This window comes from Caldimonas mangrovi (genome assembly GCF_023721835.1).
GTDB lineage: Bacteria > Pseudomonadota > Gammaproteobacteria > Burkholderiales > Burkholderiaceae_C > Caldimonas > Caldimonas mangrovi.
Genome location: NZ_JAMKFE010000004.1, coordinates 332714 through 388090, shown reverse-complemented (window position 1 = coordinate 388090; position 55377 = coordinate 332714). Strand labels below are relative to the sequence as shown.

General features: G+C 67.3%; 53 protein-coding genes (2 of these 53 only partly in view). 25 read left to right on the top strand and 28 right to left on the bottom strand.

The annotated features are described in order from the left end of the window. A protein-coding gene (gene lhpI, locus M8A51_RS09315) for a bifunctional Delta(1)-pyrroline-2-carboxylate/Delta(1)-piperideine-2-carboxylate reductase (protein WP_251777933.1) crosses the window boundary here: on the top strand, positions 1-60 show its final stretch. Its footprint begins 858 nt before the window's first position; 60 of the gene's 918 nt are visible here — the last part of the coding sequence; its start codon lies off the left edge, out of view; its stop codon occupies positions 58-60. Between the two features lie 142 nt (positions 61-202). Further along, positions 203-664 (top strand): SH3 domain-containing protein, encoded by a 462-nt coding sequence (locus M8A51_RS09310; RefSeq protein ID WP_251777932.1) that lies wholly within the window; start codon positions 203-205, stop codon positions 662-664. Between the two features lie 163 nt (positions 665-827). On the opposite strand, the gene M8A51_RS09305 is transcribed toward M8A51_RS09310, so the two are convergent. Continuing rightward, the gene (locus tag M8A51_RS09305; protein WP_251777931.1) at positions 828-1268 is read right to left on the bottom strand and encodes a hypothetical protein; all 441 of its coding nucleotides are present in this window, start codon (positions 1266-1268) and stop codon (positions 828-830) included. Positions 1269-1645: 377 nt separating this feature from the next. On the opposite strand from M8A51_RS09305, the gene M8A51_RS09300 reads away from it, so the two are divergent. The 4 genes from M8A51_RS09300 to M8A51_RS09285 are packed head-to-tail and all read left to right on the top strand — an operon-like array spanning position 1646 to position 5509. Continuing rightward, positions 1646-2434, top strand: coding sequence for an alpha/beta fold hydrolase (locus M8A51_RS09300; RefSeq protein WP_251777930.1), 789 nt, complete (start codon positions 1646-1648; stop codon positions 2432-2434). An 11-nt stretch (positions 2435-2445) separates the two neighbouring features. Further along, positions 2446-3228 carry an endonuclease/exonuclease/phosphatase family protein gene (locus tag M8A51_RS09295; protein WP_251777929.1) on the top strand — a complete coding sequence of 261 codons (783 nt, stop codon included), beginning with the start codon at positions 2446-2448 and terminating at the stop codon, positions 3226-3228. Further along, the gene (gene clsB / locus M8A51_RS09290) at positions 3225-4493 is read left to right on the top strand and encodes a cardiolipin synthase ClsB (protein WP_251777928.1); all 1269 of its coding nucleotides are present in this window, start codon (positions 3225-3227) and stop codon (positions 4491-4493) included. The genes M8A51_RS09295 and clsB overlap by 4 nt, the downstream gene beginning before the upstream one ends. Further along, a complete protein-coding gene (locus M8A51_RS09285) occupies positions 4493-5509 on the top strand; it encodes a lysylphosphatidylglycerol synthase domain-containing protein (RefSeq protein ID WP_251777927.1) in 1017 nt (338 codons plus the stop codon). Before clsB ends, M8A51_RS09285 begins: the two co-directional genes overlap by 1 nt. 13 nt (positions 5510-5522) lie before the next feature. Here the strand turns inward: M8A51_RS09285 and M8A51_RS09280 are convergent, their stop codons facing one another. Then, positions 5523-5744, bottom strand: a complete 222-nt coding sequence (locus M8A51_RS09280) for a hypothetical protein (RefSeq protein ID WP_251777926.1) — start codon at positions 5742-5744, stop codon at positions 5523-5525. A gap of 120 nt (positions 5745-5864) precedes the next feature. Here M8A51_RS09280 and M8A51_RS09275 point away from each other — a divergent pair, with 120 nt between their 5' ends. The 4 genes from M8A51_RS09275 to M8A51_RS09260 all read left to right on the top strand — a co-directional run bounded on the left by M8A51_RS09275 (position 5865) and on the right by M8A51_RS09260 (position 9089). Then, complete coding sequence (locus M8A51_RS09275) at positions 5865-6569, top strand: extensin-like domain-containing protein (RefSeq protein ID WP_251777925.1); 705 nt, start codon at positions 5865-5867, stop codon at positions 6567-6569. 7 nt (positions 6570-6576) lie between these two features. Then, entirely contained in the window at positions 6577-7734 is a 1158-nt protein-coding gene (locus M8A51_RS09270; protein WP_251777924.1) for an extracellular catalytic domain type 2 short-chain-length polyhydroxyalkanoate depolymerase, read from the top strand. 84 nt (positions 7735-7818) lie between these two features. Further along, on the top strand, positions 7819-8742 hold the full coding sequence (locus tag M8A51_RS09265; RefSeq protein WP_251777923.1) for a LysR family transcriptional regulator: 924 nt from the start codon (positions 7819-7821) through the stop codon (positions 8740-8742). A gap of 110 nt (positions 8743-8852) precedes the next feature. Continuing rightward, entirely contained in the window at positions 8853-9089 is a 237-nt protein-coding gene (locus M8A51_RS09260; RefSeq protein ID WP_251777922.1) for a hypothetical protein, read from the top strand. Between the two features lie 39 nt (positions 9090-9128). On the opposite strand, the gene M8A51_RS09255 is transcribed toward M8A51_RS09260, so the two are convergent. The 5 genes from M8A51_RS09255 to M8A51_RS09235 all read right to left on the bottom strand — a co-directional run bounded on the left by M8A51_RS09255 (position 9129) and on the right by M8A51_RS09235 (position 12828). Then, the gene (locus M8A51_RS09255; protein WP_251777921.1) at positions 9129-9449 is read right to left on the bottom strand and encodes a hypothetical protein; all 321 of its coding nucleotides are present in this window, start codon (positions 9447-9449) and stop codon (positions 9129-9131) included. A 21-nt stretch (positions 9450-9470) separates the two neighbouring features. After that, positions 9471-9743, bottom strand: a complete 273-nt coding sequence (locus tag M8A51_RS09250) for a hypothetical protein (protein ID WP_251777920.1) — start codon at positions 9741-9743, stop codon at positions 9471-9473. 75 nt (positions 9744-9818) lie between these two features. After that, positions 9819-10490, bottom strand: a complete 672-nt coding sequence (locus tag M8A51_RS09245) for a DUF502 domain-containing protein (protein ID WP_251777919.1) — start codon at positions 10488-10490, stop codon at positions 9819-9821. A gap of 25 nt (positions 10491-10515) precedes the next feature. Further along, positions 10516-11472, bottom strand: a complete 957-nt coding sequence (locus M8A51_RS09240; RefSeq protein ID WP_251777918.1) for a hypothetical protein — start codon at positions 11470-11472, stop codon at positions 10516-10518. Between the two features lie 333 nt (positions 11473-11805). Then, positions 11806-12828 carry a DUF6708 domain-containing protein gene (locus tag M8A51_RS09235; RefSeq protein ID WP_251777917.1) on the bottom strand — a complete coding sequence of 341 codons (1023 nt, stop codon included), beginning with the start codon at positions 12826-12828 and terminating at the stop codon, positions 11806-11808. 239 nt (positions 12829-13067) lie between these two features. On the opposite strand from M8A51_RS09235, the gene M8A51_RS09230 reads away from it, so the two are divergent. Then, on the top strand, positions 13068-13277 hold the full coding sequence (locus M8A51_RS09230; protein ID WP_251777916.1) for a hypothetical protein: 210 nt from the start codon (positions 13068-13070) through the stop codon (positions 13275-13277). 4 nt (positions 13278-13281) lie between these two features. Here M8A51_RS09230 and M8A51_RS09225 read toward each other — a convergent pair whose 3' ends face one another. The 11 genes from M8A51_RS09225 to M8A51_RS09175 all read right to left on the bottom strand — a co-directional run bounded on the left by M8A51_RS09225 (position 13282) and on the right by M8A51_RS09175 (position 31178). Next, positions 13282-14346 carry a DUF6708 domain-containing protein gene (locus M8A51_RS09225; protein ID WP_251777915.1) on the bottom strand — a complete coding sequence of 355 codons (1065 nt, stop codon included), beginning with the start codon at positions 14344-14346 and terminating at the stop codon, positions 13282-13284. Positions 14347-14366: 20 nt separating this feature from the next. Further along, positions 14367-17654 carry a T6SS effector BTH_I2691 family protein gene (locus M8A51_RS09220; protein WP_280926051.1) on the bottom strand — a complete coding sequence of 1096 codons (3288 nt, stop codon included), beginning with the start codon at positions 17652-17654 and terminating at the stop codon, positions 14367-14369. Between the two features lie 56 nt (positions 17655-17710). Next, positions 17711-18652 carry a hypothetical protein gene (locus tag M8A51_RS09215; RefSeq protein WP_251777913.1) on the bottom strand — a complete coding sequence of 314 codons (942 nt, stop codon included), beginning with the start codon at positions 18650-18652 and terminating at the stop codon, positions 17711-17713. Positions 18653-18661: 9 nt separating this feature from the next. Beyond that, positions 18662-21493, bottom strand: a complete 2832-nt coding sequence (locus M8A51_RS09210) for a type VI secretion system Vgr family protein (protein ID WP_251777912.1) — start codon at positions 21491-21493, stop codon at positions 18662-18664. 214 nt (positions 21494-21707) lie between these two features. Next, positions 21708-25628 (bottom strand): PAS domain S-box protein, encoded by a 3921-nt coding sequence (locus M8A51_RS09205; protein ID WP_251777911.1) that lies wholly within the window; start codon positions 25626-25628, stop codon positions 21708-21710. Positions 25629-25903: 275 nt separating this feature from the next. Next, positions 25904-26155 (bottom strand): hypothetical protein, encoded by a 252-nt coding sequence (locus M8A51_RS09200; protein ID WP_251777910.1) that lies wholly within the window; start codon positions 26153-26155, stop codon positions 25904-25906. A 49-nt stretch (positions 26156-26204) separates the two neighbouring features. Further along, on the bottom strand, positions 26205-27131 hold the full coding sequence (locus tag M8A51_RS09195) for a Kiwa anti-phage protein KwaB-like domain-containing protein (protein ID WP_251777909.1): 927 nt from the start codon (positions 27129-27131) through the stop codon (positions 26205-26207). Continuing rightward, positions 27128-27676, bottom strand: coding sequence for a hypothetical protein (locus tag M8A51_RS09190; protein WP_251777908.1), 549 nt, complete (start codon positions 27674-27676; stop codon positions 27128-27130). Before M8A51_RS09190 ends, M8A51_RS09195 begins: the two co-directional genes overlap by 4 nt. After that, a complete protein-coding gene (locus M8A51_RS09185) occupies positions 27673-29598 on the bottom strand; it encodes a DNA/RNA non-specific endonuclease (RefSeq protein WP_251777907.1) in 1926 nt (641 codons plus the stop codon). Before M8A51_RS09185 ends, M8A51_RS09190 begins: the two co-directional genes overlap by 4 nt. A gap of 99 nt (positions 29599-29697) precedes the next feature. Then, entirely contained in the window at positions 29698-30042 is a 345-nt protein-coding gene (locus M8A51_RS09180; protein WP_251777906.1) for an antibiotic biosynthesis monooxygenase family protein, read from the bottom strand. After that, complete coding sequence (locus tag M8A51_RS09175; RefSeq protein WP_251777905.1) at positions 30039-31178, bottom strand: cytochrome P450; 1140 nt, start codon at positions 31176-31178, stop codon at positions 30039-30041. Before M8A51_RS09175 ends, M8A51_RS09180 begins: the two co-directional genes overlap by 4 nt. Before the next feature lie 71 nt (positions 31179-31249). Here M8A51_RS09175 and M8A51_RS09170 point away from each other — a divergent pair, with 71 nt between their 5' ends. Then, positions 31250-31930 (top strand): ArsR/SmtB family transcription factor, encoded by a 681-nt coding sequence (locus M8A51_RS09170; RefSeq protein ID WP_251777904.1) that lies wholly within the window; start codon positions 31250-31252, stop codon positions 31928-31930. Here the strand turns inward: M8A51_RS09170 and M8A51_RS09165 are convergent. Then, positions 31923-32834 (bottom strand): LysR family transcriptional regulator, encoded by a 912-nt coding sequence (locus M8A51_RS09165; protein ID WP_251777903.1) that lies wholly within the window; start codon positions 32832-32834, stop codon positions 31923-31925. The two genes, M8A51_RS09170 and M8A51_RS09165, sit on opposite strands and share 8 nt — an antisense overlap. Positions 32835-32943: 109 nt before the next feature. On the opposite strand from M8A51_RS09165, the gene M8A51_RS09160 reads away from it, so the two are divergent. Both M8A51_RS09160 and M8A51_RS09155 read left to right on the top strand, forming a co-directional pair. Next, positions 32944-33543: an FMN-dependent NADH-azoreductase gene (locus M8A51_RS09160; RefSeq protein ID WP_251777902.1), complete on the top strand. Its 600-nt coding sequence runs from the start codon at positions 32944-32946 to the stop codon at positions 33541-33543. Between the two features lie 28 nt (positions 33544-33571). Beyond that, the gene (locus M8A51_RS09155; RefSeq protein WP_251777901.1) at positions 33572-34441 is read left to right on the top strand and encodes a pirin family protein; all 870 of its coding nucleotides are present in this window, start codon (positions 33572-33574) and stop codon (positions 34439-34441) included. Positions 34442-34459: 18 nt separating this feature from the next. Here M8A51_RS09155 and hpaR read toward each other — a convergent pair whose 3' ends face one another. Both hpaR and wrbA read right to left on the bottom strand, forming a co-directional pair. Then, positions 34460-34948, bottom strand: a complete 489-nt coding sequence (hpaR, locus tag M8A51_RS09150) for a homoprotocatechuate degradation operon regulator HpaR (RefSeq protein ID WP_251777900.1) — start codon at positions 34946-34948, stop codon at positions 34460-34462. An 83-nt stretch (positions 34949-35031) separates the two neighbouring features. Beyond that, positions 35032-35652 (bottom strand): NAD(P)H:quinone oxidoreductase, encoded by a 621-nt coding sequence (wrbA, locus tag M8A51_RS09145; protein WP_251777899.1) that lies wholly within the window; start codon positions 35650-35652, stop codon positions 35032-35034. A gap of 130 nt (positions 35653-35782) precedes the next feature. On the opposite strand from wrbA, the gene M8A51_RS09140 reads away from it, so the two are divergent. Then, positions 35783-36499: an alpha/beta hydrolase gene (locus M8A51_RS09140; RefSeq protein WP_251777898.1), complete on the top strand. Its 717-nt coding sequence runs from the start codon at positions 35783-35785 to the stop codon at positions 36497-36499. Between the two features lie 127 nt (positions 36500-36626). Further along, a complete protein-coding gene (locus M8A51_RS09135) occupies positions 36627-37025 on the top strand; it encodes a hypothetical protein (protein WP_251777897.1) in 399 nt (132 codons plus the stop codon). Positions 37026-37054: 29 nt separating this feature from the next. Here the strand turns inward: M8A51_RS09135 and M8A51_RS09130 are convergent, their stop codons facing one another. Beyond that, positions 37055-39088: an NADPH-dependent 2,4-dienoyl-CoA reductase gene (locus M8A51_RS09130; RefSeq protein WP_251777896.1), complete on the bottom strand. Its 2034-nt coding sequence runs from the start codon at positions 39086-39088 to the stop codon at positions 37055-37057. A 414-nt stretch (positions 39089-39502) separates the two neighbouring features. Here M8A51_RS09130 and M8A51_RS09125 point away from each other — a divergent pair, with 414 nt between their 5' ends. Beyond that, positions 39503-39919 carry a CopD family protein gene (locus tag M8A51_RS09125; protein WP_251777895.1) on the top strand — a complete coding sequence of 139 codons (417 nt, stop codon included), beginning with the start codon at positions 39503-39505 and terminating at the stop codon, positions 39917-39919. Between the two features lie 41 nt (positions 39920-39960). On the opposite strand, the gene M8A51_RS09120 is transcribed toward M8A51_RS09125, so the two are convergent. After that, the gene (locus tag M8A51_RS09120) at positions 39961-40473 is read right to left on the bottom strand and encodes a DUF2231 domain-containing protein (RefSeq protein WP_368408533.1); all 513 of its coding nucleotides are present in this window, start codon (positions 40471-40473) and stop codon (positions 39961-39963) included. On the opposite strand from M8A51_RS09120, the gene coxB reads away from it, so the two are divergent. The 4 genes from coxB to M8A51_RS09100 are packed head-to-tail and all read left to right on the top strand — an operon-like array spanning position 40363 to position 44802. Then, positions 40363-41109, top strand: coding sequence for a cytochrome c oxidase subunit II (gene coxB, locus M8A51_RS09115; protein WP_368408532.1), 747 nt, complete (start codon positions 40363-40365; stop codon positions 41107-41109). The genes M8A51_RS09120 and coxB overlap by 111 nt on opposite strands. After that, entirely contained in the window at positions 41106-43637 is a 2532-nt protein-coding gene (ctaD, locus tag M8A51_RS09110; protein ID WP_251777892.1) for a cytochrome c oxidase subunit I, read from the top strand. The genes coxB and ctaD overlap by 4 nt, the downstream gene beginning before the upstream one ends. Further along, positions 43634-43987, top strand: a complete 354-nt coding sequence (locus M8A51_RS09105; RefSeq protein ID WP_251777891.1) for a hypothetical protein — start codon at positions 43634-43636, stop codon at positions 43985-43987. Before ctaD ends, M8A51_RS09105 begins: the two co-directional genes overlap by 4 nt. Then, positions 43978-44802, top strand: a complete 825-nt coding sequence (locus M8A51_RS09100; protein ID WP_251777890.1) for a cytochrome c oxidase assembly protein — start codon at positions 43978-43980, stop codon at positions 44800-44802. The genes M8A51_RS09105 and M8A51_RS09100 overlap by 10 nt, the downstream gene beginning before the upstream one ends. On the opposite strand, the gene M8A51_RS09095 is transcribed toward M8A51_RS09100, so the two are convergent. After that, complete coding sequence (locus tag M8A51_RS09095) at positions 44783-45268, bottom strand: hypothetical protein (protein WP_251777889.1); 486 nt, start codon at positions 45266-45268, stop codon at positions 44783-44785. The genes M8A51_RS09100 and M8A51_RS09095 overlap by 20 nt on opposite strands. A 229-nt stretch (positions 45269-45497) precedes the next feature. Continuing rightward, positions 45498-46526, bottom strand: a complete 1029-nt coding sequence (gene gntR / locus M8A51_RS09090) for an HTH-type transcriptional regulator GntR (RefSeq protein ID WP_251777888.1) — start codon at positions 46524-46526, stop codon at positions 45498-45500. Positions 46527-46691: 165 nt separating this feature from the next. Here gntR and M8A51_RS09085 point away from each other — a divergent pair, with 165 nt between their 5' ends. Genes M8A51_RS09085 through M8A51_RS09070 form a run of 4 tightly spaced genes read left to right on the top strand, consistent with a single transcriptional unit; the run spans position 46692 to position 50082 of the window. Further along, positions 46692-47243: a gluconokinase gene (locus M8A51_RS09085; protein ID WP_251777887.1), complete on the top strand. Its 552-nt coding sequence runs from the start codon at positions 46692-46694 to the stop codon at positions 47241-47243. Further along, positions 47240-47746, top strand: a complete 507-nt coding sequence (locus tag M8A51_RS09080) for a TRAP transporter small permease (protein ID WP_251777886.1) — start codon at positions 47240-47242, stop codon at positions 47744-47746. The genes M8A51_RS09085 and M8A51_RS09080 overlap by 4 nt, the downstream gene beginning before the upstream one ends. A 4-nt stretch (positions 47747-47750) precedes the next feature. Further along, positions 47751-49031 carry a TRAP transporter large permease gene (locus tag M8A51_RS09075; RefSeq protein ID WP_251777885.1) on the top strand — a complete coding sequence of 427 codons (1281 nt, stop codon included), beginning with the start codon at positions 47751-47753 and terminating at the stop codon, positions 49029-49031. Between the two features lie 37 nt (positions 49032-49068). Continuing rightward, on the top strand, positions 49069-50082 hold the full coding sequence (locus M8A51_RS09070) for a TRAP transporter substrate-binding protein (RefSeq protein ID WP_251777884.1): 1014 nt from the start codon (positions 49069-49071) through the stop codon (positions 50080-50082). Positions 50083-50142: 60 nt separating this feature from the next. Here M8A51_RS09070 and M8A51_RS09065 read toward each other — a convergent pair whose 3' ends face one another. The 3 genes from M8A51_RS09065 to M8A51_RS09055 all read right to left on the bottom strand — a co-directional run. Beyond that, positions 50143-52365, bottom strand: a complete 2223-nt coding sequence (locus M8A51_RS09065) for a molybdopterin-dependent oxidoreductase (protein ID WP_251777883.1) — start codon at positions 52363-52365, stop codon at positions 50143-50145. Between the two features lie 481 nt (positions 52366-52846). Continuing rightward, positions 52847-54472, bottom strand: coding sequence for an alpha-amylase family protein (locus tag M8A51_RS09060; RefSeq protein WP_251777882.1), 1626 nt, complete (start codon positions 54470-54472; stop codon positions 52847-52849). A gap of 4 nt (positions 54473-54476) precedes the next feature. Further along, positions 54477-55377 carry the 3' portion of an alpha-amylase family glycosyl hydrolase gene (locus tag M8A51_RS09055; RefSeq protein WP_251777881.1) on the bottom strand. Its footprint extends 656 nt past the window's final position, so 901 of the gene's 1557 nt are visible here — the last part of the coding sequence; its start codon lies beyond the right edge, outside the window; it ends in the stop codon at positions 54477-54479.

The following is a 55377-nucleotide window of genomic DNA, read 5'->3' as shown; positions in this document are numbered from 1 at the left end:
GGCACCGCTGTCGAGGACCTCGCGGCGGCGCAACTGGTGGTCTGCCCCCGGAGGCGGTGAACGACCTCGCGCGCACGCACCCGCCACGCATTGGCTTGCGGGCCATCCCCGGTGGACGGTCGCCGTGGTGACCCGGACAATACGGCCTTCATGCCGCTTGCCGGCTCATTTTTTTCCACCACGCTCGACGAAAGGATCACCAATGCCTCAAGCACGACGAATGTGCGGCCGCCTGCTCTCTCTCACGCTCCTGTTCTCGGCCCTGCTCATTCCCGTCGTCGAAGCCAGGCAGATGGTCAGCGTCGCACGCAACGAGATCAACATGCGCACCGGGGCCGGCACGCAGCACGAGCCGCTGTGGCTGCTCAGCCGGGGCTATCCGCTGCAGGTGGTCGCGCAGCGAGGCAAGTGGGTCAAGGTGCGCGATTTCGAGAAAGACGAGGGCTGGGTCTACCGGCCGCTGACATCGAAGCGTCCGCACCACGTCGTCAAGGCGAGCATCGCCAACGTGCGCAGCGGCCCCAGCACCAAAACGCGCGTCGTCGGCAAGCTGCGGTACGGCGAGGTGGTCCGCACGCTCGAGAAGCGCGAAGGCTGGGTCAAGGTGAGCCACCAGAGCGGCGTCAAGGGATGGATCGCCCGGCGCCTGCTCTGGGGCTGGTGATCGACTGCCGCCAAAGCGGCCGGCTTTCCACCGTTCGAACCCTCGCACGTGCTGTCGGTGAGCGCACGCGCGCCGCGTTGAGATCACGGGGCCGGACCAGCGGCGGCGGGCACTTCAACCGCGCCGAAGGAGGCCGTTCCAGGCGGCCCCCCTGCCACACGCGCTACTGCTGCGGGCTCGTGGTGGTGCCGCCTTGGTCCTGCTGGCGACGGCGCTCCTCTTCGGTCATCGGCGTGCCGGTGGTGCCGGTCGATCCCGGAACACCGGTTCCAGTGGCGCTGGTACTGCCGGTCGCGTCCGTGGATGGCGTGGTGCCCGCCGATCCCATTGCGCCCGCTGTCCCTGCATTGCCGGTCGCGGCGCCGGCATCGGCCGGTGCGGTCGTTCCGCCTGCGGTCGTGCCGGCATCGCCCATGCCGGCCGCCCCGGTGCCGCCCGCCGTTCCGGCTGCGGCGCCCGGCGTGGTGCCCGTTGCGGGGGCCGTCGGATCGGCCTGAACCACCGGCTCGGGGGCCGTTTCCTCGCGGCGGTCGCAGCCTGCCAGCACGAAGACGGCGGCAGCAGACAAGCTGGTCAGCGCAAGGGTTCGCTGCAGTGCGTTCATGTAGTGTGCTCCTGAATAGGTGTGCGGATCGAGGGGCATGCCGCCCCGGGGAAGGCGCGACTGCACGGCGCGCTCCCGGTTGCCTGCACACGGCATGCCCACGCCGTTCGCCCGTTGCGGCCGCCTGCCGGGCCGCCAACACGTAAAAACTCGCCTCGACCGGCCAGCTTTGCCGCCCACACCACCGCAAGACCACGTGTCGGACGGCGCCGACGCGCGCGTCAGCGTCCCGGGAATCGCTTCTTCGGACCGGCGTCCCTAGCATCCGTTCATATCGAAAGCATCTTCGACACGGGAGCGGCCCGCCAGCGGGTACCCGTCTTGCAAGGCCGAAGTGGCTCTTGCTGCGTCTGTCCACGATTCCAAGAAAGGCGTTCATGACGACCGGTGCCCTCGCCCACTCTCCGCCGTTCGCGCTGCTGGCGCTGGAACCCGTGCGCGCCGCGCTCGAATTCGCCGCGAGCCGGTTGGCATCGCATGACCACCTGCCACCCGGCGACGGGCATCCGGTCGTGATTTTCCCCGGCCTGGCGGCCGACAGGATGGCCGTCGGCCCGCTGCGCGGCTTTTGCGAACGGCTGGGCTACGCGGCCTCCGACTGGGGCCGCGGCGTCAATACCGGCCCGAAAGGCGACCTGGAAGCCTGGATAGACGAGCTGTGCGCCGACGTGCTGGCCCACCAGCGCGAGCACGGCCGGCGCGTCAGCCTGGTGGGCTGGAGCCTCGGCGGCATCTATGCACGCGAAGTCGCCAAGAAAGTGCCGCAGGCGGTGCGCCAGGTGGTGACGCTCGGCGCGCCGTTCGGCGGCACTGGCGAGAACACCAATGTCGGCTGGCTCTACCGTCTGCTGTCTGGTCAGGAGCCGGTGGTCGACGAGGTCTTGCGCATGCGTCTGTGCACGCCACCCGACGTGCCCACCACCGCGATCTACAGCCGCACCGACGGCGTCGTCGCATGGCAGTGCTGCGTCGAACGCGACGCGCCACAGGTGGAAAGCATCGAGGTCAACGAGGCAAGCCATGTGGGCCTGGTGTGGAATACCCGGGTCTGGACCATCCTCGCGGACCGGCTCGGCCAGCCCGAAGGGGCCTGGCGACCGTACGGGCAGAAGCCAGCCGGCGACACGCCGGCGGGGCTCGAGCTGTCCGTCGGCGACAGCAACTGAAGGGGCGCGCCGTGAGACATGCCGCTGCCGGAGCGAGTGCACAGCCCCTGTCCGTGCGGGTGTTGACGGTCAACACGCACAAGGGCTTCACGCCGCTGAACCGTCGCTTCATCCTGCACGAGCTGCGCGAAGCCGTGCGCAGCGTCTCGGCCGACATTGTCTTCCTGCAAGAGGTGCTGGGCACCCATGCGCGCCACCCCGAGCGCTTCGCCAACTGGCCACAGGCGCCGCACTACGAGTTCCTGGCCGACTCCATGTGGAGCGACTTCGCCTATGGTCGCAACTCGGTCTACCCGCATGGGCACCACGGCAACGCGGTGCTGTCGAAGTTCCCCATTTCGCGCTATCAGAACCGCGATGTCTCGATCGAGCGCAGCAAGGAAAAACGCGGCTTGCTGCATTGCGTGCTGACAGTGCCTCGCACGCGCACCGAGGTGCACGTGGTGTGCGTCCACCTGGGCCTGCGCGAGTCGCACCGGCGGCGCCAGCTGCAGCTGCTGTGCGAGCTGGTCGACATCGAGGTGCCGCGCGAGGCGCCGCTGGTGATCGCCGGTGACTTCAACGATTGGCGCCTGCGCGCGCACGAGGTGTTGCAAGGCTGCGGCGGGTTGCGGGAGGTCTACGTCGCCGCGCACGGCCACGCGGCGCGCACGTTTCCGGCCCGCTGGCCCGTCCTGCGGCTGGACCGCATCTATGTGCGCAACGCTCGCGCGCACCGCCCTCTTGCCTTACCGCCGCGGCCTTGGTCGCACCTGTCGGACCACTCACCGCTGGCGGCGGAGATCACGGTATGAACCATGACGAAACCCACGGCTGGAAGTCCGGCCACCGCCTGCGCCTGCTGGAGAACGGCGAGGAGTTCTTTCCCCGCGTGTTCGAGGCGATCCGCGCGGCGCGACGCGAGGTGTTGCTGGAGACCTTCATCCTGTTCGACGACAAGGTCGGCCGTGAACTGCGCGAGACACTGATCGCCGCGGCCCAACGCGGCGTGCGGGTCTCGGTCACGGTGGACGGCTACGGCTCGCCGGACCTGGGCGACGACTTCGTCGGCGGCATGACAGCCGCGGGCGTGCGCTTCCTGGTGTTCGACCCCAAACCCCGGCTGTTGGGCATGCGCACCAACCTGTTTCGGCGCCTGCACCGCAAGCTGATCGTCGTCGACGAGCGCAGTGCCTTCGTCGGCGGCATCAACTTCTCGGTCGAGCACCTGTTCGAATTCGGCCCCGCCGCGAAGCAGGACTACGCGGTGGAACTCGAAGGCCCGGTGGTCCAGGACATCCACCGCTTCATGCTCGATTCGATGGGCCTCGCACCGCTGGCTCCGCGCCGGTTGCGCCTGGTGCGCAGCGCCGAAGGCAGCGACGAAGGCCTGGGGGGAGCCCAGGTGCGCTTCGTCACCCGCGACAACGACGAGCACCATACCGACATCGAGCAGCAATACCTCTTTGCGCTGCGCTCCGCCCGTCGCCAGGTGGTGATCGCCAACGCCTACTTCTTCCCCGGCTACCGGGTGCTGCGCGAGATCCGTCGCGCGGCCCGCCGCGGGGTAGACGTGCGGCTGGTGCTGCAAGGCGAGCCCGACATGGCGATCGCGCAAATGGCGGGCCGCGTGCTGTACGACTTTCTGCTGCGCGACGGCGTGCGGGTCTACGAATACTGCCGCCGGCCGTTGCACGCCAAGGTGGCGGTGGTGGACGACGAATGGGCCACGGTGGGCTCCAGCAACCTCGACCCCTTGAGCCTGTCGCTCAACCTCGAGGCCAACGTCGTCGTGCGCGACCCGTACTTCGCGCACCAGCTGCGCTGCAAGCTGGCCGAGCTGATCCACCAGCACTGCCGTGAAATGGGCCCCGAGCATCGGCCTCGGCCTCGCTGGTGGCAGCTGAGCTTCGGCACGTTGATCTTCCACGTGCTGCGGCGCTTCCCGGCCTGGGCCGGCTGGCTGCCGGCACACACGCCCAAGCTTTCAGCGGTGCCGCCGCCGGCCCAGGCCGCAGCCGAAACCGCGGACCAGCGCCCGAGCGAAACCCCGACCCTCACCGCGACCAAGGGCGCGTGATGAGCACGACGGCCCACAAGCGCCTGCATGCGGCCACCGACCGGGGCGGCGAAGAACGCGCGCGCGGCGGCGGGTGGTGGCGCAGCCACTGGCCGAAGATCAAGAAGCTGCTGACCTGGGTCTTTTTCGCGGCAGTGCTGACGCTGCTCGTCTCGCACGCGTGGCAAGTCGACTGGCAGGACGTGATGCAGGCGTTGCGCCGCTATCCGCTACAAACGCTGGCCCTGGCCGCCGGCCTCGGGGCCCTGAGCCACCTGCTCTACAGCTGCTTCGACCTGTTCGGCCGCCGCTATACCGGGCACGGCCTGCCGCGCACGCAGGTGATGACGGTTGGCTTCGTCAGCTATGTCGTCAACCTGAACCTGGGCGCGTTGGTCGGCGGCGTCGCCTTCCGCTACCGGCTCTATTCGCGCCTCGGCCTCGACAACGGCACCATCACGCGCGTGCTCGGCTTGAGCGTGCTGACGAACTGGCTCGGCTACCTGGCGCTGGCGGGCGTGGTGTTCAGTTCACGCGCGATCGAAGTGCCGGCGCAATGGAAGATAGGCACCGGCGGGTTGCAGGCCCTGGGGCTCGTGCTGGTCGCAGTGGTCATCGCCTACCTCGGCGCGTGCGCCTACTCGAAACGGCGCAGCTTCAGCATCCGGGGGCACGAGCTCGAGCTGCCGCCTTGGCGCATGGCGCTGGTGCAGGTCGCGCTGTCATGCACGAACTGGCTGGTGATTGCCGGTGTCGTGTATGTCTTGCTGCAACAGAAGGTCGACTATCCGGTCGTCGTTGCCGTGCTGATGGTCAGTGCAGTGGCCGGCGTGCTGACGCACATCCCGGCTGGCCTGGGGGTGCTGGAGGCGGTGTTCGTCACACTGCTCGGTGGTCAGGTGCCGCAGGGACAGCTGCTCGCCGCACTGCTGGCCTATCGCGCCGTGTACTACCTGGCGCCGCTGAGCGTGGCCGGGTTGCTGTACCTGAGCCTGGAGGCAAAGGCGAAGAGCGGTGGCTCGCGCCGGCCTTCCTAGCGCCGGCAGGCGGTCATTGTTTGGTGGCCGAGAACGGCGCCACGACCCCCGCGCTTTCTGCCAGCTCGGACAGCATGGCGCGCGCCACCGGGCTGAGCGACTCGTTGTGGGAAGCGGCCTCCAAGGCCGAGGCGAAGGTCGCGTAATTGCATTTGGTGGCGGCTGCCAGCGCGAGCAGCGACTGGCGCCAGACTTGCTGGAGGATGTCCAGGGTTTCGGTCTGAGTCGGGTTCATCGGCGTCCTGCGAGGTGAGTGTGATGGAGATTCTGCCGAGGCAAGACCGCCCCGGCCGCCGTTCACACGTTGGCATGGGGTTTCAGCATACGGCGTACCCAGCGCGCCGTGAATGACCAGATGTTGCGAAAACGGCTGCTACCCCTGCTGTTTCTGACAGTGCTGGCGGTCTCGGGCTGGGCGCTGTACTCGGGCCGGCTCGAGGTGCCCGAGCGCTGGAACCCGTGGGCGCCCCTGCGCATTGAAGCGGCGCCGACCCTGGTGACGCGTATCAAGCTCGCCCGGTTGTCTCGCGACGCGCCGCAGTGTCGCGCCGTGCTCGCGACCGCCCGGCTGCTGTACGCGCCGCTGACGGACCGCGACACCGGCCCGGGCTGCGGTTTCGTGAACGCGGTGCGCGTTTCGCGGACCACCGCGCAAGTGGGGCAGGCGTTCGCCTTGAGCTGCCATGCCGCGGTCTCGCTGGCGATGTGGGAGCACCACGTGATGCAACCGGCCGCGCGGCGCCGTTTCGGCGAAGCCGTCGCGCGCATCGAGCACTATGGCAGCTACGCGTGCCGGAACGTCGGCAGCCGCGAAGGGGCGCGCCGCAGCCGGCACGCGACGGCTGACGCGCTGGACATTGCCGGTTTTGTTCTCGACGACGGCCGCCGCATCAGCGTGCTACGGCACTGGCCTCGCGACAACACGGAAGAAGCCGCTTTCCTGCGCGACGTGCACCGCGGCGCCTGCCGGTTCTTCGACGGCGTGCTGGGGCCGGAATACAACGCCGCCCACCGAGATCACCTGCACTTCGACCGCGGCCGCTTCAGGATTTGCCGTTGAGCGCCTCATGCAGCGACTTGCCACCCTCCTTCTGGTGTGCTGCGGCCTTGCCGCCCGGGCTGAGCCGCTGCCTGCGCTGCACATCGAGCGCGACAGCATCACCGTGTCCGGGCTCTCGTCGGGCGGCTACATGGCAGTGCAGCTGCAGGTGGCCTACTCGGCCACCTTCCGTGGCGTCGGCGCGATCGCCGCCGGGCCCTACCACTGCGCCGAAGGCTCGGCGCTGCATGCCAACGCTCGCTGCCTCGGGCGCGAAGACGCGGCCATCCCGGTCGATCGGCTCGTCGCGACGACGCGGCTGTGGGCGGCACAATCGCTGATCGACCCGTTGCAGCATCTGCGCGGGACGCGGGCGTATCTTTTTTCCGGCCGCAACGACAGCGTCGTGCGCCCGCGAGCCGTGCACGCTCTGCGGCACTACCTCGCCGCCTTCATTCCCGCCGACCAGCTGCGACACAGAGACGACGTGCCGGCCGAGCACGGCATGGTCACCGACGACCACGGCCAGCCCTGCGAGCGCAAGGGCACGCCTTACATCAACGACTGCGATTTCGACCTGGCCGGCGAGTTGCTGGCGCACCTGTACGGCCGGCTGCAGCCGCGCAACGACGGGCCGCTGCACGGGCGCCTCGTCGAATTCGATCAGCGCGAGTTCGGGCCCGGCCGCGGCATGGCCCGGCGCGGCTGGCTTTTCCTGCCGCAAGCCTGCGCGCGGCACGGCCCGCCTTGCCGCCTGCACGTGGTGCTGCACGGCTGCGGCCAGAACGCCCAGCGGCTCGGCGACCGCTACGTGCGCCACACCGGCTACAACCGCTGGGCCGACACCAACCGCCTGGTCGTGCTCTACCCGCAGACCAGCGTGACCGCACCGCACGCCTGCTGGGACTGGTGGGGCTATACCGGCAGCGACTATGCGCAGCGCAGCGGTGGGCAGATGGGTGCAGTGAAGGCGATGGTCGAGCGACTGGCGGCGGGGTCGACCCGCTGCGTGCGAGCGACCAACCTGGCCCACCTGCTGGCCGGCCGCGCGCGGGCCGGCTGGACCGGCGCCTATGCCCGCGGCTCACGGCAGCCCCTCGGCGGGCTCCTGGTGCGCAGCGGCCTGCGCGAAGTGTCGCCCGGGCACCAGGAACAATGCCCCCACGAGTTATTGAGCCGGCGCTAAAGAGTCCTTAAAGAGACCTTCCCACAATCGCTCCCAACGGCCAAGGTGGCATCACATCCGCCGCGGTGGACAAAGGAGTAGGGAATGGACCGACTGCACTCGATGCGTGTGTTTGCGAAAGTGATCGACGAGGGTGGCTTTGCCGCCGCGGCGCGGGCGATGGATGTCTCGGCAGCGGCCGTGACGCGACTCGTGGCCGACCTGGAAAGCCACCTCGAGGTGCGCCTGATCCACCGCTCGACACGCCGCCTGTCGCTCACGCCGACCGGCCAGGGCTACCTGGAGCGCGTGCGTTCCATCCTGAAACAGCTCGACGAAGCCGAGGCCCAGGTGGATGCCACCGTGCGCGCGCCGCAAGGCGTCGTGAAGGTCTCGGTGCCTGCCGCCGCGGTGGCACGACTGCTCGGTTCGAGGCTGCCGGCCTTGCAGCAGCAACATCGTGGGCTGGACCTCAGCCTCAAGGTGGCCGATTCACCGGCCGATGCCGACGGCGACATCGCCCTGCTGCTCGGCGGCAGCAACGCGCCGTCGACGCTCGACCCCGACACCGTCACACGCGCCGTGTTGCGCAGCCCTGGCGTGTTGTGCGCGTCGCCGCGCTATCTGGAACGTGCCGGCGTGCCGCAGCGCCCGGCCGACCTGCAGCGCCACGACTGCCTGCTCGCCCCGCTGGACGGCAGCGGCAGCACGACGCCGACCTGGCGCCTTGCCCCCCCGGAAGGCAGCAAGCCCGCTGCACCGCCGGCAGAGATCAAGACGAACTCGCCGCTGAGCGCGCAGCATCCCGACACGCTCTATGCCGCCGCACTCGGCGGGCTGGGCATCGTCGGGTTGCCGGCCCTGCTGGTCGAGGACGCGATCGCCGAAGGCCGGCTCGTGCCGGTGCTGCAGGCCTGGGCTGCCCCGGCCTTCACGCTCTATGCGGCGATGCCGTCGCGCAAGTTCGTGCCGGCACGCACCCGTGCGGTCATGGATTTTCTGGCGCATGGCTTGAAGACCGATGCGTAGGACGTTTCCTACGCGGCGATCGGACGGCCCACGATTCCCGGACACGTGTGCCGTCTCTACAGTCCCCACATCTACCCACATGGAAACGCTTTATCTTCCTGGGTCATGCAATGGACAGAACCAATAGCGGCAAATACCTTCTTCTCGTCGGCTCGCCCGACGCCCCGCGTGCCTTGCTCTTCGGCAACCGGCACGATTACCTGGCAGAACTCGACGACGACGAGTTCGTGATCGAGGACCTGATGAAAGCCGGCGCGCCCTGCCCGCCGCCGGAACCGTTGACGCGCCGCCTCGCGCGCGAGGTCGACCCCGCAATGGCACGCTGCTACCGACTTGCCGACTGGTGATGCGCCCCAGCACCGCGCGCCGCGGAAGCCGGCCAGGCGCTACTCGACGACGCTCGTGATCTGCCACTGCAGCGGCGTGCGCGGGCGGGCGTCGTCGCCCGCCTCGATCAGCACACCGGTGCCCCGGTCGCCCTTGCGCACCGAGTCCGGGTCCAGCCCCAACAGCCGCAACGCCGGCCCCATGTCGTTCGAGATCAGCAGCACCGTGTCGCGCCCGTCCACCGTGTACGGGCCGTCGTGCCAGCGCAGGCAGCGCCCCGGGTCGTCCGCGAGCCAGCGCTCGCCGCGCAACTCGAAACTGGCGCTGCGGCTTTCGTCGAACGAGAGGCTGCCCAGGACGATGCGTGAGTGCTTTTCCATCTTGCCGCTCGCTTTCTGCCGTCAGGGCCCGATCGACAACGACGGTGTCTCGTCGGGCGTCGGGTCCTGGCTGGCCGCGTGGTGCAGGTGCTGGGAGCCGCGTTGCGCGCGCCAGCGGTCGAACTCGCTGCAGAAACGCTGGTAGCGCTCTTCGCACCAGGCGCGGTAGTCGTCGTCCAGCTGGCGCGCGTGCTCTTCGCGCCACTGGCGGTAGTGCTCGTCGTTCGGATCGTGCGAGCCGTGCCGAGGGTCCATGAGGCCCGGCCGGTTCACGTGCGGGTGGGGGGGGTTCATCGCAGACAACCAGGACAAGGAATCAAACGTCCCTGGCGCAGCAACCGATGTACCTGCGTCGGCCCGGCCCCGTTTTCAGCTCAGGTCCGCGCGTGGCGCCGCCGCTTGCATGTATTGCGGCGACGTCACGCCCATCGACACGTAGATGCCGGTCAGCGCCTCGACCCCGATGCCCTCGGCCGGCGCCACCCACTCTGCCGGCACATACAACAGGCCCCCCCCAATGGGCACCGGTGCGGTCGGCACCAGGACCGCGTGATAACTGCGCCCGCCCACCAGCAACGGTTGCGGCGTCGACAACAGCGCCAGCACCGCCGCCCCGCCCGGCCCGCCGAAGTGGCACCACACCGGGCTCATCGACTTCAAGCCGTCTTCCTGGTCGCGCTTGGTCAGCAGGTCGACGAAGCGGCGCGTGAAGTCATACAGCGTGCGCACCACCGGGATGCGCAACAACACCGACTCCACCGCCCGCCGCAGCCCCTTCTGCAAACCCGACTCGACCAGCACCCCCAGCCCGAACACCGCGGCCATCACGACGGCCACCCCCAGCAGGTAGGCGATGACCTCGGAGCCGGTCACCCCCACCCCGATGGCGACCAGCAGCCCACCCAGCAAGCTTTGCGGCCCGATCCAGGCCAGCAGCAGCTGCACGATCCACAACAACACCGCCAGCGTGAGCGCCAACGGCAGCACGGCCACCAGGCCGGTGAGGAAAGTTCGCAGGAGTTTGCGCAGGCGGGTGTTCAAGGGGGCACTCCGTGGGGTGGGAGCGCTATTGTGGAGGTTCTGCCGGGGTACGCATGGACCGCATGCCGTCTGCATGGTGCGTTTTCAGCCACCCAACCAAACCCGGCATGCCACCCCGATACTCGGGAAAGGGTTTCGCCTCTCCGGAGAGTTCCATGAGTTTGGTGTCGCCGCGCCAGAACACGAGCCTCCTGCGCCATTGGCCTTCGATCTCTTCGACCACAAACTCCCACTCGCAATCGGCAAACGACAGGAGGGGACGCGCATGCCGGTCGAATAGCATGTCGCGCCCAACGAAGAAAAGCTTAGGCGCCAGAAGCGGGCTCAACGCGGCTTCAAGAGCCATCATCAGCACAAAGGCGGACAACCAGACACCGAACATCAATACCGGGACGAGGACCAGCGCTGCGGCCCTGCCTTCAGTGAGGCTGAGGCCCCAAGGCACAGAGAGGACACCTAGCCAAACGGGACACTGACGAAGCGCCAGTTCAACACGGGGATGCGACACCTCGGCCCAGAAAAAACGCGGCGAGCCGTCAGCGTTTAGCGCATCCGACGCCCTGAGATGAGCCTCTTGAATCGCGACATCAAAAGCCTTCGCTGAAGGCCCCTCCCCGGGCGCCAAATAAACAGCCCATGGGATTCGATCAAGAACATGCAGACGCCACCACCCCGCACCATCGTCATCGGCTCGCGCCTCCGTGAACAGGCACACGTGCGACCAAGGGACGAAGCCAAGCGTACGGGAACACAAGCCATTCTGGTCGACAGTCAGGTTTTCAGCTCGGCATGATTCGCCGCTCAACTTTTTGATTGCTGCGTTCAACGTCAAGAGTAGCGCAATGCAGGCGATGGCAGCACCGAAAACAGCGAGTGCCGACATCGTCCAGTACAGAAGAATCGGTGACACGACGGAACCCCGTTGGCTTGCCAGACCGAGAATGACGCTGCCAACAACGGTCGGCATCAGCAGAACCGTCAAGCAAGCAATCAGCCAAACACGCACTCGGCAATGGAATACGACGGAAAACTGCTGCGCGGACGACTCTTGTTGGAGCAGGCCCTGACCCCGAAGTGCTGTTATCTCTGCCATCGTCGCTAGGCAACAAGCACCGATTCGCCGCGGAGGGCGGTGGACGCTTGTGCGCCGTTGATCCGACGCCGATCGAAGCCAGGAAAATTCTTCATCGCAATGCGGGTGACCGCTTCCTGCCGTAGCACCCTACGGTTTAAATTGCAGGAGGTAGATAGACGCACCTGCCGTCGCCGCGAGGAGCGCCACAGTCAGGCGGCCGGCAATCCACCGGCGCCCGCGCTACTGTGCTTGGTGCAGCGCCTCCCCCACTCGCTCGTGCACCACCTGCGGCCAGACCGTCTTGCGCATGGTCAGATGACTGATCCAATTGCACACACCCCACAGCAGGTTCATCGGCAACGTGATCGGCAAACAGATCAAGGCCACGATCACGACAAAGCGGGAATCGCGCCGCCAATCCTTGAACCGAGGGCCGAACGGGCCTACCACGCCCAAGCTCTGCCACAGATTCTTGGGACGTGCGAACGCTTGCAGCGCTTCTCCCTGTGGCACCCCGGGCCCGCGCTCTTCCATGAAGCGCCGCAGGTGCTCCCACAACATCGGCACGCTGTTTTCGCCCAGCCCCATGCTATTGCCCACATTGATTTCTTCCAACAGCCGCCCGTGTTTTTCGCCGGGCTGCGGATCGTCGCGCGCCACGAGCACCAGGCGATGGATGCGCGAGACCGTCTGGCCCGACGTCACGAGTTCCACGCGGTGTTCCGCGGTGAGGCGGTCCCAATCGTATTCGGCCCCTTGCAACTGGATCGGTTTGAAGCGGTTCACGCCCCGGTCGGCCGAACCATCCAGTGGAGTGAACAGTTGGTACACCTTGCGGTGCTTGCGGTCGAAGATCGTGGGCTGCGACTCCGCCGCGAACATGTCCAGCTTCCAGGCGGTGACAAGCCATGGTCGAGCAAAGTACCAGAGAAACAGAAAGAGAAAACCATAGACGGCGACTGTGCCGATTCCGATGCCGAGCTCAATCTCCAAGGCGATTGTCGAGGGAAGGCGCGTTGCGATCCAGACCAATACTGAGGCAATACACACAAACACCATCAAGCCGGCGCCGCGCATCTGGGGCGAACCAGCGGCATCGTTCAATTGAATCGCATCCGGATATACCGCCCAGACAAGCCCAGATGCGCTGGGTGTATCACTCGCACGACGGTTCCGGCTAAAACGCGTCAACACCCCGTGCATCGCATCGCGGTGAGGCGTGGCGGGCTGGGTGTGGGCCGATAGCACCACTTCGGGTGCCACGTGCTCCCCATGCTTCAGCAGGGCCGGTTGCTGGCGCTGGTGCCGCCCCGACTTGTCAACGCCGCTCTCAGCCTGCATTGACCCTCACCCTCGCGTCATCCGCTCGGGCGTTCTCACGTGCTTGTTTCTCTTCGTCCGTCATCCCTGTTTCCAGCATTTCCTTGAAAGCTTTTTCTTCCTCTGTCCAACTCTTGCGCCAGAACTGGCAAGAAAGCAATCAGTCGCACACGAGTTCGCCAATGGAACACAACGGAAAACTGCCGTGCGGACGGCTCCATTTTGACGCATATCTTGAACCCGAAGTGCTGTTATCTCGGCCATCGTCGCTAGTCAACAAGCACCGATTCTTCGCGGAGGAGGCGAGACACTTGTACGCCGTCGATCCGGCGCCGATCAAAGCGGGCAAAATTCATGATCGCACCGCGGGTGACCGCTTCCTGCTCTATTAGAACCCTAGGGTTTGACCAGCAGGAGGTAGATCGACGCACCTGCCATCAGCGCGAGGAGAGCCACAGTTAGGCAGCCGGCAATCACGGATGAAAGCCGAGCCTTCACTTCAGGGCGGCCGCTTGCCCTTTGCTTTTCATCCCGAAGCTCCATCACGGTGATGCCGCGCGAAGCCGCGTCGGCGTCTTCTGGCCATCGAGCTTGAGGCGCGAGCTTCAAAGCGATGTAGTTGGTCATTCCCAGCGGCAGGAACAGGGGCACCAACGGCACCGTCACGATCACCAAAAACAGGCTGGCGAGCGCGACCGCGACACCTCGACCGAACATTTCTCGCCGGGCAGAGCGGCCCCATTCGTTGAGCATCATCCACGGCATGTATTCGAACAAACTGCGGATGTAGTGGACCGAGCCATCCTTCAGCGGCACCTCCGGCACCGCGCGCAAGCCTCCCGCCATGTATTTGCACAAATAGGTCCAAGCGTGGTCATACTCGACCGTGGTCATGCTTGGCCCCATCAAAAACTCTCTTTCCAGCACCCGATGGGTGCCGGGCTCACAGCGAGTCAGGAGCATCGAGTAGCGAACGGTATAGATTTTTCCATTGAACCCTGCCACGCGCATCACCTCGGCGCGCGTGTCGGCCCACTCCCAAACCTTGACGATGCTCCGCCATCGTGCAAAAGGATTCCACCGGGGAATATAGCAGTTGAAGTATATTTTCTGCTGCAACCTATTAAACCTTACTGGCACCTCGCGCGGGGAAAAAATATCCAGCTTGATAAAATAAAGGGCAACCGCCGCCCAAACGAACGAAAAAAGCAACGCAAAAACATTGAACACCCCGTCGCTCGGCTCCATACCAAGAATAAACCAGCAGCCAGCGACAGTTATCACCAACAAAAAAACGCCGAGCAGCAAAACCAGCCCTCGGACCGCCAACCGCTCTCTCCCGAAGTCCAAATAGACCTCGTTTGCATTGTTTATTTGCTCGTGTATATAAGCGCGGCTCTCATTGCAACCTTTGGCAGCGACGGGCAGATCGGAATGCCAGTGCGGGTGCTGAGGGGTCAACTCGCTTCCCTGCGCCACTTTCAGTCCGTCTCCAATTGTTTGACCTCAAGAAGTGCACTTTCGTCCGTTGCGTCCGGCCAGTATTTTAGTTGAAGTGCCACGCGCTTATAGTGCGCACCTGCCAGAAACTGCATTTTCATGACTCGCACGCCATGTTCTATCGAATCTTTAGAGGTACTTCTTTGCCATAGCAACGAGCCATCTAGCACCTTGGCCGGCAAATTTTCCGGAACGGGCGTGTTTATATTTTCACGATACAGCAGATAGCCATTATTATTCGAATCAATGGCGGTAACCAACAAACTGAGCGCACTGCCTTGCTTATCATACTGCGGCAGCATGATCTCCATATTTACAGTATCTTGCTTCTTTAAGAGTTCATTCCAATCATCATTGAAGCTGATTTCAGCCTTCAAACCAAGAACAAGACAATTCATTTCTGCAAGCTCAGTTGCGAACTCTCGACTGCTCCATTTCCCTTCCGTTCGCTGCCCTTTCCCCCAGAAACAGCGATCCAGCCAAATTTCCGCAGGGCTGTCGGTTGCGTGAGTCGCTGCAATAACAAGGCCGACTCCGACAACGGCCAAGAGTATCGCGATACCGAGTGGGCCGAGCAGTGACGCTGCGCCAATAGCAACGGCATAGCCTCCCATGATGGAAGCGCCCGCAAGTACTCCTGAGCCTACAAAGTAGAGACGCGCGGCGTCCCTATCCCCTTTAGCCGCGGCCTGCCGCATCGCATGAAACGCTTGCACCGAATCCACTGCAGTAGATACAGCAGCGAGCCCGCCACCTACCTTTATGAAAAGTTTCCCGACAGCTTCTTTCGCAAGCGCTTTGAAACCAGCGCCTACAATCTCTGCGGTCGCGGCGATGACACCCAGTCCGGCCGACGTCAGTGACATCAATGCTTCTGCCCGATCTTTGCCGAGCTTCTGCTGCACTTGGTTGTACGCGTCTTGATACGCCCACATCTGGAAGTAGAGCGATCCGGCGGCGAGCAGAAGATCCTTGCTGCCACCGAGTCGCACTGCTGAGCCCAGGAGTTTACGCGTCAGATTGTTGGCCTGCGCCGCGGTCAACTGCATGCCTTGCAGTGCTTTCTGCGCCGCAGCAGCTGCCTCGTTAGACAGGGTGATTCCTGCCACCCGCACCAACGATTGAGCCGCTCGGCCGCCGGCCATTGCCACATCGGCGCCCTTCAACACGCGGTTGATTTCGCCGCCGATGACACTGTTGAGGTGATTGAGGAGCGAGCGGCCAGCGTCTGCCACCCACAGCGTGACCTTGATCGCTAGGTCCCTGACGCGGGGATCGCTCAAGTTCAACATCCCGGCCAGAACTAGCGCTCGAACCTGTTTCCCGTCCGGAGTGACGGCAGATAATGGCTGCTGCGCCAATTTCTCCAAAGCCGCACGGCTCGCTTGCGCGGCGCTGACACCAGCCTCCCTCATCGCCCTCATGTATTCGCCAAGGGTCGTGTTGATCGTAATGAATACGCCCTGCACGTTTCGGTAGAGGTGCAACCCCGCCTGCTGCGCCCTCAACAATGTGGCGCTCCGAAGGCGGTCTAGCTCGTGCGCGAGTGCGGCGCCTGCAGCCTGCATCGCGGTCTGAATGTGCGCCAGCCCCGCCGTCAGAGCAGTGCTACTTGCAAGTGCCCTCACAGCCTTGGCAGCTTCGTCCGTACCCGATAGATCCTTGATCAACCCATACAACTTGTCTGCTCGAGCCGCGGACTCCACCTTCCCGCTCGTGACCTCGGTAGGGGACGGAAAGTCCTCTGGCACCTTGTCAGGCAAGAGTTCTTTGACGATGTCCTTACGTCCCCCAAAGTACGCACGATAGACCGGATTGGTGCTGTCCCATGGTTTCTCATGCACGAGCCATCGTTTCCACACTTCGTAGCTGTCGGCCTGCATCGGCCCACCACTGAGTGCAGCAGCGCCCATCTCGATGGCCCTGATCCAATCGTCAGCGGTCGCACTGAAGTCGTCGAACCAGCTTACCCATTCTGGGTCTCCCGCCCACTTGGCGTAATCTTCGTCGCAGTCCTTGAGGTTGCTTTGGAATAGTTCCGATGTCCGGGTGTGGTCCACCATGAACAAGTGGCGGCCTGTCTCGTCGTATCGGTTCTCCAAGCGTGCCCATCTATTCCCCGCCTCAAGACGAGCTGCCTCGCGCAATTTTGATGCGCCGGACGATTCCTCTTTGAGCAACTTCGCGATGTCGCCTTTTACTCCCTGCTCTCGTGCAACATCTAGCAGTGCAGATTGCTCGTAGATGGCCTTGAGGCCCATGATTGCTTGTGAGATCAGCACAGGCCGGGCCACATCCAGCTGACCAATGTATTCTTGGTGCCACTCCGCCAACAGATGCCGCGTGTGGTTGATCTCCTGCACGATCCCCACCGGGTCGTACAAGGCAAATGCTGCAACACGTTTGCTGCGACCCGGCCAATCCTCACGCGCGACCCAACGGTTCGCCAGTTCCTGCAGAGGCTCCAGTTGACTCGGACGACCATAAAATCCATGGACGCTCGGGAGTGAGCCGGAGATTTTGCTCGCTTCTTGATTCGGACCGCGTGACAGGTACCTTGTGTGCCAGCGTCGGCGCATTAGATCATCGGCATCGCGCGCATATTCCTCGACCATCTTGGACAGCGTGTCTGTATCAGCAAGATCGAGGCTGTGGGAGTAGTTGCCAGGTAAGGAAGTGAGCGCGGCACAATTGATCGCTTGCATGCGCTGCTCAGGGGCTGACTCACGCGCCCTTCTGACCTCGCGGCTCCATACGTTGTGGCTGAACGCGGCCCAGATGGTGCCTTGGGCATGTTCAGGCGGCACGGTTATGAAACCGGACGGCAGGTTGTGCGACTGCCGCTTGCAGACTACGCTCATTTCACGGTCTGTCTTTTGGTCAGGATTATCGGGATCCGCGAGCAAACGTAGCAAGCCGTCACTAGTAACCGCGTAGACCTGCCACTTCCCGGATTGCCCCAAATAGACATGCACAAAGCCAGCCCGCAACGTGCGCAAGGTGTAGTCGTGGCGCTTGAGTTCGTGCCTACGCAGCTTGTTGTCAGGGTCGAACTTGAACTTCAGACTGCGAAGCTCCGGACCATGCCGGTGCAGCATCGTGGGCACGACTGCATAGCGCAACAGCAAGATGGGAAGGCCCTCTCGTTGGCAGAATGAACATCTGCCATTGGAGCCCAGGGCGCAAATCTTCGCCTGCTGATTGTTCGCGCGTAGAGTTTGAGCGCTGTGTCTTCGGGCGGGTTGTTGGGGCTGTGTCAAGGTCGGCATGTCTGGGGCCGCATCTATAGGTGAAATGGCATGGGCTGGCGATGCAAGATGCGCAGTCACAAGGGCGCGCGCCGTTGCGCATGCTCAGCAATGCTCTCCAGCGAGTGATCCGGCAATGCCTCCATCGCATCGGACAAGCGACCTTCGCCACGGGCGGCGTGTTGAATCGCATCCATCGACGCAGGATGCGAGGACCATGCCGGGCCAACGGTGAAGTCATTGAGCACAAAGAGCACTACATCCTCGGTATGGCTGAGTCCCCACTCATGTGCTTGCCGGACCGCGTTGTCGATACTCAATTCAGGCTGCTTACGCGGTACCGCGTCCGAGTTAGCTAAAGCTTTGAGCGCAAAGCGCGCTTGGTGAATTCTCTCCATGGCCGCGAAATGCTCCCGACTCAGCCGCAGAGGTATCCACGGTGTTTCCGCGCGCGGAGCATCGATCACTTGCAACTGCCCAGCAATATCCGCATAAAGCCAATGGGTCGAAGAGCCCATCCAAGCCTTCAGAGAATCGGGTGCAAACCTTGCGACGACTAGCGCCGTTCGGTACGGCTCGAACAAGGGCATGTGACGCTGCTTGCCCATTCTGACGTCGAAGGTCACATTTACCGATGCCAGTCGCTTGCTCAACTGTTGTGGCTCTTCAGGGCTGACGATCCACGCTGCCACGTAAGCTCCGTTAAGGCTTTGACATCGCTGAAATGCGCACTCTAAGGTAAGGCTCACGAGTTCTTCGTCGACATAGCCGTGTTCGCCGGCGCGATAGAGCTGAACCAGTCTAGGACACAGTTCGGCTTCGTGGGCCAAGTCGGGCCGCCGAACTATCTCGATGGAGCGGGCAGCTTCCCGCTGAAGTAATCGGTCAAGATGAAGGGGATGATGGACCGCCACGGGGTGATTCAGGTCCAGCAAGACGTAGATGTGGCTGTCCGGCTCTACTTCGCGGTACTGGTAGAAGGCTGCGAACAGCGCCTCCTTCAAGGAGAAGTCCTGCATTCGCACCTTTCAACTCTGAGACCATTCACATTCCGCAAGAGCTCCGGGCTCAGGCAGATCGGCGCTGCTGTTTGCGCTCTTCGGCCCGGTCAGCTCCTTCATGCTCGCCTTGAACAACGCCGCCCCCGGCGTGGTCAGCGTGATGTTGCCGCCTTCGATCTTCAACGCCGAGCCACCGGCCGTCAGCAGCACGTGCTGGGGCGCGCCCATCTGGATGCTGTCGTGCGTGCTGCTCGCGTCGATGGCCTGGTCGGCGGTGAGCTTGAGCGACCCGTCTTGCGCCTGCACGGCCACGCTGCCGGTGCCTGCATGCAGCTTGATGCCGGTTTCCTGGTTGGGTTTGTTGGCGTTGGCGGCCTTGCCGTAGGTGAACCACACGATGCCCTGGGCGACCACCAGGCTGCGGTCGCGCTGCGCGTTGACGGTGAGGTCGTGGCCGGCGACGAGGCTCAAGGTCTTGCCTGCGTACCAGATGGCGTGAGCGGGCGTGAAGACCCCGATGCCGGCCGGTGCGCTGGCGACGATGTCGGGGCGACTCCAGGCCTTCACGGTGCCGGCGCCGCCGTCGATGGCGCGTTCGTCGCCGCTGCTGCCGGCGTGGCCGCGCTGGTCGGTGGCTTCCAGACTGGCTTTCAAGGCCTGCTGGGCCTGGGGCACCGGCAGCTCCTTCGGTGCCGGCTCGGCCTCGAGTTTGGCTTTGTGCTTGTGGGCGGTGTCGATCAGCGTGGTGGTCAGCTCGGCGGCCTGCTGCAGCTGTTGCTCGGCCTCTCGGCTGTCGAGCTGGTGGCTGCTGCCGGTGGAGCCGCCCGCGCGGGCATGGGCGCTGAGCAGCAGGCCGCTGCCGGCGCGGATGGCGCCCTGGGCCAGGGTGGTGAGTTCGGCACCGTGGCCGCGGTGGTGCAGGCGCTGGTTGTCCTGCTGGTGGATGGCGTGCCCGAGGTTGAGCTGGCTGTGCTGGGTGGTGGTGGCGAGCTGGATGCGGCCTTGCTGCGGGCTGTCGTCGAAGACGAGCTGGTTGTAGCCGCCGGCGCCGTGCGCGCTGGCGTGCAGCTCCTGGGTTTTGAAGCCGGCCATCACGGCAGCGTGCTGGTGGCCCTGGTGTTGGCCGGCGGCCCGGCTGCCGGGGAACCACGCGGGGGCGTTGCCGGTGGCGCCGGCGGCGCCGCCGGCGACCTGGTTGCCCTGGCTGTTGTCTTGCCCGATGCCGTTGTACAGGCTGCCCACGCACACCGGGCGGTCGATGTCGCCGTCGAGGAAGGCGATCAGCACTTCCTGGCCCACACGGGGCACGAAGTGGCTGCCCCAGTTGGCGCCGGCCACCGAGGTGGCCACGCGCACCCAGGTGCCGCTGGCGTCGCTGGCCGGGGCGTTGTCGCCCTGCGGGTGGGCCAGGCGGTGGCTGGCGTTGCCGCCGCGCTGCCAGTGGAACTGCACCTTGATGCGGTGGTCGCGGTCGGTGTGCACGGGTGCTTGCAGGCCGACGACAACGGCGGTCTGGGTGCCGCGCACGGTGGGCCGAGGGTGGCGCATGACGGCAGCGGGGCCCACCTCGCTCGCCAGGACGTTGTCGAGTGCCGGGGCGCGCACGGGCACGTCGGCTTGCACGGCGGTCAGTTGCACGTCGTACAGCGGCTCGTCGCTGTCATTGGCGGGCCCGGGGGCGTTGCCGTCGAAGTCGGTTCGACCGAACAGCGCAGCAATGTGGGCGCGGTGGTCGGCGCTGAGGTTGTTGCGGGCACGGTGGCGCAGCTTGAGCAGCACGAAGCGGTCTTGCTCGCGCCCGCTGTGATGGGGGTGGTCGAGCAGGGTGACGGTGGTGCCGGGGCTGAGGCTGCGCACGGTGCCGCTGCCGGTATAGAGCTGGGCGGCGGCGTCGAGGGCTTCCTGCTGGCAGCGTGCCAGGCGCTCGCCCTGGGCCGAGTCTTCGTAGGCATACACGCCGGGCACGTCGGTGCAGGTGGCGTCGGCAGGCAGTGTGCCGGGCAGCAAGCCCTGAGCGGTGGCCGGGCGCAGGCCGACGCTGCGGTAGTCCCAGCTGGCGACGGCGATGGCGGCCGTCTGCACGCTGCGGCGTGCGCTCCAGTGGCGCAGGCTGTCTTCCTTCAGCGTCGCGCCGGGCTGGGTGTAGCGCACGCGCGCCTGGGCGTTGGGGGTGAAGGCACCGTTGTGATCGGCAATGACGAGGGTGTGGCGGCCGAAGCTGTCGCTGCCGGCATCGCCTTCGTGCTCGAACCAGCAGAACAGGCCTTCTTCGCGCAGCAGCCGCTGCACGAAGGCGAGATCGCTTTCCTGATATTGGATGCACAGCGAGCGGCGTGGGTAGGCTGCCGGGTCAGCGAGGTCCCAGCGCCAGGCGGGGGCGAGCCGGCCTTGTGCCTGGTAGGCGGTGAACACGTGCTCGACGATCTCGATGACGCTGTGGTCCTGGAACACGCGGCTGTCGGTGCGCCAGCCGAGGAAGGCCAGCCAGGGGCGCACGGTCAGGCGGTAGCGCGCCAGGCCGCCGTCGGCGCCCAGCTGTGCGGCCTCGGTGACGTGGCCATGGAAGGGGCGCAGCTGGCTGCGGCTGGCCTGGGTCAGCAGTTCCAGCAGCACGGGCTGGCCGATGAGCTGCTTGAGTTCGATGTGGGCGTCGGCGCTCAGCGCGGTGAGCTGCAGCTGGAAGCCGCAGCCGTCGTCGCCCTCACCTCCCGTGGGGCTGATGGATTCGTCGATTTGGACGCGCTCGGCCAGCAGCACTTCGGGGCCCAGCGGCGTGCTCAGGCGCAGCAGCCGGTCGTGCTGGGTGTAGCCCGACAGCAGTGCCTGCACGGTGGAGGTGAGCGACAGACGGTCGTTCATCGGCCGGCCCTTGCGCCCCGGCAGGCAGATGACACGATGACCCGCGCCCGTGTCGAATGGGCGCTCGCGTGGAGCTGACGATGCACAGGAACTCCCCCTGAGGAATCTTCTTGGGTGGCCGCGCTTTTTTGAGTGCGCCTGACGTGCCGCGAAGTGTAGTCGTGGGTCCGGCCAAAACCGGCCCACGCTCCCCCATCTCAGGGGCCACAGTCTGCTACTGAATGTGTCTTTCTGAAGTCGAGGCCTCGGCGGCGGGCTCGTCGCCGACTTCGACGTCGAGCGGGTCTTCGTGCAGCAACCGCTCCAGCGCGGCCGGGTCGACCGGTTTGACGAGATGGTGGTCGAAGCCGGCCTCGCGCGAGCGGCGGCGGTCCTCTTCCTGGCCCCAGCCGGTCAAAGCCACCAGCAGCACGTGGCGGCCCCATGGCTCCTGACGCATCTGGCGCGCGGTGTCGTAGCCGTTGAGCCTCGGCATGCCGATGTCGAGCAGGATGACCTCGGGCCGGAAGCCGGCCGCGACGCTGAGCGCTTCGACACCGTCGTGTGCCGTGCGGGTTTCGTTGCCCAACATCTGCAGCATCATTGCAAGGCTGAGGGCCGCGTCCTTGTTGTCGTCGACCACCAGCACCCGCCGCCGGCCCGCCGTACCGGCCGGCCCGTGCCTGACCGGCGCCAAACCGGCCGACGGCAACGGAGCGAGCGGCAGGCGCACGGTGAATTCGCTGCCCAGTCCGGGCCCGGCGCTGTGCGCCTCGACACTGCCGCCGTGCATGTCGACCAGCCGCTTGACGAGCGCCAGCCCGATGCCCAGCCCCCCCTTGGCACGCTCGATCGAGCGGTCGCCCTGGCTGAACATCTCGAACAGCCGTGGCAACAGCGGCTCGGCAATGCCCATGCCGTCGTCGCGCACCGTCACCACGGCCTCGTTGTCGTCGCGTCGCACCTGCAGCGCGATGCGCCCCCCTGTCTCGGTGTACTTGGCGGCGTTGTTCAGCAGGTTGGAGACCACTTGTGCCAGCCGGGTCTGGTCGGCGTCGACGAACAGCGCCTGATCGGGCAGCACCACCTCGAGATGGTGGCCGGCCTCTTCGATGAGCGGGCGGCTGGTCTCCACGGCGTCGCGCAGTGCAGCCGCGAGTTCGACACGGGCCACGCGCAGCTTGATCTTGCCGCGGCTGATGCGGCTCACGTCGAGCAGGTCGTCGATCAGGCGCACCATCTGACGCAGCTGGCGCTCCATCACGCTGCGTGCACGCGCGGCGGCCTGGGCGTCGTCGCCGGCCAGGCGCATGATCTCCAGGCAGTTGCGCAGCGGCGCCAGCGGATTGCGCAGCTCGTGCGCCAGGGTGGCGAGAAACTCGTCCTTGCGCTGGTCGGCTTCCTGCAGCGCGGCGGCCTGGCGCTCCAGCATGGCCCGCGAACGCATGGCCTCGGTGACGTCGCGCATGATCTTCAGGAAACCGCGCTCCTCGCCCCCGGCCCTCAATGGCATCAGCAGCCCGCTGGCGTAGAAGCGGCTGCCGTCCCGGCGCACGTGCCAGCGTTCGTCCTCGGCCTGGCCTTCGCCGCGCGCCTTGTCGATTTCGCGCTCGAAGGCGCTGTCGGCCCGGTCTTCGGGCGTGTACAGGATGCCGGCATGCTGCCCGAGGATTTCGGCGTCCTCGTAGCCCAGCAGGTGGCGTCCGCCGGAGTTCCAGGCCGTCACGCGGCCTTCGGCGTCGAGCGTGAAGATGGCGTAGTCCTTCGCGCTCTCGACCATCAGGCGGAAGCGTTCCTCGCTTTGCCGCAGGGCCTCCAGTGCCTGGCGGCGGTCGTGGATGTCGCTGCAGGTGGCCATCCACTCGCGCACGTCGCCGGCGTGGTCGTGCACCGGCACGGCGCGGCCGTGCACGTAGCGGTGGGCCTCGCATGGCGCGTGCCACAGGCGTGCTTCCACCTCGTAGGGCTGACCGCTGGCGAGCGCCTGCTGCCACGCCTGTTGCACCCGCGAGCGGTCGTCCGGGTGGATCGCGTCGAGCCAGCCCCAGCCGCAGTGCGCCTCCCAGGGCTGGCCGGTGTAGGCCTGCCACGAGCTCTGCGGGGCGGCGAAGCTGCCGCCGGGGTCGGTGGTGTAGACGATGGCCGTGGTGGCCATCACGAGCGAGCGAAAGCGCTCGGCACTGCGGTGTTGCGCCGCTTCGGCCCGCTTGCGCTCGGTGATGTCGCGCCAGCAGTTGACGGCGCCGAGAATCGCGCCGCCGGCATCGCGGATCGGGGCGGCGTCGACCAGCACCGAGACGCGTGAGCCGTCGGCACGCTGGACCAGCAGTTCCTCGTTGTTGACGCGCTCGCCGTGGCGCGAGGCCCGGTACAGCGGCAGCTCTTCGGTGCTCAGCGGTCGCGAACCGTCGGGGGCGAGCACGACGTACTCGCCGTGCACCGAGCGCTCGCCTTCGGTGCCGGCCGGCACACCGATCAGCTCGCGCCCGAAACGGCTGTTGGCGAGCACCGGATAGTGGGGCGCGCCCCCTACCCAGACGATGCCTTCGGGCAGGTTGTCGAAGATGGTCTGCAGCAGGGCCTTGGCCTGCTCGGCTTCGCGGGCGCGGTGCTCGGCTTCGGCATGCGCCGCCTCGAGTGCGACTTCGGCGTGCCTGCGGTCGGAGATGTTGAGCATCACGCCCACCAGCCCGATCACCTGGCCCGACGCCTCGAGCTCGGGCGCATAAGCGCAGTGCATGTGCTGCACGCCCAGGGTTTCGTGCGGCAGCTCGATCTCGAACTCGACCGGCACGCCCGTCAGCACATGGTCGACGTGGCGCTGCAGGCTCGCATAGGCAGGCTCGCCCACCACCTCGCGGATGTGGCGTCCCACCACGTCCTTGGGGTGCAGGCCGAACCGCTGCGCGTAGGCGCGGTTGACGAACTTGTAGCGCCGCTGCAGGTCGCAGTGCGCGATCAGCACGGGCACGTGGTCGGCCACCAGCCGCAGTTGTTCACGCCCCTGCCAGACGGCCGCCTCGACCCACTTGCGCTGCGTCATGTCGACGAACACGCCGAGCGCCCCCCGGACTTCGCGATCGCGGTCGAACAGCGGCACGGCGTTGCCCATCACCCAGGCGCTCGGCCGGCCCGGCACGGCGATCTCCATCTCGTAGCCCAGCACCGGCACGCCCAGGCGGGCGGCCTGCTGCAACGGGAACTCGCGCAGGTCGACCGGCTCGCCGGCGCGGCGGAAGCGCCGCGCCAGCGGCTGCCCGTCGGTGCCGGCACCGGCGATGTTGGTGCCGCTCGCCACGCCCATCAGCTCGTCGGCGTAGCGGTTGCCGGTGATGCACTCGCCCGCCGGGTCGTGGGCCAGCCAGATCGCCACCGGGGCGGCATCGAACAGCACCTGCAGTTCGGCGACCCGATGCTCCAGCTCGCTGTTGAGCTGCCGGATGCGGCGCTCCCACTCGCGCCGCTCGGTGGTTTCGCGGCCGGCCCCGTGCAGCCGCACCACACGACCGCTCGCGTCGCAGATCGGTCGCACTTTGAAGTGCAGCCACACGCTGCGCCCGTCCTTCGTGACGTGGCGCATCTCGGATTCGACCTCCTCGCCGGCCAACACGCGTTGCATGCATTCGCGCGCCAGCGGCTTCTCCTCGGGAGCGACGACGGCACGCCAGCCGCCGCCCTCCATCGCCTCGTCGAGCGTGTAGCCGAGCACCTTCATGAAGCCTTGAGTGACCGACTCCGTGACGATGCGCCCGTTCTTCAGCACGCGGGCATTGAAGGCGAAGTCGGTGGTCAGGTCGGCGATCGAGCGGTGGAAGACTTCGCTCATCTCGAGTTGCTGCCGTTGCGCTTCGAGCCGGCGCCGCGTGGCATGCAGCGCGCCGCACACGGCGCTGGTCGACAGGGCGATCAGCACGAACAGCGCCACGGCCAGTGCGTCATCGGCCGATTCGGCCGCCAGCTGGTAGCGCGGCGGCACGAACAGGTAGACGAACAGCAAGGTGCACAGCGCGGTGGCCAGCAGCCCGGGGCGCAAGCCCCCGCAAGCGGCAGCGGCCAGCACCGCCAGCACTGCAGGCAGCAGCATCGCGTCGCGCCCCGCCCAGGCGTCGACCCCCGCAGCGATGCCTGCGGCCGCGGCCGTCGCGATGACCGCCACGGCGTAAGCTCCGGCCCCTCGGGCCCGGACTCCCTTGAACTCCTGCATGGCTTGTGCCCCCCCTGTCTTTTCTCCGTGAGTTCGAGGCGACATCCATGGGACACGCGGCATTTCCGGTTTGCCTGGGTCCCCACCCGCGACAGATCATGCGACGCCTGTCACACGGTTTTAGTAAGGAACTGCTGCAGAAACTGCAAACGCGCGCCCGCTCCATGCGGCACGCGCGTTCGATGGGGCCGGCCGCTCGCAAGCAGCCGTAACAGCCGTGAGGCCGGTCAGTGCTTGCCGGGGTCTTCCGGCTTGAGCTTCCAGTCCTTCTCGTCCTTGGGCGTGGACACCTCCCGCTCGGCGCGTTCGGCGGCCGACGGCGAGATCGGGTCGCTGGCGGGAAACGTCTCGTCGAGAGCCTCGTCGAGCAGTTCCTGGTAGGTCGGCACCCCTTCCTGGTCCTTGACGCTCTTGGCGCCTTGCGCACCGGCGGCGTCGCGGGGCTGATCGTGGGGTTTCGATGTCTGGCTTTGCTTCATGACGGAGCTCCTTTGCAGCAGGATCGGTGCAAGCTGCGTGCCCGTTACGTCACTCGACTTTTTTCTTGACGAGCGCGTCGAAGGTTTCCTGGTTGACCGGCGAGCGCAGGCGCCCGTTGTTGAGCAGCAGCAACACCGTGTCGACATTGCCCTCGTCGACGACGATGCGGCCACCCTGCACGTTCAGGCCCCAGCCCTCCTTGTCGTTCAGTTCGAGCAGCCGCTGCATAAAGCGGCGGTCGCGGTAGTAGCCGTTGCGGTCGAGGGCCGAGACGCGCCGCAGCCGCGGCAGGCTGGTGCCCACCGCGTCGCGCAGCGGTGCCACGTCGACGAAGATGCCGGCCTCTTCGAACTCCTGCAGCACGGCGTCGCGCACCCTTTCCATGCCGAGCCGGAAGTTCAGTGCGCTTTCGAACTGACGCTTGTTGCAGATGAACAGCGTGCCGCCGTGAGCGAAGAAATCGAAGCCGCTGGCGAGCGTGAAGACCTGCCGCTCGTCAAGGTCGATCAGCATGTGGTCTTCCCACAGCAGGTTGCGCAGCCCCCTGACCCGGCGCGTGCTGCTTTGTGCGGCGGTCTTCTTCACCGCGTGCACACGGCTTTCCTTGCGCTGCAGCCGCACCACGTAGCACCACGAGTTCAGCAGGTCGTCGATGGCTTTCGCGCGCGGCGCGTCCAGGCCCTTGTCGATCTGCGTCTCGATCAGCGGGAAATCGGTCTCGTCGATGGCCAATGTCAACACGGTGTCGTCCTGGTCCTCGGAGACGAACTCGTAAGCCGCCATGCGTTTCGGCTGAGCCACCAGCTCGGCGACCTCGCGGTGCAGGCGCTGCTGCAGGCGCACGTCGATGTCAACGCCCAGCACCTCGTAGCGTGCGCGGCGCTCGGCCAGCCGGCGCTTGACGATCCACAGGCTCACGCTGGCGCTGGCCCAGTCGGCTTGCTGCAATGTGCGCAGCGGCGCGTCGTCCTTCATGGCTCGCGCTCCACCCGGGTCACGAAGTACAGGAAGTTCGACAGCCGCGTGACGTGGCAGCGGTCGCCCGGGCGGAACTCGTCGCGCGACAGCAGCAGCCCCTGCCGCTCGTGCGTACCTTCCTTGAAGCTGCTGTCGTACAACCCGTAGCCGACCAGCCCGAGGATGGGGTTCACCAGGATGCTGCGCGTGCGGTAGGCCAGCGAGAACATCATGGCGAGGAACAGGCCCAGGCACAGCAGCGTGCGCCAGTCGCCGAGGTTGAAGTTGTAGAACGAGATCATGTAGGGCACGGTGTAGGCGAACAGCTCGCCCGACTTGTTGCTGACCTTGGTGACAAGCACCGGCAGGCCGTCGGGGATGGTGCGCACCACCAGCGCGAGCGCAAGCAGGCACACGATGGCGCTGACGGCGATGGCCCCTGCGAACACCGGGTGTTGCGGGAAGCCGGTGTGGGCGTCGAGGTCCTTGACGATGACGATCACCGCGAGCGGGAAGTACGAACTCGCGAAGATCAGCAGCGAAGGCCACAGGCGCAGTTTCATGACGATCGGCGTTTGCGGCGCGGGAAGCGCACGTCTTCGGGGCGACGGATCTCGATGCCGGGCAGCCAGCGCGGCACGCGCTCGGGGCCGATGCGGTCGGCATAGCGGTCGGCGTCGCGCAGTGCCTTGCCGAAGTGCAGGCCGGCCAGCTTTTCCACCTGCACCAGAGGCACCTGGAAGGTCTTGAAGCGGCCATAATGGAAGGCTTCGGCCACCATGGTCTCCTGCGACAACAGGTAGGCGGCGCAGGCGAGTTGCTGCGTGTCGGCCTCGACCAGCACCGCGACCTTCCAGAAGCGCATGGGCACCTGCACGCCGCGCACCACCGGATCGGCCGGCGCGAACACCGGGCCGGTGAAGACGCTGACCTTCAGGTCCTGCGCATCGGCGTTGTCAAGCACGTAGTCTTCCAGTTCCAGCCATTCGCGCTGGTTCAGGCCCGGGTGCTGCGGTGCCGCGTTGGTGTAGTGGAAGGTGTCTTCGTTGGCACGCGCGGCTTCCTCGGGGCTGCCCCACACCGGGTCTTCGCGCCGCACCATGTGCCCGCGGTCGAAGCCGGTGGGGCCGTAGAACTCGCCGCCCACCTGCCGCTCGCGCGGGATGCGCGCGTCGAAGAACCACACCTGCCCCTTGCGCGAGATCTTCCGCCGCGAGCTGCCATCGATGTTGACGGCGGTCACGGCCGGCAGCCGGCGCGAGGAGCTCATGCGCACGCTGAAATGGGTGTAGTCGAGCCGCGTCGTATCCTTCGCGTCGCTGACGACGAGCAGGTCGTCGTCCTTTGCCGTCTTCGGCAGTGGCACGCGCACGCCGAGAAAGCGCTCGTCGTAGCCGGTGGCGGTGTAGCTTTTGCGCGGCCGCTGTTTTTCCTGCAGCGAAAGCCGGGGCTGCGCACCGGGCACCAGCGTGCGGCCGCGGGCCATGTGCAACATCTCCAGCACCGTGTCGACGCGCACCGCATAGTTGGCCTTGCGGTGCGCGCCGGCGTAGTGCAGGCCGAGCGCGCGACCGGTTTCCAGGTCGAGGATCACGCTGCCGGAGTTGCCGCCGAGCGTGGTCGCATCGTGCTCGAAGAACCAGTTGTCGCGTTGCGCCGTCATGACTTCGCCTGGCGCAAAGCGCTTGACGTCGTAGATGTCGCCGAAGATGCGGTCCATCAGGCGCGAGTCGCTGCGGCTGTCGCGCGCCGGGTAGCCGACCACCGCGACGAAGCGGCCCTTGCGCAGCGCCTTCACGACCGAAGTGACCGGTTGAATCGGTGCCGGCAGCGCCGCACCCGCTTCACCCGGCACCACGCTCAGAAGGGCGACGTCCGGCGCGCCTTCGCCGTGGGGCGCGACGTACAGCACCCGGTCGATGCGGAACTCTGCCGCGACGACCGAGCGGTACTCCTCGTGGAAGTCGATGCGCGGCAGCACCTCGGCGCCCGCCTGGTTGCGGATGAAGACATAGGCCAGGCCGGTGGCGTCGCGTCGCGCGAATTCGTCGGCCACGTGCCGGTTGGTCACCACCACGTTCTCTTCGATCATCCAGCCGGTGCCCACCCAGTCGAGCTCCGGGTGGCCCACCAGCTCGACGCGCCCGACGGAGCGCAGCGCCGGCTCGAAGGTCGGCGCGTGTTTCGCGATGCGTCTGGACAGCACATGGGACGACGGCAAGGTGACGCGGTGGTTCTCGACCAGCAGCACCGGCCGTGCTTGCGCCCGCACGATGGCTTCGGACAGCGGCCGGCTGTCGAACAGGTCGCCCTCGGGCGGCTGGTCGAGCAGCGATGCGAGCGTGCGGGTGTCGACGTCCCATTGGCTGCCGAGCTCGTTGTCGGCGGCGCGCCGTTGCAGCTCGCAGCGCAGCTCCTTGTCGAGCAGGATGGAATGCATCGTGCGCCGGCGGGCGCTGCGTTCGAGTTCGCTGTCGGTCGGCATGCGGGAAGATCGGGCGGTCACGACGCTCGCAGCGTAGCGCCAAGCCGGGTCCGTGCGCAGGCCCGGCGCATGCCTTTTCACCCGGTAACAGGGGCGCGCTCAGCGATGGTGTAAACGGCTGTCCTCAGGCGCCTGGTCCCGCTCGTGGAGGCCATAGTCGCGCATCACCGACGCGACACGCAGACGGTAGTCGCGGAAGACGCCGCCCCGCCCGGCGGCCTGCGCCGCACGGTGCGCTTCCAGCCGGCGCCACTGTTCGACCGCCGCCTCGTCACGGAAGAACGACAGCGACAGCAGCTTGCCGGGTTCGGTCAGGCTCTCGTAGCGTTCGACCGAGATGAAGCCGTCGACCTGCTCCAGCTCGCTGCGCAGCTTGGCGGCGATGTTGAGGTAGTGCTCGCGGCGGCCGTCCTGCGGCCAGACCTCGAAGATGATGGCGATCATGGGGTCTCCTGGGGGTGAAATTGCGGGACGCGTGCATTGACGGACGCACGATAGACCGGGCGACGCAGAAAGCCGCGGGCCGCGTCGATGTCGGCTTGCGTAAGCGCGCAGAGCGCCGATTCGGCGATTGCAGCCGCGAGCGCCTGGCCGGGGCACTGGTGCACACCGGCGCCGAAGCCGTGATGGCGACGCCCGATGCGGCCCAGTTGGAAGGCGTCCGGTTGCGGGTTGACTGCAGCGTCCCGGTTGGCAGCAGCGAGCAGCACCAGCACCGCCTGGCCCGGCTCGATGTGCCGGCCGAGGATCTCGGCGCCTTGTGCATGGGCGTAGCGGCGCGTGTTCTGGATCGCGGGGTCGTGGCGTGCCACCTCGTCGACCACATCGCGCAGCAGCGCAGGCTCGGCCGACACCGCGGCCCATGCTCCGGGCTCGCGGGCCAGGGCCACGACGGCATTGCCCAGCAGCCCGGCCGTGGCGTCGCAGGTCTGCGACAGCAGCCCGACGAGGTTGGCGACCCACACCCCGGCCGGCAAGCCGCCGGGCACCTGGCCGGCCCACGACCCGATGCCGGCGCCGAAGCGTTCGACGAGCGCCTGCGCGGCTTCGGCCGCCAGGGCCAGGCGTTGCGGGGAACTCAACGGCGACAGGCAGGCGACGAAGTCCTGCACCAGCGCCACCACCTCCTGGCGTACCGGCTGCGGAACGCCCAGCGATTCGGCCATGGCCAGCAACGGCACCTGCACCACCCATGCATCGAGCGCCGGGGCATTGGCCGGCCGGCAACGCGCCGCGTGCTCACGCGTGCACTGCGTCAGGCGGAGCGTGTCGATCTCGGCCAGACGGCCCTGCAGCGCCCTGCGTGCCGCCTGGTGCGCGGCGCCGTCGTTCATGCGTGCCAACCCGCCGAACACGGCGCCGGCCGCAGTGTCGGCGATTGCGCGCGGCACCGGTTCGGCCGCGGGCCGGACGAACAGCGCCGGATGCTGAAGCACCGCGCAGACAGCCGCGGAGCCGGCGGCCACCCACAGCTTCAAGCGCTCGTCGTAGTACAGCGGGCCTGCGGCGCGCAGGGCGGTGTAGTAGGGATAGGGGTCAGGCGCGGTGGCGGCCTGCACCGGGTCGGAAATGTCGTTCATGCGGGGCTCGTGGTCAGCGATGCCCGCAGTCTGCTACGCTTTCGCGCCGACGCTTCGCTGGAGAACGAAATATGGATGCAGATACCGGCATGGCCGCCGTCGCCGCCGCCATCGCGGAGCCGGCGCGCGCGCGCATGCTCTGCACCTTGCTCGACGGGCGGGCGCGCACGGCCACCGAACTTTCCGCCGTGGCCGAGGTGTCGGCCTCCACCGCCAGCGCTCACCTGGCACGGCTGACCAAGCAGCAACTCGTCGACTGCGTGCCGCAAGGCAAGCATCGCTATTACCGACTCACCAACGCCGACGTGGCGCGTGCGCTGGAAGCACTGCTGGTGGTGGCCGGCGTCTCGGGCACGCGCTTTCGCCCCACCACACCGGCGCCCTTGCGCTCGGCGCGCACCTGCTACGACCACATGGCCGGCGAACTGGCCGTCGCGCTGTTCGAGCAGATGCGCCGGCAGCGCTGGCTGAAGGCGGCGGACGGTGAATACCGCCTCAGCGGCGAAGGCGAAGCGACTCTGTCCGGCTGGGGCATCGACGTCGACGCCACCCGCAAGCTGCGCCGCAAGTTCGCCTGCGACTGCCTGGACTGGAGCGAGCGTCGCCCCCACCTGGGCGGCGCGCTCGGTGCGGCGCTGCTCGGCAATGCGCTGAAGCGCAAGTGGCTGCAGCAGGACCTGGACGGGCGTGGGCTGCAGGTCACGCCCAAGGGGCGGCGCGAATGGCTGCAGGCGCTGGACATCGTCAGCTGAACCCCGGTTGACGCTGCTCGATCAGCCGGTCGAGCATTTCGAGGAACACCCGCGTCCTCGCCGGCATCAGCCGCCGGCCGGGCAGCACCGCCCATGCAGGCGATTCGGGCAGGCACCATTGCGGCAGCACCCGCACCAGATGCCCCGAGCGCTCGGCTTGGGCGGCCACCAAGTCGGGTGCCGCGGCAATGCCGGCGCCTTCCAGGGCCAGCCGCACCAGCAGCTCGGGCGAGTTGGCCGCGGCCCGCGGCGGCGCCAGCCCCTGCCAGCGCGTCTCGCCCTGCAGCAGCAGCCACGGCACCGGCTCGCCGGTGCGCGAGCGCAGCGGCAGCCCGGCGTGATGCAGCAGGTCGTCGGGCTGCTTCGGCGTGCCGTGCAACGCCAGGTAGGTCGGCGCCGCATACAGGCCCCACGTGTGCGTGAACAGCCGGCGCGCGACCAGGGTCGCGTCGTCCGGCATGTCGCCCATGCGGATCGCGAGGTCGAAGTTCTCGCCGATGATGTCGACGCGCCGGGCCGATAAATCGATGTCGAGCGAGATCGCCGGGTAGCGCAGCATGAAGTCGGCGATGAAGCGCGCCAGGTCCAGCCCGGCGAAATCGCCCGGCATCGACACCCGCAGCCTGCCGCTGGGCTGCGCCTGCCGGTGCAGCACGAGTGAAGCAGCGGCGTCGACTTCGGCCGCCACCTGACGTGCATGGTCGAGCAGCGCGAAGCCAAAGTCGGTGAGGCTGAGCTTGCGCGTCGTGCGTGTCAGCAGCCGCTCGCCGAGGTGCCGTTCCAGCGCCGAGATGCGGCGCGACACGGTGCTCTTAGGCAGGCCGACGCGGGCCGCCGCGCGGGTGAAACTGCCGGTGTCCGCCACACGGGCGAAAAGCAGCAGGTCGTTGGGATCGATGTCCATGGAATTGTTCCTTCTGCGGAACAATGTTATCCAATGAACCCGCTTTTTGCATCAGGTTGGTCCCAATACAGTTCATCTCATCGCCTCCACCCCCCTGAAAGGACCCGAGATGAACATCCTGCAAGTGAACTCCAGCGCCCGCGTCGAAGGCTCTCAATCGGCTCGCCTGACGCAGCGCATCGTCGAACGGCTGCGTGCCGCACATCCGGACGCGAGCGTCACGCTGCGCGACCTGGCGTCGACCCCGCACCCCGCGCTGGACGAAGCCGCGCTGCAGGCCCTGTTCACCGACCCGGCGCAGCGCACTGCGCCCCAGGCAGCGCGTGTCGCGCTCGACGACGCGCTGATCGCCGAGATCCAGGCCGCCGACGTGGTGGCGCTGGGCGTGCCGATGTACAACTTCGGCATCTCGACCCAGTTGAAGAACTGGATCGACGCGATTTCGCGGGCTCGTGTCACCTTCCGCTACACCGAAACCGGCCCGCAAGGCCTGCTGACCGGCAAGAAGGTCTACGTGGCGCTGACGCGCGGCGGGCGCTACCGTGACACGCCGGCCGACAGCCAGGTGCCGTACCTGCGCACCGTGCTGGCGTTCCTGGGCATGACTGACGTTCAATTCTTCTATGCCGAGGGCCTGGCCATGGGACCGCAGGCCGAGCGTGAAGGCCTGGACGCCGCCGAACAAGCGATCGAAACCGCATTGGCCTGAGGCCACAACACACTCGAAAGGGGTTTTCATGTCGACCGCCCTCGTTTCCGACACCGTCACCCGCCCGCGCAGCGTCGAGCGGCTGGTGCACGGCATCGCCACCTCCGACGGCGCCGGCGTGAAGCTGACGCGCGTGCTGACGCAGCCGCTGCAGCGCCGGCTGGACCCGTTCCTGATGCTCGACAGCTTCCGCAGCGACGATCCGGACGACTACGGTGCGGGCTTCCCCGACCACCCGCACCGCGGCTTCGAGACCGTCACCTACATGATCGCCGGGCGCATGCGCCACCGCGACAGCGCCGGCCACGAAGGCCTGCTGAGCAACGGCGGCGTGCAGTGGATGACCGCCGGCCGCGGCGTCATCCACTCGGAGATGCCGGAACAGGAAGGTGGCCTGATGGAAGGCTTCCAGTTGTGGCTGAACCTGCCGGCGAAGGACAAGCTGTGCAAGCCGTGGTACCGCGACTTCCAGAGTGCCGAGATTCCGCAGTTCACGACCTCTGAAGGCGTGACGGCACGCGTGATCGCCGGCCACAGCCACGGCGTGGCAGGTGCGGTGCAGCGCGAGCACACCGAGCCGCTGTACCTCGACCTGCACTTCGCGGCGAGCAGTGGTTTCGCGCAAGCCCTGCCGGCCGGACACAATGCCTTCGTCTATGTCTACGACGGCGAATTGCAGGTGGGCGATGCCACCGTGCCGGCCCAGCGCATGGCCATCCTCGCCAACCGGCCCGACACCGACGGCGTCCACCTCCAGGCGCAGCAGCCGGCGCGCGCACTGCTGATCGCCGGGCAACCGCTCAACGAACCGATCGCGCAGTACGGGCCGTTCGTGATGAACAGCAACGAGCAGATCTTCCAGGCCGTGGAGGACTTTCGTGCGGGGCGATTGGCCTGAAGCCCGCTGCGCTGCCGGTCAGCGCGCCGCGACGCGGGTCTTGCGCGCGATCGGCAGCTTGACCGGCTCTTCCTGCGTCGGGTCCGGCAGCGCCGCGACCTGGTCGAGCAGCGCGAACAGCTGGGTCAGGGCCTGCGGCCCGAGGTGCGATTCGATCAGGTCGTAGCGTGCGTCGATGCGCGCCGCCATTTTCTCGACCAGCTTGCGGCTCTTGGCGGTGAGTTCGACCACCACCTTGCGCTGGTCGGTCGAGATGCGAAAGCGCCGCACCAGTTCGTCGCGCTCCATGCGCTCCAGCACACCCGTCAGGCTGGGCCCCGGGATGCAGCAGCTGTCGGCGATCTGACCGATCTCCATTTCGCCAGCCTGCGACAGCGTACGGATCACCCGCCATTGCTGCTCCGTCACGCCCGCCAGCTTCAGGTTGGGGCGAAAGTAGCGCATCACCGCTTCGCGTGCCCGCAGCAGCGACTGGGGCAGGTTGCGGTGCTGGATGGTGGCCGGCATGAAGTGTCTCCTTCGATCTGGAAGCAATTGCTTCAGATATTCTAGGAGCACTTCATGCGCCGCGAATGCGGTGACCCGTCAAGTTACGCTGCGCTGAGCTTTGCCGCGATCTGCGTCGCATGCCGGCCCTGGAAACGGGCCATCGCGAGCTCGTTGTCGCTCGGCATGCGCGAGCCGTCGCCACCGGTGATCGTCGTTGCGCCGTAGGGCGAGCCGCCGGTGATCTCGGTCAACGTCATCTGGCGCGCCTCGGAATACGGCAAGCCGACCACCACCATGCCCTGGTGCAGCAGCGTCGTGTGGAAACTCAGCAAGGTCGACTCCTGCCCGCCGTGCTGAGTTGCCGTGCTCGTGAAGACACTGCCGACCTTGCCGATCAAGGCACCCTTGGCCCACAGACCGCCGGTCTGGTCGAGGAAGTTTCGCATCTGCGCGCACATGTTGCCGAAGCGGGTCGGCGCTCCGAACAGGATGACATCGGCCTCGGGCAACCGATCGGGCGCGATCACGGGCACTTGGGCGAACGCGGCGCGCGCGGCCTTCGCACCGCTCTTCTCGAGCACCTCGTCCGGCACGAGTTCGGGCACCTGCCACAGCTTCACGTCGGCGCCGGCCACCGACCGGGCCCCTTCGGCGACCGCTTCGGCCATGCGGTAGATGTGGCCGTACATGCTGTAGAACACGACGTGTACCTTGACGCTCATGAGAACTCCCGGCTGGTTGGACAAAGGTGCTGCCGGCCATCCTAGGAGCCCGGCCTCGACGCTGCTGCAAGCAGGGGTATCGGTGTTGGAGACCGAGGCATCATCGGTGCTGCGCCGAACAGGAGATGCCATGACAGAACCGATACCCGCGATGCACGGGCTCAGCAGCGTGCTCGAGTCCGAGCACATTCCGCTGCCCTACCGCTTCCGGCCCGCGCAAGCGGGCGACACCCGGCGCCCGCTGCTGGTGCTGCTGCACGGCGTCGGCGGCGATGAAAGCAGCCTCGCGCCACTGATCGAGCGCCTGCCGGCGGACCTGCACGTCGCCTTGCCGCGAGGCCCGCTCGCCGGGCCGCAAGGCGGCCATGCCTGGTACACGGTACAGGTGAGCGAGGACGGCGCCCGGGCCAATACGCTCGAAGCGGAGGCGGCACGCGTGCAGGTGCTGCACTTCATCGATGCGTTGCGGCAGGCCCACCCCTTCGACCCGCGCCAGGTCTACGTCGCCGGTTTCAGCCAAGGGGCCGTCATCAGCGCGAGCGTCGGCCTGACCCGGCCCGACAAGGTCGCAGCCATCGGTGTGCTGTGCGGCCGCATCCTGTCGCAGGTGAAATGGCAGTTGGCGCCCGACCACCAGTTGTGCCATTTGCAGGCCTTTCTGGCGCATGGCGGCGCCGACGGCGTGATCCCGTCCGACTACGCGGTGGACGCGATGCACACCATGGCGGAGCACCGAGTGCAATTGCTGTACCGCGACTACCCCGGAGGGCACGAAATCTCGGCCCCCATGGCCGACGATTTCGCGCAGTGGGTGGCGCAGCGCGCCGTGCTGGCCTACGCACGCTGAAGCTTATGCGTGCAGGCGCTACACGTAGGAAACGGACTACGGCAGGCACGCCCATCGGGAGACAGTCTCGCGCACACCAGTTCACTAACCTGTAGTCGTGTTCAACCCCGGAGCAAAGGAAACGATGATGAACGCGAAGCAACTGTTGAGCGGTGTGGCAGCGGCGTTGATGGCGGCGGGCGTGTATGCCCAGAGTGCCCCGAGCCCCGAAACGGGCTCGCAGCTCGGCGGCGGCGCAGGCCAAGGCGAGGTGACTCCCCGCAGTTCCGACTATGGCGCCGGCAGCACGGCGTCCGACCCGGCGATGAGCGGGTCGCAGTCGCAAACGTACGAGTCCAGCATGAGCGACGCCACCAATGGCGTGGAACGCAAGCGCGATCAGGCGCTGCATCCTGCCGGATCGACGGGCTCGTCATTCGGCGGCATCGCGGGTGACGGCGAGGTGTCGACCTTCCCGGAAGCCGAACCGACCTACCAGGCTGACAGCTGGGCCAACCAGGATCAGGCGCAGGATTCGATGCAGTAAGGCGATGTCTGCAGTAGCGGCGGGCGCCGTCACAAGGCGGCGCCCAGCCGTACCCCCTGGTCGATCGCACGCTTGGCATCCAGTTCGGCGGCCTCGTGCGCTCCGCCGATCAGGTGCACCTTGACCCCGGCCGCGCTCAGCGGCTCCACCAGTTCGCGCAGCGGCTCCTGGCCGGCGCACAACACCACGTGGTCGACCTGCAGCCAGGTCGGCTCCTCGCGCTGCTCGCCGTGGCTGATCAGCAGACCCCGGTCGTCGATGCGCTCGTAGTTGACCCCGCCCATCATGCGCACCTGCTTGTGCTTCAGCGTGGTGCGGTGGATCCAGCCGGTGGTCTTGCCCAGCCGTCCGCCGAGCTTGCCTGACCTGCGCTGCAGCAGGTAGACCTCGCGCGCCGGTGGCGGCACCTGCGGCCGCACCCCTTCGATGCCACCGCGCGCTTGCGCGGGGTCCCCCACGCCCCACTCCGCCCGCCATTCGTCGAGGTGCAGCGCCGGCGAATGCCCCTCATGCACCAGGAATTCGGCGATGTCGAAGCCGATGCCGCCGGCGCCGACGACCGCCACACGGGGGCCCACGGGTTTGCGGTGCCGCAGCACATCGATGTAACTCAGCACCTTGGGGTGCTCCTGCCCGGGAATGCGCGGGTCGCGCGGCAAGACGCCGGTGGCCGCGATCACCTCGTCGTAGCCGCCCGCGCGCAGGGCCACCGCGTCCACGCGCTGCCCAAGGTGCAGATGCACGCCGGTCAGTTCGACGCGGCGGCGGAAGTAGCGCAGCATTTCATGGAACTCCTCCTTGCCCGGTACCGCCTTCGCCATGTTGAGCTGGCCGCCGATCTCTCCGTGCGCCTCGAACAGGTCGACGTGGTGGCCGCGCTCGGCCAGGGTGGTCGCGGCGGCCAGGCCGGCCGGGCCGGCGCCGACCACCGCGAAACGCCTGCGGCGCACCGGCGGGCGTATCACCAGCTCGGTCTCGTGGCAGGCCCTGGGGTTGACCAGGCAACTGGTGAGCTTGTTGACGAAGATGTGGTCGAGGCAGGCCTGGTTGCAGGCGATGCAGGTGTTGATCTCGTCGGCGCGGCCTTCGGCCGCCTTTTTCACGAATTCCGCATCCGCCAGCAGCGGGCGCGCCATCGAGACCATGTCAGCGCTGCCTTCGGCGAGGATCGCTTCGGCGACCTCGGGCGTGTTGATCCGGTTCGACGTCACCAGCGGGATGCCGACCTCGCCCTTCATCTTTCGGGTCAACCACGCGAAGGCGCCTCGTGGCACGCTGGTCGCGATGGTCGGTACGCGCGCCTCGTGCCAGCCGATGCCGGTGTTGATGATGGTGGCGCCGGCACGCTCGACTGCCTTCGCAAGCTGCACCACTTCGTCCCACGAACTGCCGCCGGGCACGAGGTCGATCATCGACAGCCGGTAGATCAGGATGAAATCCGGGCCCACCGCCTCGCGCGTGCGCTGCACGATCTCGAGCGGCAGGCGCATGCGGTTTTCGTACGGCCCGCCCCATGCATCCTTGCGATGGTTGGTGGCCTGCACCAGGAACTGGTTGATGAAGTAGCCCTCGGAGCCCATGATCTCGACGCCGTCGTAGCCGGCCTCGCGCGCCAGCACCGCACAGCGCACGAAAGCGCGGATCTGTCGTTCGACGCCGCGTGCACCGAGCTCGCGCGGCGTGAACGGCGAGATCGGCGACTTCAGCCGTGACGGTGCCACCGCCAGCGGGTGGTAGGCATAACGCCCGGTGTGCAGGATCTGCAGCGCGATCTTGCCGCCCTCGGCATGCACCGCGTCGGTCACGCGCCGGTGGCGGCGTGCCGCACCGTGTGTCGCCAGCCGGCCGGCGAAGGGCTTGGCCCAGCCTTCGATGTTCGGCGCGAAGCCGCCGGTCACCATCAGCCCGACACCGCCGCGTGCGCGCTCCACGAAGTAGGCGGCGAGCTTGTCGAACTGGTCGCCATCCTCGAGGCCGGTGTGCATGGAGCCCATCAACACCCGGTTCTTCAGCGTGGTGAAGCCGAGGTCCAGCGGCGCGAGCAAGTGCGGGTAGCGGCTCAAGCGGTTCTCCTTGGATGTGCCGGCAATTATCGAACGATCGTTCGTATTTTTGCATCGGGTGTACTTTCTGACGCGCCGCCGTGAGCTCCGGTGATCAGCCGCCGCGGCGGCCCGGCAAGCGGGTTGGCAAAAATTACAAGGCGGCGACGGCGCGCTCATTCTTTCGATGCAGCAGCGTCAGGCACGGCATTTGATTGTGGCCAGCGAGGCCGCCGCGACGCACCGCGGCAGTTCGCGTCCGGAGGTCCGGCGCCCGCGCGCTCGGCGGCGCGGGCAGGTGATCGACGCCCGTTTCCGTTTGTTGTCTTACCGGAGTCCCTGGATGAACCGCCCCCTGCCTTGCCGTCGTGTCGTCTGCCGGACCCTCTCCCTGGCGCACCGGAACGCGGGGCGCTGAAGCGCCGTCGATCCTCGATGCCCTGGCTCAAGCTGCTGCACATTGCAGCGTTGATCGTCTGGTGCGGCTCGCTGCTGTACCTGCCCGCAGCCATTGCCGCAGGCTCCGCGCGCAGCGAAGGCGAGTTGTTCCTTTCTCCGCACGATCAGATGGCGCGCACGCTGTTCACGATCGTCGCGACACCGGCAGCCCTGCTGGCGATCGCGTCCGGCACCGCGGTGTTCGTGGTCGATCAGACGCTCGCCGTGTGGCTGCTCGCGAAGCTGACGCTGGTCTGCGGCCTGGTGCTGTGCCATGCGGCCTGCGGCGTGCTGCTGCTGCGTGTCGAACACGACCGCCACCGCCCTGTCGGCGCCACCTGCGCGATGGTCGGCGGCCTGTCACTGCTGTTGATCGGCGCAATCGCATGGCTGGTGTTGGCCAAGCCGTTTTGAAAGCCCCGGCGATGCGAACACCTCGACCCGGTTGCCGAGCGCTACTCCTCGGTGTCCACCCCGACGGCATGCTCGTAGACCAGCCGCCCCCCGAGATAGGCCGCCAGTGCGATCATCGCCGCCGTCAACAGCGAGACGTAGAGCCCCCACGGGATCACCAGCGCCTGATCGTCGCCGAAACGCAGCAACCAGTTCATCGACGCCAGCGACAGCATCATCACGGCGATGACCGCGTGGCACCACCCGGTGACGAGGCGCCTCACCGGTGCCACGGTCACCAGGTCGACGAGGCCGGCGAGGCTCGCGATCCATCCCCCTGCGGCGCCGACGCCCGCCAGCCACAGGCCGGCTCGAGCCCAGAACGGGTCCCGGCTCATCAGATAGGCCACGTCGACCGCGACCAGTCCCAGCAGGGCCGCCACGGGGAAGTGGATCATCATCGGGTGCAGGGGGTGGCCCGCGATCGCTGCGCGACTGCGTATCGGCGCCGCTTGCCGAGGCGCCGGGGTGCCTTCTTCTGGGGGACGGTCTGTCAGACGCTCGCGGGTTGCCATGGCGCTCAATCCGCCCTGGACCCTGCCGGCCCGGCGGCGCACGCGATCGCGACGTTGTGGTGGTGGATGCTCGGGTACGGCACGCTGGTGCTGCTGGGAGTGGTGGGATTGTGGCTGCTGGCGCTGCGCCGGCAGCCGCGCCACTGGGGCGAGGAGCAGGCGCGTCGCACCGGCCGACGCTGGCTGGTGTTCGGCGGCCTGCTGCTGCCCTTCGGCAGCGTTGCCGTGCTCTTGGCATTCGGCATACCCGCCGGCCACCGCCTGCTGCCGCTACCGCTCGAAGGGCCGCAGCCGATGCGCGTGGACGTCGTCGCCCACCAATGGTGGTGGGAGATCCGCTACCCGGGCACCGGCGTGCAGCTGGTCGACGAGCTGCGGCTGCCGGCCGGCCGCCCGGTCGACGTGCACACCACCAGCCGTGACGTGATCCACTCGTTCTGGGTGCCGCGCCTGGGCGGCAAGATCGACGCGATCCCTGGCCGCACCAATGTGATCCGCCTGCAGGCTGACGCGCCCGGGCTGATGCGCGGGCAGTGCGCCGAGTTCTGCGGCGACGCCCATGCCCACATGACCATGCAAGTTCGCGTGATGCCGGCCGACCAGTTCGACGCCTGGCTCGCGGCCCCCCGACCATGAGCGAGCCGGTCACCACCTCCCCTGGCCGACCGGTCGACGAAGCACACGCCGAGTTCGAGGCCGTGTGGGGCAACCCGCGCGGCTGGCGCGCCTTGTCGATCGTCAACCACACGTCGATCGGGCTGCGCTTTGCCGTCACCGGCGGGGTGTTCTTCGTGATCGCGGGGCTGCTGGCAATGATGATGCGCTCGCAGCTCGCCATCCCGCATCACGCCTTCATGACGGCAGAGGCCTATCACCAGGCCTTCACGATGCACGGCACGTTGATGATGTTCCTGTTCGCGGTGCCGGTGCTCGAAGGGCTGGCCTGCTACCTGATCCCGAAGATGCTCGGCGCGCGCGACCTGGTGTTCCCGCGCTTGAGCGCCTTCGGCTATTGGTGCTACCTGTTCGGCGGCATCATCGTGACGTCCAGCCTGTTCTTCGGGGTGGCGCCGAACTCGGGCTGGTTCATGTACGTGCCGCTGTCCGGCAGCGTCTACACGCCGGGCATCAATTCCGACTTCTGGCTGCTGGGCATCACCTTCGTCGAGATCTCGGCGGTGGCGGCCGGCGTCGAGCTCATCGTGTCGATCCTGCGCACGCGCGCGCCCGGCATGGCGTTGCACCAGATGCCGATCTTCGCCTGGTACATCCTGGTGACCGCGTTGATGATCGTGGTGGGCTTCCCGCCGCTGATCCTCGGCAGCATCCTGCTGGAACTCGAGCGTGCGGCCGGCCTGCCGTTCTTCGACGTCACGCGCGGCGGCGACCCGATCCTGTGGCAGCACCTGTTCTGGCTGTTCGGCCACCCCGAGGTCTACATCATCTTCCTGCCTGCCGCCGGCATCGTCTCGACCGTGTTGCCGGTGTTCGCGCGCCGCCCGCTGGTCGGTTACCGGTGGGCCGTGGTCGCGGTCATCACCACCGGCTTCATCAGCTTCGGGCTGTGGGTGCACCACATGTTCACGGTCGGCATCCCGCAACTGGCGCAGGTTTTCTTCTCGGCCGCGAGCATGCTGGTGGCGGTGCCGACCAGCATCCAGATCTTCGCGTGGCTGGCGACGCTGTGGACCGGCCGGCCGGTGATGCGCGTCCCGATGCTGTGGGTCGTCGGCTTCCTGGTGATCTTCGTCGCCGGCGGGTTGACCGGCGTGATGCTCGCGCTCGTGCCTTTCGACTGGCAGGTGCACGACACGCATTTTGTCGTCGCGCACATGCACTACGTGCTGGTCGGCGGCATGCTGTTCCCGCTGCTGGCCGGGCTGTACTACTGGATGCCGCACTTCAGCGGGCGCATGCCCTCGGAGCGCCTCGCGAAGTGGGGCTTCTGGCTCACCTTCGTCGGCTTCAACGGCACCTTCCTGGTGATGCACTGGACCGGATTGCTCGGCATGCCGCGGCGCGTCTACACCTATGACCCGGGCCTGGGTTGGGAATGGCCCAACCTGGTGTCGTCGGTCTTCAGCTTCGTGATGGCGGCCGGCATCGCGATGGTGCTGCTGGACTTCGCCCTTCATTTCCGCTTCGGCCGTCCTGCGCGCCAGAACCCCTGGGACGCCGACACGCTCGAGTGGGCCACCGACCTGCCGCCGACCGCCTACAACTTCGCCAGCCTGCCGAGCGTCGATTCGCGTCACCCATTGTGGGTGCGGCCCCAATTGCCGCGCGACGTGGCCGAAGCGCGCTGTGCCCTGCCGCACGCGCGCCACGGTCGGCGCGAGACGATGGGCTGCGACCCTGTGACCGGCGTGCCGCGCGAGGTGATCCACTTGCCGGGCAACTCCTTCCTGCCGCTGCATGCGGCCCTGACACTCGCGGTGGTTTGCTGCTCGCTGCTGTTCAAGGCCTACCTCGTCGCCGCCGTCGCTGCCGCCGTGACCGTCGCCATCCTGCTGCGCTGGTCGTGGGAGAACGGTGCCCACCCGCACGCCGCCCCCGAGACGCACGATCTTCCCGAAGGATTGAAGCTGCACTCGCGCACCTTCGACGGCCCCGGGCTGTGGGGCATGGGGCTGACGCTGCTGGCCGATGCGGCGCTGTTCCTGTCGCTGGTGTTCGGCTGGTTGTACCTGTGGACCGCGTCGCCAGGCTTCACGGCCCCTGCGCACACGCCGCTGTCGGCCACAGTGGTGCTCGGCAGCGGCGCTGCGCTGAGCGTGGCGACGGCCTGGCTTCTGCACGTGGTGCGGCGGCTCAAGCGCGACGACGAGCGGGGGCTGCAATGGCAGTTGCTCGGCATTGCGCTGCTGGGCGCCGTGCAGGCAGGCGGCACCGCATGGCTGATGGCGGCCTCGCCGATCACGCCGACCGGCAACGCCCATGACGCCGTGATCGCGGTGATGCTCGGCTTCCTGCTGCTGCACGGCGGACTGGGCGCGGTGCTGGCCGCGCTGCAGGCGTGGCGCGTCGGCCACCGCTATGTCGGCGCGCATGCGCCGTACGAGCCGGCAGTGCTGGCGCAGTTGTGGATCTTCAATACCGGCTGCTTCTGGGTCGCGTGCGTCGCGTTGATGCTGTTTCCTGCCGCCTTCGGGGGGGTGCCGTGACGTTCGCACGTCACCCGCTGCAGCTGGCGCTCGGGTTCATCGTCTGGTCGGTGTGGTTCATCGCCGCCTACGGCGGTTTGTCGCTCGGTTGCTCGGTCGCTCCGCCCGCCCCTCAGGCAGGGGCGCACACATGGATCAACGGCCTGCTCGCGGTGCTGACGCTCGCCACGGCCGCAGGGCTGTCGTGGTGCGCCTGGGCCTGCTGGCGGGCACGCGACGCACAGACGCCGCCGCAGTCGCAGGCCGCCAGCCGTTTCATGGCACCGACCACTGCAGCCTTGCATGTGGCTGCCGCCATCGCGACGCTGTTCGTCGGGCTGCCGCTCGTCGTGATGCCGCCATGCGCCTGATCGTTGCACTGCTGCTGGCTGCGGCCCCTGCTGCGGGAAGCGCCCACTCGCCCTGGGACACCGGCGAACTGTCGCATCTGCCGATCTGGGCTTCGCAAGCCGTGCTGCTCGCAGCCTGGCTGCTGTATGTACCGGGAGCCGCACGCCTGCGGCCCTCGCCCGGTGAACGGGCCGCCTTTCATGGCGGGATGGCGGTGGCAGGCGTGGCGCTGTTCGGCCCGTTCGACGACTGGGCCACCTCGAGCACGGCCATGCACATGGTGCAGCACATGCTGCTGATGGTGGTGGCGGCCCCGCTGTGGGTGCTGGCCCGGCCGCTGCCTCAGTGGCGCGCCGCGCTGGGTCGCGCCGGAGACTGGTGGTGGTTCCCGCTGTTGCGCGCCGGCCGCCACCCGATGGCCTGCGCCGCACTGCACGCAGCGGCCATCTGGGGCTGGCATCTGCCGGGGCCCTACATGGCGGCGGTCGCCAACAACTGGTGGCACGTCGCCGAGCATGCGAGCTTCGCGCTCACGGCATGGCTGTTCTGGTGGGCCGTGCTGCGTGCACGCCGCGGCGGCGAGCTTCGAGCCGCGCTGGCGCTGCTGTTCACGCTGATGCATACGGGCCTGCTGGGCGCCGTGCTGACCTTCGCACAGGCGCCTCTGTACTACCGCGAGTCGCGCGAATTGTGGGACCAGCAGCTCGCCGGTCTGGCGATGTGGGTGCCGGGCGGCATGGCCTACCTGACCGCCATCGCGGGGTGCGCGTACCGGTGGCTCGCGCGACTGCAACGCGGCAGCCGCAGCACCGAGGCTACGAGCTGGCCGGGGTAGTACGCCAGGGCATCGGCGCGGTCGAGGCAGCGTTCCACATCGTCCAGGGCGCCCACATGGTGCTCCACGAGCGCATGCCCAGCGTCATCAGTTCGCGGGCCGACTCCTGGATGGGTTGCGGCGGCGTGGTGCCCGCGAAGAACTTGCCGAACCAGTCGGCGCCGGGCCCGTTGGTCTCGTCGGCAGAGGCCGGAGCCAGAGGGCTGCCCGGGCTCCAGACACGCAGCGGCCACAGCCAGAACATCGACTGCATCTCTATCCATGCATTGGTGGCCTGCTCGATGTTGTCGAAGGCCGAGCGTGTCGCCGCCTCGTAGACGGAGGTCCAGCGCTGTGCCGCCTCGTTCATCGCTTCGGCACCGATCGCGGCAGCTTCAGAAGCCGTCTCGGTCGCAGCGTCGGAAATTTCAGTCGCGTCGGTCACGTCCGTCACGTCGGGTGCTTCATTGCGCTTTCTGCTGGGCATGGTCGTTTCCCTGGAGGTTGGCGAAGGGGAAAGAGCACCATAGGCACGCATTGCGCACGGCGCAAGCTGCCGAAGATGTCCTTACGCGAGGCTCGGTTTCATGCCCGCGTCGAGCGCCCACCTTATGCCGGCGCGTCGCGCCGTGCATGGCCTGATCGTGAGTAACGGTGACGGCGTCACGCTGCGCAGGGCAGGTCCGGCATGTGGCCGGTGAAAACGACGCGCGTGCTCAGCTGCTTTGCCGCACCACCACACGATAGGGCAGCCGCACGCTCGAGGGCACCGGCGTATCGCTGCGCATGAGCTGCAGCAGCATGCGGGCGCCGGCTTCGCCGACCTCGAAGCGCGGCGTGTGCACGGTCGTCAGCGGCGGCAGCATCTGGTCGCTGCCGTCCAGGTCGTTGAAGCCCGCGACGGCCACGCGTGCGGGCACCTCGATACCCAGTCGATGCGCCGCGAGCAACCCGCCTTGCGCCAGATCGTCGTTGCAGAAAAAGACCGCGTCGATGTCGCGCCGCGTCGCCAGCAGTTCCTCGAACAACTGCGCGCCGAGCGCGAGCGACGAGCGGTCGGGGCTCAGCAGTTCCAGCCGGGCGTCGTAGCAGCCGGCCTGCCGCAGTGCGCGGCGGTAGCCGTCGGCACGCTGCATCGTGCGCGGGTCGAGCTGAGCGGCGACGAAGGCAATGCGACGCCGGCCACGCGACAACAGGTGTTCGGTGATCGCCGCGCCCGCTTCGGTCTGCGAAAAGCCGACACAGTAGACCCCCGGCGCCTCGGTCGTTTCCATCAGATGCACGCACGGCAGCCCGCTGGCGAGGATCAGCTGGCGACTGGCCTCGGTGCGGTCGAAGCCCGTCACCAGCAGCCCGGCCGGGCGGTGCGCGAGGTAGCTGCGCAGCAGCATTTCCTCCTCGTCGGGGTCATAGTGCGTCACGCCGATCAACGACTGGTAGCCGGCCGGGAACAGCGTGCGGTGCACCGCTTCGAGCAGGTCGACGAACAGCGTGTTCGACAGCATCGGCACCAGCACGGCCACCTGGGTGCTGCGCGAAGATGCCAGTGCGCGTGCGGCCGGGTCGGGCACATAGCCGAGCCGCCGTACCGCCTCCTGGACGCGTGCGACCAGATCGGCACCGACGCCGCGCTCCCCCCGCAACGCGCGCGATGCGGTGATCGGACTCACGCCCGCCTCGCGGGCCACGTCATTCAGCGTCACGCGGCCGCTGGAGCGGCGGCGGCGGGCGGCGGGCAGGTCCATCCTCGGGTTTTCCCTATTCGTTTTTAAGAACTGGGGCGTAGGATAGCGCTACCACGACGTCTCCACAATGGTGATACAACGCCCCTGCAGCATGGCAGGCGCGCCCCACCACGAGTTCGTCGACAGAACACTACTCGCCGCGCGTCGGCGATTTTTTGGAATCGAATGGACAGCGCTACCCATCCCTCGATACCCCCTGCCCGCTCCCTCGTCGTGATGGGCGTGGCCGGCTGCGGAAAGTCCAGCCTGGGCCGTGCGTGCGCCGATGCGCTGGGCTGGCCGCTGCTGGAAGGAGATGAGTACCACTCCCCGGAGAACGTCGCAAAAATGCGTGCCGGCATCGCGCTCACCGACGCTGACCGCGAAGGCTGGCTCGACCGTCTCGGCAACCTGCTTCAGGCGGCGCCACACGGCGCGGTGCTGACCTGCTCGGCTTTGAGACAGCGCTACCGTGACCGCCTGCGCAGTTTCGTCCCGGGACTGCGCTTTGCATTCCTCCAGCTTTCCGAGGCTGACGCCTACGCCCGCGTCGCGTCGCGGCCGAACCACCTCTTCCCGCCCAGCCTGGTCGCCAGCCAGTTTGCGACGCTGGAATCGCCCGCCGGTGAACCCGGCGTGCTGAGCCTGGACGCTACGCGTGCGCTCGACACGCTGTGCCAGGAGGTCGTTGCCTGGATGCGTCATGGCGGCATGGCATTGAAGAAGGACCGCGCATGAGTTCCTCCCCCCTGTCCCGCGCCAGCACCTGGCTGCGCCGCCTCGCCGAGGCCGCGATGGCGGTCGGCCTGGCCGGCATGGTGCTCGCCGTGTTCGTCAACGTGGTGCTGCGCTACGTGTTCGACACCGGCATCGTGTTCTACGAGGAACTGTCTCGCCTGCTGTTCGTGTGGCTGGTGTGCATCGGCACGATCGTCGCATCGGCCGAGAACAAGCACCTCGGCTTCGACATGCTGACCGCCCGCCTGAAGGGGACGCCCCGCGCGGTCTGCACCTGGCTCAGCCGCCTGGGCATCGCCTACGTGATGGTGCTGGTCGTGCAAGGCTCGTGGCGGCAGGTCGAAGCCGGCATGGAGAGCTTCAGCACCGTGATCGGCTACCCGCTGGCGCTGGCCGCCGCGGCGACGCTGGTACTCGCACTCGGCGTGCTGCTGGTGCTCATCGTGCAGACGCTGCAGGGCAGCCGCCCACCGCACCACGACGACGAAGGCCTGGTGGAGTGACCCGATGGTAGTCACTGGCATTTTCCTGGCCGTGCTGCTCGTCGCGATGATGATCGGCATGCCTATCGCGCATGCGCTGGTGCTGACCGGCGTGGCGCTGATGTACCACCTGGACTTCTTCGACACGCAGCTGCTCGCACAGAACCTGCAGGCAGGCTTCGACAGCTTCCCGCTGCTGGCCGTGCCCTTCTTCATCCTGGCCGGCGAGCTGATGAACGCCGGCGGCCTGAGCCGGCGCATCATCGAACTGGCGCGCACCTTCGTCGGCCACATCCGCGGTGGGCTGGGTTTCGTCGCGATCGGCGCGGCCATCCTGCTGGCCAGCATGTCGGGCTCGGCAATCGCCGACACCGCGGCGCTCGCGACCATCCTGCTGCCCATGATGCGTCAGCAGCAGTACCCCGACGGCTACAGCGCCGGGTTGCTTGCATCGGGCGGCATCATCGCGCCCATCATCCCGCCGTCGATGCCGTTCGTGATCTACGGCGTGACGACCAACACATCGATCAGCAAGCTGTTCCTCTCGGGCGTGTTTCCGGGCCTGATGATGGGCTTGTTCCTGATCTTCGCGTGGTGGTGGATTGCGCGCACGCACAAGCTCGCGCCGATGGAGCGCGTCGACTGGCGTGGGCGCATCCGCGCACTCGGGCACAGCGTCTGGGCGCTGATGATGCCGGTGATCATCCTCGGCGGACTGAAGGGCGGCGTGTTCACGCCGACCGAGGCGGCCGTCGTCGCAGCGGTCTACGCGCTGTTCGTCTCGGTGGTGATCTATCGCGAGCTCGATGCCAAGGCGGTCTACGAAGTGCTGGTCTCGTCGAGCAAGACCACCGCCGTGGTGCTGTTCCTGTGTGGTGCAGCGACCGTGACGGCCTACATGATCACGCTCGCCGACCTGCCCAACGAACTCGCGAAGACCTTTGCGCCAGTGATGGACCGCCCGATTCTGTTCATGGCGCTGATGATGCTCTTCCTGGTGCTCGTCGGCACCGCGATGGACCTGACGCCGACGATCCTGATCTTCGCGCCGGTGGTGGCGCCACTGGCGGTCAAGGCCGGCATCGACCCGGTCTACTTCGGCTTCATGTTCATCTTCACCGGCTGCCTGGGGCTGATCACGCCACCGGTCGGCACCGTCCAGAACGTGGTCGCCGGCGTCGGGCGGCTGCGCATCGAGACCGTGATCCGCGGCACCGCGCCCTTCCTGCTGATGTATTTCGTGCTGCTGGCGCTGTTCGTCGCGTTCCCTCAGCTCATCCTCACCCCCCTGAAGTGGATCCACTGAGGTCCACCGTTTTGTAGCTCTGAAGGAGATGACCCTCATGAAACTCAAGCAACTCGTCGCGGCCCTCGGCATCGCCCTCGTCGCCAGCAGCGCAGCGTATGCGCAGGACATCAAGCCGCGCCTGATCCGCTTCGGCTACGGGCTGGTGGAAAACTCCAACCAGGGGCGCGCCGTCAAGCTGTTCGCCGAAGAAGTCGAGAAGGCCTCGGGCGGCAAGATGAAGGTGCGCGCCATCGGCGCGGCCGCCCTCGGCTCGGACGTGCAGATGCAGCAGGCCCTGATCGGCGGTGCGCAGGAGATGATGGTCGGCTCCACCGCCACGCTGGTGGGTATCACCAAGGAAATGGCCATCTGGGACACGCCCTTCCTGTTCAACAACGCGCAGGAAGCCGACGTCGTGCTCGACGGCCCGGTGGGCCAGAAGATCATCGACAAGCTGCAGGAGAAGGGGCTGGTGGGCCTGGTCTACTGGGAAAACGGCTTCCGCAACCTGACCAACAACAAGCAGCCGGTCGCCAAGCTCGAAGACCTGAACGGCATCAAGCTGCGCGTGATGCAGAACAACGTCTTCCTGGACAGCTTCAAATCGCTCGGCGCGAACGCCGTGCCGCTGCCCTTCTCGGAGTTGTTCACGGCCCTGGAGACGAAAGCCGTCGACGGCCAGGAGAACCCGTACAACACCATCCTGTCGAGCAAGTTCTACGAAGTGCAGAAGTACCTGACCGTGACCAACCACGTCTACAGCCCGTGGATCGTGCTGGTCAGCAAGAAGTGGTGGGACGGCCTGTCGAAGGACGAGCGCGACGTGCTGGCGAACGCGGCGAAGAAGAGCCGTGACTTCGAGCGCAAGGACACGCGTGAGGAAGCCGCCAAGGCGCTGGCCGAACTGAAGGCCAAAGGCATGCAGGTCAACGAGCTGTCGGCCGCCGAAGCCAACCGCATGCGCAGCAAGCTCACGCAGGTGAACGCCAGCATCGCCGCCAACGTCGGCCAGGACCTGTGGAACGAAGTGCAGGCCGCGGTCGAGAAAGCGCGCGCCAGCAGCAAGTAAGCAGCAAGCGCCGCCCGGCGATTCTTTCGCAGGGTGGGCGGCTCGCCCACCCTGCCTGCATCAGGCAGCGGACACGCTCACCGCCACCCCGCTCAACACCGCATTGCCCGACAGCGGGTCACGCACCGACTCGTCGAGCACCGCGTTCAGGTTGGCGCCCGGCCGCTCGGCCGCCAGCGCCATCCGGGTGCCCGGCACCCCGTGGCCCCAGCCATGCGGCAGGCTGACGACACCCGGCATCATGTCGTCGCTCAGTTCCACCTGCGCCTCGATCGCGCGCCCGCCGTTGGCGATGCGCGCCACGCCCGCATCGCTCAAGCCCAGCCGGCGGGCGTCGGCCGGATGCACGAGCACCGTGCAGCGGTAAGGGCCCTTGGCCAGGATGGCCAGGTTGTGCATCCAGCTGTTGTTCGAGCGCACCTGCCGGCGCCCGACGATGACGAACTCCGGCACCGGGCGCGCGAGGTCCTGCCCGGCACGCTGCAGGTCCTGCAGCAGCATCGGCGGGGCCAGCTCGATCCGGCCCGACGGCGTGCGCAGCACTTCCGGCACGCGTGGCTGCAAAGGCCCCAGGTCGATGCCGGCCGGCGCGGCCATCAACTTCTTCAGCGTCAGGCCCTCGGGGTTCTGGCCGAAGCCGTCGCCGTACGGGCCGGAGCGCAGGCCGAGGTCGAGCAGCCGCTCCGGCCCCTCCCAGCGCGAGACGGCGCGGATCACCGCTTCGGCCTGCGGACCGGCGGTGCGCCGCACCTCGTCGGCCAGCAACTCGTCGTCCAGCCGCCGGACGTTGGCATGCGCGCCCTCGCCGCGCAAGATGGCAATCAGCCGCAGGAGCGTCTGCCACTCGGGCAGATGCGCAGGGTCGGGCGTCAGCACCGCCGGGCTGTAGCGTGCGTGATTGCGGAACGACAGCTGGGCGAACGCGGTGTCGTAGTGTGTGTCCTCGAGCGGCGAACGGCCGGGCAGGATGACGTCGGCGTGCCGGGTCGTTTCGTTGAGATAGAGATCGACGCTGACCATGAAGTCGAGCTGCTCGAACGCGGCCGACAGCCGCGGGCCGTTCGGTGCCGACAGCACCGGGTTGCCGGCCACCGTGATCAGCGCCCGCACCTGGCCCGTGCCCGGCGTCTCGATTTCTTCGGCCAGACAACCCATCGGGTACTCGCCGAACACCTCCGGCACGCCCGACACGCGGCTGCGGTGCCGCCCGGTGACGATGCCGCGCCCCGTTCCCGGCGTGCCGAGGGTGTTGGCGGCGAACACCGCAGCTTTGGGGAACATCGCGCCGCCCGGCTCGTCGAAATGGCCGGTCAGCACGTTCAGCACGTCGATCAGCCAGCTTGCCAGCGTGCCGTATTCCTGCGTGCAGGTGCCCAGGCGCCCGTACACCACGGCACGCTGCGCAGCCGCCAGCGCACGCGCCTGTGTGCGGATCGCCTCGGCCGGGATGCCGCAGCGCGCGGCCACCTGTTCCGGGGAAAACGGCGCAACTGCTTGCTGCAGTTCGTCGACGCCCGCGACGTGAACGCCAAGCCGGCCGAGGCGCAGCAGCCGTTCGTCGAACAGCGTGTGCGCCATGCCCAGCAGCAGGAACACGTCGCCGCCCGGCCGGATGAACAGGTGTTCGTCAGCCATTGCAGCGGTTTCGCTGCGCCGCGGGTCGATCACGACCAGTCGGCCGCCGCGCGCCTGCATCGCCCGCGCCTTGCCACGGAAGTCCGGCACCGTCCAGAGGCTGCCGTTCGACGCCACCGGGTTCGCACCCAGCATCAGCAGGTGGTCGCAGCGCTCGATGTCGGGCACCGGGATCGACAGCCAATGCCCGAACATCAGCCCGCTGGACAGCTGCTTGGGCATCTGGTCCAGCGTCGACGCCGAAAACACGTTGCGCGAGCCGAGCGCGCGCACCAGCCGCGGCAGGTACATCAGCAAGCCCATCTTGTGCACGGTCGGGTTGCCGATCACCAGTGCGGCTGCATCGGCACCGTGCTGCTCGCGCAGCGGTACCAGACGTCGCTCGATCTCGGCGAAGGCCTCGTCCCAGCTCGCCTCGACGAACCGGCCGTCGCGCTTGATCAGCGGCGTGCGCAAGCGGTCGGGGTCTTCGTGCAGGTCCCTCAGCGCCACGCCCTTCGGACAGATGTACCCGGCGCTGAAGACGTCGGCCTCGTGGCCGCGGATCGACTCCACGCGGCCGTCCGCGATGCGCAGTTCGAGGCCGCAACAGGCCTCGCAGACGGGACAGATGCGGTGTGCGACCGCAGAGGTGGGGGGCGTGCTCATGCTTGTCTCCATGCCGGGGCCTGTTGTCGTGCCGCAGCATGCATCGCCACGCGCGAGCGCGCAATGACCTGCAAGGGAATACCTGCTGCAGCTGCAGCCATCGTGCGCGCAGACGCCGCCGGCGCCAGTCACACAGGAGACAACGGCCCCGCCAGCAGCGCTGTCCTAGGAGTCTGGGCGGCAGAAGGGACGTGCCTGACTGGGGCCGAGAGTCCAGGTAGGTTTCGTGGCCACGGCCGCGAACCACCTTCCCTATGAGCCGCAGCAGATGCCCTGGCCGACACCAGCTACCAAGCCGAAGCGGAGTTGAGCGCAAGCGGAGCGGCGGTGGAGAGCTCGTCAGACTGACTGGAGCCTCCCTCTCGGAGGGAGGCTGGAGGGTGCGGTCCGACAAGCTGGAGCTCCCTCGCGGAGGGGGCTCGGGGGAGCCGTGCGTAAAGCCGCAGGCCAGGAGTCTGGGGGGCTTCTGCCGCCCAGACTCCTAGCCGAACAGCTCTTCCTTGCGGCGCATCCACCGGTAGCCATAGCCGCGCAGTTGCACCACCAGCGGCCGGCCCTTGGGGCGTGGGTACTCGACGTCGTCGAGGATGTCGACCAGGTCGTGCAGGTCGTCTTCCTCCACGGTGACCTCGACCTCGTGGTCGCTCAGGTTGGCCAGCATCAGCACCGACGAGCCGTTGTCGTACCGCAGCGCCAGCACGTGCTTGCAGTCGACACGCGCGGGCCGGCACGTGCCGAAGCCGATCTCCCGCAGACTCAGACGCATGCGCACCATCTCGCTCGTTCTCTTCAGCAGTGAATCGTCCCGCAGGGTGTGCGCATAGGCGTTGACCTCGCGGTAGCTGAACGGCCCGTCGTCGATCACCGGCGCAGGAAACCGCTGTGGGTCTCCCTGCGAATAGCCGGCATTCGGCCCGTCCGACCACTGCATCGGCGTGCGCACCGCCAGACGCTCGGGACGCGACAAGTCTTCACCCATGCCGATTTCCTCGCCGTAGCGCAGGATGGGCGTGCCGGGCAAAGAGAAGAGGATGGAATGCACCATCGCGATCCGGCGCTCGTCTCCGCCCAGCATCGGTGCCAGCCGGCGCCGGATGCCGCGGTGATAGGCGCGCATGTTCTCTTCCGGGGCGAAGGCTTGCATCACCTCCTCGCGCTCGTCCTCGGTCAATCGCTCGAGATCCAGCTCGTCATGGTTGCGCAGCCACAGCGCGTACTGCGCATGCTCGGGCGGTTGCGGCTGTTCCTCCAGCGCGCGTGTCAGGGGCTCGGCCTCGCTACGTGCCAACGCCAGGAACAAGTGGTTGTTGACCCAGAAGTCCAGCAGCAGCGTCATGCGGTCGCCCTCGCCGAAGTACTGGCTGTACACCTCGGGCTCCACATCGACCTCGCCGAGCAGCACGGCTTCAGGCCGCCGCATGGCGACGAACTCGCGCATGTCGTCGAGCAGCCAGTGGCCGTCCTCCCGCGGATCGGCCGCCTTGGCACGCTCGATCATGTAGGGCGCCGCATCGACGCGAAAGCCCGACACGCCCAACCGCAGCCAGAAGGCCATGATGCGGTACATCTCCTCGCGCACCTTGGGGTTGGCGTGGTTGAGGTCGGGTTCATGCCGGTAGAAGCAGTGCCGGTAATACTGCTGAGCCACCTCGTCCCACGTCCACACGCTGTCTTCCACGGTCGGAAAGATCGGCTTGACCTCGGTCTCGTGCGGCTCGTCAGCCCAGACGTAGTAATCGCGGTACGGCGAGTTGCGGTCGCGCCGCGCCTGCTGGAACCAGGGGTGCTGATCGGAGGTGTGCTGCACCACCAGCTCGACCAGCACGTGGATGCCGAGTTCCTCCGCCTTTTCGAGCAGTCCCACCATGTCGGCGAAGTCGCCGAAGCGGGGGTCGATCGCGAGGTGGTCCGAGACGTCGTAGCCTCCGTCCTTGAACGGCGAGGTGTAGATCGGCATCAACCAGATGCAGGTGGCGCCCAGGCTGCGCACGTAGTCCAGTCGTTCGGTGATGCCGCGCAGGTCACCCCAGCCGTCACCGTCGGCATCGCGGAACAGCGAGGGGTCGACCTGATAAATCACGGCGTTGCGGTACCACAGAGGACGCATGCGGCTACTCCTTCCCGGGTTCGAGCACCAGCGCTCGTTCGGCGCCGACGCAGCCGTCGAATGTCACGCCTTCGCCGACGCCGTCGGACGACAGCGCGGTACGCCAGGCGCCATCGACGGCCACCTTTTGCAGGTGGTCGGCAAAGTTGACGAGCACCACGCGGGCATCGACACCGTGCTCGCGCCGGTAGGCCAGCACGGTGGGCGGTGCGTCGAGCTGATGCCACCCGCCCCAGCGCAGCGCCGCGCTGCCGCGACGCATCGCCAGCAGCCGGCGGTACAGGTGCAGCATCGAGTCGGGGTCGTCCCACTGGCGCTGCGCGCACAACGCCGAGGCCTCCGGAGGGAACGGCAGCCAGGGCGGCTTGCCGCGCCAGCCATGCGGAAACTCCGGCTGCCAAGGCAGCGGCGCACGGCTGCCGTCGCGGCCGCCGGGATCGACGCGGGTGTCGGGCGTGATGACCGCGTCTTCCAGCCCCAGTTCCTCGCCCTGGTACAGGAACGGCGTGCCGCGCAGCGTCAGCAGCATCACCGCCGCGGCACGCGACCGCTGCAACGAGCCGCCGTAGCGCGTGCGATGCCGCTCGTTGTCGTGATTGGACAGCACCCAGGTCGGCCACGCCTGCGCCGGCAGCAGCAGTTGCTCCACTTCGGCAATACAGGTCCGGAACACGATCGGGTCCCACGGCGCGTCGAGCGGCGGGAAGTTGAACGACATGTGCAGTTCGTCGCTCGCCCCGTAGTACTGCACCACGCTGGCGGTCGAGCGGATGTTCACTTCACCGACCAGCACCCGCTGGCCCGGGTAGCCGTCGACCAGCCGGCGCAGCCCCCGCAGCACCTCGTGGCTGTAGGGCTGGTCGTTGAAATCGGCCAGCGGCTCACCCGCCAGGCAGCGCGGGTGG

Bases quoted from the DNA above. Each gene is read 5' to 3' on its own strand.
- M8A51_RS09310 (WP_251777932.1), top strand. From the start codon at position 203: ATGCCTCAAGCACGACGAATGTGCGGCCGCCTGCTCTCTCTCACGCTC.
- M8A51_RS09305 (WP_251777931.1), bottom strand. From the start codon at position 1,268: ATGAACGCACTGCAGCGAACCCTTGCGCTGACCAGCTTGTCTGCTGCC.
- M8A51_RS09300 (WP_251777930.1), top strand. From the start codon at position 1,646: ATGACGACCGGTGCCCTCGCCCACTCTCCGCCGTTCGCGCTGCTGGCG.
- clsB (WP_251777928.1), top strand. From the start codon at position 3,225: ATGAACCATGACGAAACCCACGGCTGGAAGTCCGGCCACCGCCTGCGC.
- M8A51_RS09285 (WP_251777927.1), top strand. From the start codon at position 4,493: ATGAGCACGACGGCCCACAAGCGCCTGCATGCGGCCACCGACCGGGGC.
- M8A51_RS09280 (WP_251777926.1), bottom strand. From the start codon at position 5,744: ATGAACCCGACTCAGACCGAAACCCTGGACATCCTCCAGCAAGTCTGG.
- M8A51_RS09275 (WP_251777925.1), top strand. From the start codon at position 5,865: ATGTTGCGAAAACGGCTGCTACCCCTGCTGTTTCTGACAGTGCTGGCG.
- M8A51_RS09270 (WP_251777924.1), top strand. From the start codon at position 6,577: ATGCAGCGACTTGCCACCCTCCTTCTGGTGTGCTGCGGCCTTGCCGCC.
- M8A51_RS09265 (WP_251777923.1), top strand. From the start codon at position 7,819: ATGGACCGACTGCACTCGATGCGTGTGTTTGCGAAAGTGATCGACGAG.
- M8A51_RS09260 (WP_251777922.1), top strand. From the start codon at position 8,853: ATGGACAGAACCAATAGCGGCAAATACCTTCTTCTCGTCGGCTCGCCC.
- M8A51_RS09255 (WP_251777921.1), bottom strand. From the start codon at position 9,449: ATGGAAAAGCACTCACGCATCGTCCTGGGCAGCCTCTCGTTCGACGAA.
- M8A51_RS09250 (WP_251777920.1), bottom strand. From the start codon at position 9,743: ATGAACCCCCCCCACCCGCACGTGAACCGGCCGGGCCTCATGGACCCT.
- M8A51_RS09230 (WP_251777916.1), top strand. From the start codon at position 13,068: ATGGAACACAACGGAAAACTGCCGTGCGGACGGCTCCATTTTGACGCA.
- M8A51_RS09220 (WP_280926051.1), bottom strand. From the start codon at position 17,654: ATGCCGACCTTGACACAGCCCCAACAACCCGCCCGAAGACACAGCGCT.
- M8A51_RS09215 (WP_251777913.1), bottom strand. From the start codon at position 18,652: ATGCAGGACTTCTCCTTGAAGGAGGCGCTGTTCGCAGCCTTCTACCAG.
- M8A51_RS09210 (WP_251777912.1), bottom strand. From the start codon at position 21,493: ATGAACGACCGTCTGTCGCTCACCTCCACCGTGCAGGCACTGCTGTCG.
- M8A51_RS09200 (WP_251777910.1), bottom strand. From the start codon at position 26,155: ATGAAGCAAAGCCAGACATCGAAACCCCACGATCAGCCCCGCGACGCC.
- M8A51_RS09195 (WP_251777909.1), bottom strand. From the start codon at position 27,131: ATGAAGGACGACGCGCCGCTGCGCACATTGCAGCAAGCCGACTGGGCC.
- M8A51_RS09190 (WP_251777908.1), bottom strand. From the start codon at position 27,676: ATGAAACTGCGCCTGTGGCCTTCGCTGCTGATCTTCGCGAGTTCGTAC.
- M8A51_RS09185 (WP_251777907.1), bottom strand. From the start codon at position 29,598: ATGCCGACCGACAGCGAACTCGAACGCAGCGCCCGCCGGCGCACGATG.
- M8A51_RS09180 (WP_251777906.1), bottom strand. From the start codon at position 30,042: ATGATCGCCATCATCTTCGAGGTCTGGCCGCAGGACGGCCGCCGCGAG.
- M8A51_RS09175 (WP_251777905.1), bottom strand. From the start codon at position 31,178: ATGAACGACATTTCCGACCCGGTGCAGGCCGCCACCGCGCCTGACCCC.
- M8A51_RS09170 (WP_251777904.1), top strand. From the start codon at position 31,250: ATGGATGCAGATACCGGCATGGCCGCCGTCGCCGCCGCCATCGCGGAG.
- M8A51_RS09165 (WP_251777903.1), bottom strand. From the start codon at position 32,834: ATGGACATCGATCCCAACGACCTGCTGCTTTTCGCCCGTGTGGCGGAC.
- M8A51_RS09160 (WP_251777902.1), top strand. From the start codon at position 32,944: ATGAACATCCTGCAAGTGAACTCCAGCGCCCGCGTCGAAGGCTCTCAA.
- M8A51_RS09155 (WP_251777901.1), top strand. From the start codon at position 33,572: ATGTCGACCGCCCTCGTTTCCGACACCGTCACCCGCCCGCGCAGCGTC.
- hpaR (WP_251777900.1), bottom strand. From the start codon at position 34,948: ATGCCGGCCACCATCCAGCACCGCAACCTGCCCCAGTCGCTGCTGCGG.
- wrbA (WP_251777899.1), bottom strand. From the start codon at position 35,652: ATGAGCGTCAAGGTACACGTCGTGTTCTACAGCATGTACGGCCACATC.
- M8A51_RS09140 (WP_251777898.1), top strand. From the start codon at position 35,783: ATGACAGAACCGATACCCGCGATGCACGGGCTCAGCAGCGTGCTCGAG.
- M8A51_RS09135 (WP_251777897.1), top strand. From the start codon at position 36,627: ATGAACGCGAAGCAACTGTTGAGCGGTGTGGCAGCGGCGTTGATGGCG.
- M8A51_RS09125 (WP_251777895.1), top strand. From the start codon at position 39,503: ATGCCCTGGCTCAAGCTGCTGCACATTGCAGCGTTGATCGTCTGGTGC.
- M8A51_RS09120 (WP_368408533.1), bottom strand. From the start codon at position 40,473: ATGGCAACCCGCGAGCGTCTGACAGACCGTCCCCCAGAAGAAGGCACC.
- ctaD (WP_251777892.1), top strand. From the start codon at position 41,106: ATGAGCGAGCCGGTCACCACCTCCCCTGGCCGACCGGTCGACGAAGCA.
- M8A51_RS09100 (WP_251777890.1), top strand. From the start codon at position 43,978: ATGCGCCTGATCGTTGCACTGCTGCTGGCTGCGGCCCCTGCTGCGGGA.
- M8A51_RS09095 (WP_251777889.1), bottom strand. From the start codon at position 45,268: ATGCCCAGCAGAAAGCGCAATGAAGCACCCGACGTGACGGACGTGACC.
- gntR (WP_251777888.1), bottom strand. From the start codon at position 46,526: ATGGACCTGCCCGCCGCCCGCCGCCGCCGCTCCAGCGGCCGCGTGACG.
- M8A51_RS09085 (WP_251777887.1), top strand. From the start codon at position 46,692: ATGGACAGCGCTACCCATCCCTCGATACCCCCTGCCCGCTCCCTCGTC.
- M8A51_RS09080 (WP_251777886.1), top strand. From the start codon at position 47,240: ATGAGTTCCTCCCCCCTGTCCCGCGCCAGCACCTGGCTGCGCCGCCTC.
- M8A51_RS09075 (WP_251777885.1), top strand. From the start codon at position 47,751: ATGGTAGTCACTGGCATTTTCCTGGCCGTGCTGCTCGTCGCGATGATG.
- M8A51_RS09070 (WP_251777884.1), top strand. From the start codon at position 49,069: ATGAAACTCAAGCAACTCGTCGCGGCCCTCGGCATCGCCCTCGTCGCC.
- M8A51_RS09065 (WP_251777883.1), bottom strand. From the start codon at position 52,365: ATGAGCACGCCCCCCACCTCTGCGGTCGCACACCGCATCTGTCCCGTC.
- M8A51_RS09060 (WP_251777882.1), bottom strand. From the start codon at position 54,472: ATGCGTCCTCTGTGGTACCGCAACGCCGTGATTTATCAGGTCGACCCC.